Source organism: Pseudomonas sp. S32 (assembly GCF_016648095.1).
GTDB lineage: Bacteria > Pseudomonadota > Gammaproteobacteria > Pseudomonadales > Pseudomonadaceae > Aquipseudomonas > Aquipseudomonas parafulva.
The window spans coordinates 1-52,709 of the sequence record NZ_JACVVF010000013.1 but is presented as its reverse complement, the minus strand read 5'-3'; the positions used below and the strand labels follow the sequence as shown (position 1 = coordinate 52,709).

The window sequence follows — 52,709 nt, the reverse complement described above, 5'->3', positions numbered from 1 at the left end:
GACGCATGGATGCGCACGGCAAGTTCGTTGATTTCGTGGGTGACGTGACTTTGCTGCTGAGCGGCCACTGCAATCTGTTGCGCACGCTGGACGATGTCGTCGAAGCTTTTTACCGTGGTGCCCAACGTGGATGCGACGCCGGCCGCCTGCTGCACCGATGACCGCGTGCGTTCGGCGCCGTTTTGCATCGTTGCAACGGCTGAACTTGAAGCCTGGCGAAGTTGCGAAATCATCTCCTGAATCTCGTTCGCAGAGGTTTGCGTGCGGCCGGCCAGCGTGCGTACTTCATCGGCCACCACCGCGAAACCACGCCCCTGCTCGCCGGCGCGCGCAGCCTCGATGGCTGCGTTGAGGGCCAACAGGTTGGTTTGTTGCGAGATGGATTTGATGACCTCCAGCACGCTCCCCACACGTTCGATGTCCGCTCCCAATTGCGTGATAGCGTCGGCAGCCCCGGAGATATCGGTGGCCAGGCCCTCGATGAACTGGCTGTTGCCGTTGACCTGGTTCTGGCTTTGCTGCGCGTCATCCAATGAGCGCCGGGCAGTGTCGGAACAATCAGAGGTGTTGTGTGCGACTTCATTGGCACTGGCCGACATTTCAGTGATTGCCGTGGCCAGCAGGGTGTTGTCCTGCCGCTGGGCCTCAGCGCGTTCAGCCAAGCCGTGTGACAATTGCGCCAGTTCGTCAGCCTGACGCTCAAGCGAGACAGATTCCTGGGCGATGCGGTGCAGCATGTCGCGCAACGAGCCCGCGTAATGATTGACCGATTCGCGCAGTGCACCAATTTCATCGGCGCGCACGATTTCCAGCCCAGCCCCGGCCTGGCCGCCTTGGCCCAGGGTATCGATTTGCCGGGTGGTTTCCTCAAGCTGCACCAACAGCCGCTTGCCGGCCAGCCAGGCGAGGCCGAGCAGGATGGCCATCAGGGGTAACAGGAACAACAGTATCTGCGCGGTCAGATGATTTGCCAGGCCCACGACCCTGGATTCGGGCGTTACCAGGCCAATTCGCCAGCCGGTGCTATCCATGGTTGCCAGCGTCACGTAAGCCGGAGTGCCCAGCCTGCCATCGTCGTCCAGCCTGAATGTTGAAAGGGCCTGCGATTTGTCGGCCAGGCGATCCGCCACGGGCTTGAGCCAGGGCAGCTCCTGGCCCAGCGCGGCGACGGTGAGCAGTGCCTTGTCGGCTTTGGTATCGGGGAAGAACAGCACGTTACCCGAGGCATCCACGGCAAACGCATAACCGCCTGTTATATCGCCTTTCTCTTTGAGAAAAGTGGCCAGGCCGTCCAGCTTCAAGTCGATGGTGGCCACACCTGCGAACGCGGCCCCATTGCGATAGGGCACGCTGCATGTGGTCATTGCCACACCGCTTACGGCGTCCTGGTAAGCGTCCGACCAGACACAACGACCAGGCGCGGTGGACTTGACACCGGTATACCAGGACTCAGCCTGATAGGGCGGCGTATTTGCATCGTTGTATTCGGCGGAAAAAACCAGCTTGTTGTCGGCGTTACGTGACCAGAAAAAACTACGCCGTTCGGTCCCCGCCGTGAACGCGTTGGGCTCTGGCCAAACGCCGCCACCTGCGATGGCGGCATTGCCTTGGCTGTCGATAATGCCCGCCAGGTTATCCTGGAAAAGCGCCACATCGTGAGGCAGGGTCTGTGCCAGCAGCGCCATGGCAGAGGCCGTACCCTCGATGCGGTTCAGCGGCAGGGCCAGTTCGTTGGTCAGGGCCTTTGCCGACTGCTCGGCCGCGTCCGTTCCGGCGGCCAGCAGCCGGGGTTTGCCACCCAGCGTAATCACCGCAAATATCGCCGCAGCAGTAAGAACCAGCAAAGCCAGGATGGCTAACGTCATGCGCTGCGAGATACGTGCGGGGATCAGTGACATTGAAAGGCTCCGGAAACGGCAATTCGTTGACGGTGTATCGGCGGGTCATGGGGGAAATTGAACAGGCCTCACGTTTTTTAGTGCGCACAACGACGAGCGGATGCAGTGTCGAGGTAAGGTTCCCTACCACCCAATCCGCTCACCATCCCACCCCCAGAAACTGCCCGTCACCGACGGCCCCAAGCGCCCCACCAGTTCGATGACACAGCGCGCTGCAAACCCTGTTTCGAACAACTTGCCTTCCGGCACATTCCCTTGGAAGGGCCGGGAAAGCTCTGTGTCGGTGGTACCTGGGTGCAGTGCCAGCACCGTGGCAGCTGGGTTGACCCGCTTCAACTCGATGCTGGCCGTGTGCAACAGCTGGTTAAGGGCCGCCTTGCTTGACCGGTAGCTGTACCAACCGCCCAATCGGTTGTCGCTGATCGAGCCGACACGGGCAGACAACGCCGCGAACGTGGCAGGCTGTTTACGCAGAAAAGGCAGCACGTGCTTGAGCAGCAGGATTGGCGCAAAGGCGTTGGTGGCGAAGCTTGCTTGCAAACCCCCCAGGTCAAGCTGTGCCAACGATTTTTCCGCCTTGGCGTTTTCCTGGTGCAGGATGCCGAGGGTGCTGACAACGAGGTTCAGGTGCTCACAAACCCTACCCACCTCCGTGGCCAGCAGCGCCAGTGAGCCTTCGTGCCTGGCGTCGCAGTCGACCAGCCTCACACGTTCGCCATACTGCCTGCCCAGTGCCCCCAGCGCTTCGCAGGTGCTGGCCTGGCGCGCCACGGCAACCAGCACACGCACATCGTCGCGGGCCAGCAGCGCTGTGCACAGCGCCAGCCCTATGCCACGGCTGGCGCCGCAAATCAGTACGTTGGCGTGGCCAGGCAAGGCTGGGATCAGGCTCATGGTGTTCCCCTCGGGGCGGTGGGCTCGGCTTGAGGGTAGACCACTTCAGGGCGCCGAAGCTCCATCGGCTGCGGGAAGGGTAGGGCCAGCGCTTGAAGGGGCCGAATCAGATGGGGATATAGTCATTACGCGCGACGGTCGGTTTGTGTGGCCCCGGCACCAGGTGCAGGTGCAGCCCGCCTACCTGGTCAATAGCCAGGCAGTCGTCCACGTTCAGCAGCGCGTCGGTATGCGGCTTCAACCAGCCGGCAGCCATCTGCAGTTTCCCCAGCGCCTTGGCATCGGTCTTGTTGCGGGCGCTCACCAGCAGGTACCGGTGGGCTTCGCCGAACACACCCCGCTCGTAGCCACCCAGGTTGATGAAGTACAGACGGTTGGCACCGCGAGCAGGGGGCTGGGTGTGCCACTCGATGCGCTGGCCGTCCACCCCGTCTACCTCCAGCCAACTGTCCACGTGCAGGCCCTGCAGGCTGCCGAACCAGGCGTCACGTAGCTGCGGGTAGGTGTGCTGAAGGGTTTCGGCCTGGGCGAAGACCACGTCGTGCACTTCGATCTTGGCGCCTGGGTGGCGGCCGCCCAGCATGACGACATACAGCATGAGGTTTCCTTTGACGGGCATCTGACCGCGCTATTGTGCAACATCTGCCCACCGCTTCAAGCACGGCGGCTTGGCGAGCGCGAACAACCCGTCTAGTGTGTGGGAACCTTCACTGCGAGACAGCCGCATGCGCCCTTCATTGTTACTGCTTCTGACCTTAGTGCTCACGCCCCTGGCGCAGGCTGCCGGCAACTGGACGTTGAATGACCAGCACGACAAGGCCTATACCCTTGCTGACGACGTGCGGGTGGTGATGGTGGCCCGCAGCATGGCCAGTGCACGGTTGGTCAACAGCGCCGTGGAGCATACGCCTGCAGGCTATCTGGAAGCCCGCGGAGTGGTGTTTGTGGCCGACATCGAGAAAATGCCCAGCATGGTCCAGGCCGTGATGGTGCCAGCCATGCGCTCGGCCAATTACCGCATTCTGCTCGACCGCAGCGGCGAAGTGGCAGAGCAGTATGGGGGCGACCGCGACTCGGTGCAGTGGCTGGAACTGAGCCATGGCAAGGTTACCGGCGAGCACCGCTACAGCGACCTGCCAAGCCTGCGCAAGGCGCTGGCTGGGATGGCAGGGCGCGTCGCAGGTGGTTGACCCCGCAGGTGCTATCTGTGCGGCGTTTGGGGCGACGCCGTAGGCCAATGCTGATGCCCTTGGGGGTGCGCCACCAGAAAGTCGACGAACACCCGCACCCGCGCGGGCATGGACGGCCCGCCCGCGAACACGGCATGGATCGGTTCGCGGTCACCGGGGTTGTAGCCGTCGAGCAGTGATACCAGGCGCCCGCTAGCCAAGTCTTCTGCCACGGTGAACGTACCAATGCGTGCCACGCCCGCGCCCAGCCTGGCCAACTGCGCCAATGCCTCTCCGCTGCTGCATTGGATGTTGCCGTTCACCTTCAGCCTGAACAGTTGACCGTCACGGCTGAACGGCCAGTCGGGTGTCGCCCGGCGGAAGTTGAAACGCAGGCAGTTGTGGTTTTGCAGGTCTTCTGGCACGTGGGGCGTGCCGCAGCGCTGCAGGTAGCCAGGCGAGGCCACGATGGCCTGGCCGGTGTCGCCGATCAGGCGTGCGCTCAAGGAACTGTCGGGGAGCTCACCGAAACGCAGGGCCACGTCGGCCTGGCCGCCCAGGATGTCCGCCAGCTCGTCACTGAGGGTAAGGTCCACCAGCACCTGCGGGTAGCGGGCGCTGAAGGCTGCTACCAGGGGCACAACGGTCATGCGGCCGTGCCCCAGTGCGGCGCTGACCCGCAGGCGGCCACGGGGCACACCCTGGTCGGTGATGGCCTGTTCCACTTCGAGCATGTCGGCAAGCACCCGGTGTGCACCCCGCAAGTAAGCCTCGCCCTCTGGGGTCAAGGTGATCGCCCGGGTTGTGCGCAACATCAGGCGCGTGCCCAGGCGCTGCTCGGTGCGTGCCAGGATGCGGCTGACGGCGGAGGGGGTCAGGCCTAGCGCCCGGGCGGCGGCGGACAAGCTGCCTGCTTGCGCCACACGTGCGAACACCTCCATTTCACCGGAGCGTCCAGCCAGTTCCATTTGTGCCTCTCAAGCAAAGGTGGTTGGTAAAAAAGCGGTCTAGTGCGCATTGTAAACAGATCGTAGCATTTGCAGCACAGATAAGGAGCCAGCCATGCGTATCAACCCCCCACTTGTTGCACTTGCCATCGGTGCCTTCGGCATCGGCGTCACTGAATTTGCCCCCATGGGCATGCTGCCCAGCATCGCCACCGACCTGGGTGTTTCGATCCCGGCTGCTGGGCTGTTGGTCAGTGCTTACGCCCTGGGCGTGCTGATTGGCGCGCCGCTGATGACCTTGGCCACTGTGCGCATCCCGCGGCGCTATTTGCTGATTGGCCTGATGGCGATTTTCACCCTGGGCAACGTGATGTCGGCCTTGGCCAGCGATTACACCAGCCTCCTGGTGGCCCGGGTGGTCACTTCGATGAACCACGGGGCGTTTTTCGGCATCGGCGCCATAGTGGCAGCCAGCGTTGTGCCGCCGGACAAACGCGCCGGGGCGGTGGCCGCCATGTTCATGGGCCTGACGCTGGCCACCATTGGCGGGGTACCGCTGGCGACCTGGTTCGGCGAAATGCTTGGGTGGCGAACCGCGTTCTGGGGGATTGCCGGGCTTGGCCTAGTGGCGATGACCACCCTGTGGTACGCCTTGCCGAATGTGCCCTCGCCCAAAGGTGATGGGGCGCTGGCGGAGATCCGCGTGCTGACCCGTGGCCCGGTGCTGGCCGCGCTGTTGCTGACGGTGGTCGGCTCAAGTGCGATGTTTACGGTATTTACCTACATTGCACCGATTTTGCAGAACGAAGCGGGGGCCTCCACGACCTTCGTCACCGGCATGCTGGTGCTGTTCGGCATTGGTCTGACGTTGGGTAACGTCTGGGGCGGCAAGGCAGCGGACCGTTCGGTTGACCGCACCCTTGTCGTATCGCTGACCGTGCTGATTACCGTGCTGCTGGGGTTACCGTGGGTACTCGCCTGGCCGCTGCCAACGGCCTTGGCCATCGTGGTGTGGGGTGCGGCCAGCTTTGCACTGGTGCCGCCCCTGCAGATGCGCGTGATGGAAGCCGCAAGGCAGGCGCCCAACCTGGCCTCGGCGGTAAACATCGGTGCATTCAACCTGGGTAACGCCATCGGCGCTGCCTTGGGCGGCGCAGTGATCAATGCCGGCCTGGGCTACCGGGCAATTGCCATTGCCGGGGCGGCTACCGCTGCGCTGGGCCTGGCCATGGTAGTGCTTTTCGCCTGGCGGGGGCGTGCCAGTGGGGCTCAGGTCGCAGTGTAAGGGCGGCTACCGGCCCGCTCCCACGGGCCGGTGTTTCTCGAACCGCACGTCTCGTGCATCCACCTGAGCAGTGCACGCCCAGCCGGCGCTCCGGTACAGCGCATTGGCGCGCATGGCCGGGTCGCCGTCGGTGGTCAGGTGAATCACAGCATGGTGCTCGAACAGGGCTTGCTCGGCCCGTTGCAGCAGTAGCGTACCCAACCCGTTGCCTTCCAGCGCAGGGCGCACAAACAGGGCGAACAGCTCACCTTCCTGCAGGTCGACCATTGCAAAGCCTGCGGGCTGGTCGTGCCATTCGACCACCCAGGCGCAGGGGGCGCTGCTGATTGCCTCGGTCAGTACCTCTGCGGTGATGCCCAGTGCGTGCATCTGCTGGCGTGACAAATGGTTCTGGGTAACGCTGGTCCGGATGTCGAACAGCACGTCGACATCGCCCGGTGTTGCCAGGCGCAAGGTTGCGCTCATCGGTTTATCTCCACAGCAGTTCAAGGCGTGCCGTTGCGGCCGTGCTCATGGTACGCGGCACGCTCGCTCAGGCGTTCGTAGTAATCACGTACCGCCGGCAGGCCAGGGTGCTCCAGGGGCGTTTCGAACCAGCGGTTTACCGACAGGCCGATCGGGATGTCGGCCAGGGTGAAATGGCGGCCTGCCACATAGGCACCGGTACGGGCCAGTTGCTGGTCGAGGATGCGCATGTGCCGCGACCAGTCTGCGCAACCGGCCGCAAGCGCCTGGGGCTCCTGGTGGGCGGGGGAGTGGCGTACCAGTGACATGAACGCGTAGCTCCAGGACCGGTTCAGGTCAGAAGCCTGCCAGTCGATCCACTGGTCGATCCTGGCCCTTGCCTGCGGGTCCACCGGATACAAGGTGCCATCACCGTAGCGGTTGGCCAGGTAGCGGATGATGCTGTTGGACTCCCACAGCGTGAAGTCACCGTCCTGGATCACGGGCACCATGGCATTCGGGTTGAGTGCAAGAAACTGCGCCGTGTGGGTTGCCTGGAAGCCTGAACCCCAGTCTTCGCGTTCGTACGGTACCTGAAACTCGGCGCACGCCCAGAGCACCTTGCGCACGTTGATCGAAGAGGCCCTGCCCAGAATACGTAGCATGATGACGTCCTTGTTGGGGAAGCGCTGATCGTCCGCGACGCAGGCAAAGTGGTCAAGTGGCACCGTACTTGTAGGCAGTTTCCGAAAATGGCCTTTGGCGCGGTCGGGGCGTTGTGGTGAGGGCGGGTGCGGCCCTAGTCTCGGGAGGCTCGCCAACAGGAGATAACACCATGGACAGAGAAACACTCAAACCCACCGGCAACCCCAACGTGCTGCACGCCGCTGGCCGCTTCGCCCCTTCCGACACCGAGCTGGTACACATGAAGGCCAAACTGCCCATGCGCACCGCACTGATGGAGGCGTCAGGCATCATGGGCTGCGTCACCGAGCTCACGCGCAAGGCCATCGACAAACCCGAAGACCGCAAGGTAATGATGCAGGCTACTTACTACCTGGCCGGCATGGCCAAGGCGCTGATCGATGGCCAGGTGCAGCAACTGCGCCAGGCCCGGGAAGAGCAGGGCGGCACCTAGTCGAGCGACACGCTTGCCTGGGGGCTGCGAAGTTGGCACCCTTGGGCAGCTTGAATCGTCTGTACCTCGACATAAGGAAGTTTGCATTGAGCTGGGACAAGGTGGGGAAACTCCTCGTAGCCGTGCTGATCGGGCTGATGGCCCTCCTGCTCGCCTATAAGGTGCTGGGCGGTAACCCTCGCCTGGAGGCATCCCTTACCTATTCCTACCTGACTTACCCCGGCCAGTTCAGCGAACGCATCAGCCAGGCCAGTGAGCAACTCAAGTACGAGCAGCTGCACGGGCGCATCAACGCCATCGGCCAGGGTGAAATGAGCCACGAACAGGTCGAGCGGCTGGTGGAGATGGCGCAGGCACCTTACGCCCGCCTGTTCGCCAAGCCGTTCGAGGCTGGCCTGGTGGACCATCGCACCGGCCTTCTTATCGAACTGCGCAATGCCGGTGACGCGCCGGTCAACCAGGTGAAAGTGCGCCTGCCTGCCAAGGGCTTGGTGCAGGTTCGGGATTCGGCCGGCAACGATACCCTGCTGGAAAACGCCACCGCCCAGGTGGAGATACCCGCCATCGAGCCCGGTGGGGAAAGCAAAGTGTGGGTGTACTTCGACGCCGATTACTCGCAGATCCGCCAGGGGGGTGTAGGTATCAGCTATGCCGATGGCGTGGCTGAGGTGCAGGTCTACCAGTCCTTCATCGGCTTCCCGGCGTGGGTCGCCCGCTACAGCACAGAGTTGATGGCACTGCTCGCGGGGCTCGTGTGCGTGGTTCTGGTGCTGGGTTACGCCTGCCTCTCACGGCGCCGCATCGCCTGACACGGCGCTTTTCAGCCAGCTTCGTGCAGTGCCAGGCTGTGGCGCAACTGGTCCAGCATGGCTACCCGTATCGTTTGTGGGGCCTGAACACGAATCGAGCCCGCCTGAGACAATAGCCACGCCATGAGCGCGGGGCTGTCAGCCACTGTGGTCACCAGGGTGGCGCCGCCGTCTGCCTGGGGTAGCAATAGCATGCCCACGCCCACCGGGCTCTGTTGAAGGTCGCGTGCCAGCGCGTCATCGACCCAGGCGTGCAGTTCTATCTGCGCGGGGCCGGTCATGTCTTCGGCCAGCCATTGCTGCGTGTGGGTATCCTTCAGGCCGGGTTGCCAGTGCCAGCTGTAGGGCAGGCTTTTGCTGTTGCACTGCAGGGGGAAAAGGGCGGCCAACTCCACCAGGTCGCGTTCTACGGTGCGCTTGGTGGTCACATGGCCAACCGTGGCCAGCGCCGCCTGCAATTGGCTGCAGCTAAGGCCGGGCTGGCGGCCAGGCAGCAGTTTGAGGAGTTCCCACTGGCGGGCAATGGTCTGGCGGGTGGGCTGGCTGGGCACGGGGGTCTTCCTTGAAGGGGCAACGAGCCTGGCTGGGTGGTGGCTCATTGATATCATCCAGCATACCCTGTCGGGCGCTATCCACCAACCGTTCCTTTGCCTAGCGGCCAGCCTCGGTGGTGCATTGCTGCAAGGCCTGAATGAATACCTGTTCTGCTCGGCTGAAGCGCTGGCCCGGGTTCCACAGTAGGTGGATATCGACATCGGCAATACCGTCGAGCGGTGGCAGCTTCCACAGCAAGCCTTGCTGTACATCCGGCGCCACCACGTGTTCGGGCAGGCAGCCGATACCGAAACCGGCGATCACCAGCCGGCGGACTTCTTCAAGGCTGGGCGACGATGCCACGATGCGCCCGGCAAACCCCTGCTGGTCGCGGAAAATGGTCAACGGTGACAGCATGCCGCCAATCTGGTCGCTGGTGAAGCTGACAAAGTTCTCCCGCTGCAGGTCGCTTTCGGCCTCGCCGAACAGCCGGTGGTGCCTGCCACAGAAAAAGGCATAGCGCTGGCGCAGAAACAGCCGTTGCTCCAGCCGTGTCTGGGCACGGCGGTTGAGGCTGAGGCCTGCAGTGGCGGTTTTCTCCTGCAGGGCGGCGACAATGTCGGAGCTGCGCATTACCTCGATTTCCAGCTCCACCCTTGGATGCTGGCGATGGAAAGCGGCAAGCAGGTCGTCGAATGCCTCGTTGACGATGCGGCTGATCATCAGCAGCCGTACCTTGCCCACCAGTTCATCCCCCGGGTGCTCCAGCAACCCGCCGATCTGCGACATCTGCCCGTAGACCTCGCCGGCCAGCCGGAATACCTGCTCGCCCATGTCGGTCAGCACAAAGCGTGGTCCGCGGCGGGCGATCAGTTGACGGCCTGTAAGCGCGCGCCGGATTTGGCACCGCCAAGCGCGCTGTTTGGCATCGTGGCTGGCACTCAATCTAGCGCCATGTTTGGCACCTGCCCTAAGAGTCAGGGCTGATGGCTGCAGCCTCGCTTACCTTCGATGCTGCCTCTGTGCGGTCCACAAGCACAGGGGCGCCCTGGGCATCTGATTGGAGCACCTTGCCCTGTGTCAGCAGCCCTTGCATCAGCAGATCATGCTCTTCGTCTGTGACCTCACGCACATCTGCCGGTATATCGGGATACGGCACCTCGGTGTGATAAAACGTCAGATGGCCCGGGCTAAACAGGTAAGGCATAGTCAGTTCCCTTTCGCGATCCAGGTGTAGTCGGTATAGGTGTTACCGCCTGCGTTGATGATAGTGACACTGGACTTGTCCCAGCGCCGGATACGGACGACGTTACCTTCGGCTGCGGCGTCTTCCATGTTTGTTAGCACTACAGACCGGCACGCAGTGGGAAAGGCTACTGGGAATGTGATGGTTTGTTCGTTCGGCCCAGAGTTCATCCCAAACACGCCGAACTGCTCAATAGCGCCGGTCGATCCGTCCCGTATCCATGAGGCAGCAGTGCCGAACGAAGCCGTGTTCTTGTCCTGCTTAGTGGCCAAGAAGGCTTCTACCTGGGATTTGGTGTAGGCATCAAGGATGCCGTACCCTTCCAAGCTACTGGCCACCGCAGCTTTCATTGCCAAGAATTGGTTGATTTCATCCTTCGTATACGCGTCAAGAATGCCGTACCCGCCGAGGGAAATAGCGTTATTAGCTTTCCGGGCCGCGATTTCATCAACTTCAGGCTTGGTGTAAGCGTCAAGAATCCCATAGCCCGCCAGCGTTGTGGCTTTGGTAGCGAAGTTGGCGACCATGGCCCTCAAGGCCTGCAACAGCTGGGTGTTGTCTGCGGAGTCGAAGCCCGGAAGGTACGCTAGAACAACTGATGCAAGCTCTTCTTGCATCATGTTCAGCCAACCTGCCTTTAGAGGTGTGGGCGCCTTACCACCCGCTTGCGCACCCTCCCTGAACAGGCCTGGAGGCGTGTGTAGCTTTGTCCAAGCTGAAACCCTATCCATGACATTCCCCTTAGACCACGATGCCTTTGCGCAGCGCGTAAGCACGCAGATCGGCGATGGTCGTGCTGATCTCGTCCTCGGCCAGAATGACCGAATGGGCCTGCCAGACCGCCAGATCACACGTGCCACCAAATCCGGTGAACAAACTGCCCAGTCGGATCTTGTTTAGTGCTCGCCGACGAGGGAGGTCATTAGTGGCTGTTTGAGTTGTGGCACGGTTATTAGTGATGTCTCGGAACGTGATCCCGGTGGGACTAACTGTGACGACATAAAGCGCCCACTTGGCGGCATCTGCTGAGGAAAGAGACGCACGCGGGAATACCTTGTCGGCGGCGGTTTTCCCATAGCCCGCGTTGACAGAGATAGTACCTGGCGCACTGAAGAACATCGCGATGCCGTCCGCTGCACCGCCGTCCACGGCCAGCCCAGTGTAAGTGCCAAAGAACCCTGGTCGCGTTGCCCCTGAGTCATTGGCATCACCTGAGCGGGCAATACAGAACAATGTCATCGAGTCGCTTTCAGTCACTTCTGACTGGATATAGTTAACCAGACCCACAGCGGTGAGCCTGTCCGCGAGTGCAACCGGCGCACCTACGACAACGCCGGACTTCTTCCCAGGCGCGTAGTTGTGCGCGGCCTTCTGAACACTCGTGTTGAGAAAGTGAATACCTTCCAAGCCTCGTCTAACAGGTGCGGAATATTCTGTGGCGAAAGCTTCTGCATCAACATCTTTTGCAATTAAACGGACACCCATCTTTTACCTTCCTATTTAGTTAGAAACCAGTACGACGGTCGTACTGAAACATTACGCAGGGGTTGTGGAGCGCAAAGGTGTTGCCCAGTGGAGATATAGCGGTGTCATAGAGCCCATGAGAGTCACGGAGATTACCGCGAGCGCCTTGCAGTGGCCCCGATCCCACCAGATCGCCATTGCGACCTCTGGCGTAGCTCACGACAGCGTCAAGGCTGGCAGCACGCGTGAGGCTGATTCGAATAGTGTCGTCAGCGACTACTGACACGCCGGAAACAATGTCCACCACAACATCGTTTTCGCGGACATCAAAGCCGTAGTTCGGAACCATCGTGCATAAGGCGGTATCCAGTACCAACGGACCTTTTGGTACGTAGAAACGAATGTCTATGTGGTCAGCTTTCCAATCAACACTAACGGGCTCCAACGGGCGCCACTTGCTACCACGGCGAATCATGGTGTGATACATCGCCCTGCTTCGGTACTCACCGAGCAACCACGACCCTTCATTTGTGAGATGAACGTCACCGGACAGTGTGGGGATCGCGTACACGGGCACGGCCAGCACGACATCCGGGCGCTCTTTGCTGATGCGCCATTGGGCCAGCGCGACGGTGTTTTTATCTACGCTGTAGAACCGATGCCCACCCACCTGATAACTGAAAATGTAAGGCTGGAAACTCTGACCGGTCAGGGCGACAACTTGTTTGGTTAAAGTGTCGAATAGCGACAGCATCAACTGGGCGTATTGATAGGGAGAGCGTGTATAGCCCCCGACGTAGTTGGATTCACCCTGATCCCAGGTATACGCCCATACTGAGTAACTTTTGCCCATCGAATCCGCTGTGGCTTTGCAGTCATTGATGTGGCGTACCAGCTTATTGAAGTCCGCCAGCGGGTCAGTAGATGGCCCAAGCTGCTCAACCGAGCGCGCACTGCGACCAGGTGAAGAACCCAACATAACCCAGTCGCTTGCAATCTCGCCGTCAGCAACTGCACGACGCACCAGGCCATTACACAATCCGGTAACAGGGGTTTCCCCCTCAGACGACTGGGTCAGCTCAACCAGAGGGACAAACGAACCTGCGTTGTAACCCGACTCGCTATTTCGAACCTTTGTGCCACTCGCGGCCATAAGGTTGTAATAAGGCTGAGCGGTGCTAATCGCAGGGATTGAGTTAATACCCCGACTCAACGACTGCCCATAACCAATCACGTGCATGATTTGAGTGCGCTGCTGTTGGCCCAACTTTGGGGCGCTGGGGGCCGAACTTGCAGAGTTCGTAACAGGTGGATCGCTGTCAAATCGCGTTAGAACAAAGCCGGATTCGTCGGTGATTTCAATGCCTGGTATGGGCCTGGCTTGGACGTGCAGCCCACTTACAACGGATTTTTGCATGCCCAGCCGGGCAATGTTGAAGCCGCTTACATCATTCACCTCGAAGCCGTCAGGACCTTCCAGCAAACGTGCGCTTCCAACATCGACGCCGCCTTTACAAGTAAGCATGCGCGCCGCGGTGATCCAGCCCAAAATGAAGCCGTGCCCATCTTCAAATGTGTGGGCCAAGTCATCATCGTTAGCGCTCTTACGCACTACGGCGTCAAGCTCAGAGCCCTCTGCGTAACTGAAAGCAAATTTCTGATCCGTGTCGCTAATCTTCTTGAAGGCAGCAACTCTCAGAAGTCCCGATCCGGCAGGCGTTACCCAAAAATATTGATTGAGGGCAGTAGCGGCTCGACCGGCTGCAAAAGTGTCGTAGATACGTCCGTTCGCCATTTGTGCGCTTAGGTCGGCCACGGCATCTGGAATCGAATCCATATACAGACGCGCCTGTTTTGCCATGCTCGGCACGGGCCCGCTTTCCGTCTCGACATCAACGTCGGCGCCGCCATGTACGTACTCGTGCTGTTTGGCAGATGAGTTTTGTGAGCGCTGCGCAGCTTGCTCGATGAGCGCCGCATAACCCTCAAGCGCCTGGATAGTAGTTTCAGCCATTGATTGCCTCAGGGATGACGTAGTGGGTAGCGTTAAAGAGTTGATCAGCACTTGCGGCAACAAAAACGGCCACAGATTTGCCGTAGCCCACCGAGGCTTCGGTATTAGCTGGCTTGCGCAAGCTGATTAAGGTTTCCAGTGCAGGTTTGCGGTAAGCGGACAAAGGAGCGTTAACGCGCCACTCATATAAGGCATCGCCATCGGCGGCAGGATCGCCAACTGCCGCAATGTCAGTAAGCGCTGGACGGTTAACATCCACGCTTACAACCACACCCAGCCTTTTCGCTATGGCGATGAAGTAAGGTATGGATTGACCGCCTAGATCGCCCATGGCGGCGATCACCGCATTGACGCGTTCCTCATGGCTGTCACCTGGTGCAGGAGACAGTGCATAAACTCGCTCCCAATCCACGATGAAATCGCCGGCCGATTGAGGAAAGATTGCTGACTGCACCGCTTCAAGTGCTTCAACGGCTGCACCCAGGGCGTTTGCCTCGGCAGTTAACTGAGCACCCAAAACCTCGCCTTGGGCGTTGTAGGCAACTGGCGGCAAGAGTGACTGAAGTTGCTCGACCAAAATGTCAGACATTGAGGGCCCCCAGCGAAACAGCACCCAAGCGAACCCAGCGCACAGCGCCGTTGAGTTCCGTGGCTGCGATGTTGGCGGACGGGGTATCCAACTCCAGGTCAACTACTCCAGGTAGCCCGCTAAGCGCGGAACTCAGTCGTTGCCGATAAAGTGTGTCCAGTGGTTTGAGCGGCCCGACCACAGCCGAGAGTGCCGTTAGGGCTGGGCTCTGTAGGTCGACGAGCTGATAACCTGGTGAAAGCTTTAACCGAGCAGAAACATCGATCGTGATCACCACTGGGGTGAACACCCAGACGTCGGCTGCAGCCGGTGCCACCGCGTCGATGGCCGCCTGGCAAGCAGCGATCACGCCAGTTGAAGAAGGCCCACCAGCTGACGTAATGACGATATCGACGGTGTTTCCACCACGACGTTTAGGGATCACCAGAACAGTGGAAACACCATCCACAGCCAGCGCCCAGCGGCGATAGTCCGCCTCATTGCCCCCGCTTGGAGGATTGCGCAGTACATCCAGATAGCGAGCCAGGAGACTTTCCTGCTTTTCGTCATCCGTACCGCCAACCGTTGCCGACAGAGTGCAAGCGCCGTCCACATTGAGGGGCGGGCTGACGAAGGTGCAAGCACCTTCTAGTCCGTTGTAAGCCGACCCGGTGTCATCTGATGTTACCTGCACGGACACCTTGCCAGATGACGGAATGGTCACAGCCGCAACGGTGGTAAACAGCGTGCCTGTGGAGGTGTGCCGGATCTTTAGGCCGGCACCAATCAGTGCACCAGGCTTGCCGGTCGCACTCAGGGCACCTCCTGACGCCGTAGCGGATTTGGGATAAACGTCGCGACTGGCTGCATGCCGTTTCAGCTCGTCGAAATCAGCGCTGTCGGGAAAGATCTGCCGAGCTGTCCAAGCGGCTTGCTGGTGTATGCCCTCAGCGATAGCCGATACCGAGCTGGCCCTGACGTGGTTGTCACTGTCAGAGGTAATGTCCGCATCAGGTAGCTGTGAGCGGATATCCCGCAGCGCCCGAGAACGGATTACTTCAAACGATGGGGGTTCGTATGGCATCAGATCACTCTCACCAGGTGCTCAAAGGTCTGGCGTCCGGCCGGGGCGTATACCTCTACAAGTAAGCGCAGCCAGCCGTCGTGCTGTTGCTCAGCGACAACCTCAACAGAGCTGGCCCGGCCGTCCTCCACCAGCCCGTTCAGGGCTTGTTGGGCGTACTGGACGGCCAAAGCCCCAACACGTGGCCTGTCTTTTTCGCGCTGCAGCTCGTGGAGCCGAGAGCCCAAAGCGGGATCCGCCCAGTAGCTGCCCAGCGGGGTCATAAGGCGTAGGTAGACGGCGTTGGCCAGCGTGGTAATGCGCTGGCCAGTCAAGTCGCCTGTAGTGGGGTTTATGCTTGCGTCCATAGCGAGGCAGGTTGCCTCGCGCACGCGCAGCTAGGTATTTCCGGCCCTTGATAGCTTTCGCGGACCGGAAATCTGATGGAGGGGTTACTGCTGAGGGGCTGGGGTCGGGCTCTCGCCGTGCTTGTGAGTGTTGTAGAGGTCGCGGTCCGCCTGCATGCTTCGAACTTGGTCAATCACGTCCTTGGCAGACTGAATGGTATCGTCCGCCTGGATCTGGCCAGTTGTTTCAATCACTGGCGTCTCAAACCTAACCATCTTGTCGGCTTTCACCAGCAAAGTTTCAGTGACGACCTCGATCACGCGACCGCGCTTGAGATGCACGTGGTCGCCCTCATCGCTGTACATCGCTACCTCTCCATCCTTGACCGACAGCCGATAACGAGCATCCTCCGAGGCGATGACCACCACATGGTTACTATTGCCGCCCAATGGGATGGCAATGTATTCGGCCCCGGCCAGCGGCCCGGAGGTGAAGCCATAGTGGTTAAACAACTCACCCGATACTGACTCGCCGCTCAGGCCTTCCATATCAACGTTGATGTTCGGGCCGTAGCTATTGCGCGTGCTGACTGCTCGGAAAGCCTGGCGCACACCGCGCAGGGCTCGGTCCACTTGTTGCCTTACCAACTGAGGAATCGTGGCCATTAGAGTGCCTTTACCATCTCGATGAATGCCGCGTCGGCGTTGCTTTTCTTGCCTTTGTGTTTCTTGACCGGGTTGCCATCGAGCACCCACATTTTGTCTTCACGCAGCCTCAGCTCGGTGATCGAGCCCTGTCCCCTGGTGAGGCGCAGTGTGCGTGACATGATGAAGTAGGTGCCATCCAGGCCGTGCGGTTCGCTTCGCACGATGACGCGCTGGCCAGGCTTCCAGACCTGGCCATTGCCTGCCCGATGCCCCTTGACGATGACACGTATCTCAAACCCTTCCAGGCGGCTATCGGAAAGAACCTTACGCGCCCTGGTGGTGGCCATGTCTTGGCTTTCGCTTGAGCTGTCGATCACGATCTTTGGTCGGAAGATGCCACGGCGGGCCAAGGCATCGTCTTTGACGACAGAGCGCAGATGCGACCTGGACGTGTCGTGGCCGTCATTGTCGTATTGGCCGTGTTGACCCAGCACCGTCACCTGGCTGAACCGGTTGGCTATCGAGCGCCGCACACTCAGGCGCTCCACGTTGTTGTCCTGGCCAGCCCCCGTGCGCAGGATTAGCTCACCAACTGGCGTAGACGTGTAGTCGGGGCCGCCCACGACAAGCAGGCCGTCTGGCTCGAACCAGGGCCAGAGGCCATTGGCCTCGGCAACCTGCAGCAGAGCCTCCCAAGCAGATTGGCCAGGCTCGATCTGGATTCGGCGCCTGATAGGCTTCGCCGCTGCTCTAACCTCCACGCGGGTGATACCCAGCGGCGCTACTACCTCCTTGAGAATCTGGCTCAGGGAGGCTTCACGCATCGATACGAATGGCGTTGAGCAGTCCACCAGGACCGCTGCCTTGTCCCGCCCGGTCACCCGTATATTGATGCCACGCCGGGAGATGTCGTGCTCGATCTCATCCAGTTGACCGGTTAACACCCGATCTTTGCCCAGGGTCAGCTCACAGCTAGCCCCTTCGACCAGCACCGAGGGCAGCTGCTTTGTGTCCCGTGTGAACAGCTCCAGTTCGAAGCCGTCAGCGGCGGTCAGCAGGTCAGACTCCACAGACCAGCCATCCCAGGTTTCATGAGTCAGACCGCCAATGGACAGGCGAATAGTTTCCTCAGTTTGCATAGGCTTGGATCACCGTTCCTGGGGGCAGATTGTAGGGAGTGCGCAACTCTGGATTCAGGCGAAGCAACTCGCCGGCCCGGCTGTTATCGCCGTACCAGCGATGGGCTAGCAGCCTGAGGCTTGTAGCCGCCTCGACTCGCCGGGTGATAAGCGGGGGCCGCTGCAGTACCAACTGCCTTGCCCGAGCCTGGATAAGCGCTGCCGTGGTCCTCAGTCCCTCGATAACCGGCAACGCAGCCTCTACGTCATACAGACGGCGATGGAGCAGGATGGCGGCCTGCAGGAGACTTCTGGCGAGGTTAGCCAGGCGCTCCAGTTCGCTGGGGCTCAGCTTCAAATCATCTGCATCGTTTTCGATGGCCACACTGACAGCGCTTGCGTAGCTCAGGGCCAACTCAGTCATGACCAGGACAACCAGGGCAAACGCGGTTGCGTCTATCGGGTCGTCGGGCATGCTGGTGGGAAGGCCCTCATCATTCGGCTCATCGCCTTGGCGGGCGGCTACCAGGAAGGCAGCACCGACCTTGGCCACCGATGCAGGCAGGCCTTCCCCACCAGGCACTGAAGAGGGCATACCGTTCCGGCTGAGCAGGTCAGTGACAGTGCTAGGGGTGGACGCCTCAACGGATGATCGAATTTCGGTCGGCGTCCGGAAAAGGTCGGTGATCGGGTCAAATGCCGACCCAGTGCTTTTGGCCAATGACTGCACGCCTGAGACCACCCCCAGTATCTGCGAGCGCATCTGTTGCAGACGTAATGTGATCCCAGGCAGGCCAAGCGCTTTTTCCATGAGCCCGGACCAACCCCCACCGATCCAGCCTTGGACTTCGGCTACCAGCGAGTCCACTCGCCCGATAAGATCGAACACCCCGTCTTGCCAAGTGTGCTCGTCCTCAACGTAGGCAGAGCCGGTTTCAATCCAGGCCAGGTCACGTTGGAAGAACGTGTAGGTTTCCGACTTCTCCAGAAATCGCAGCTCGATCAGGGCAGAGTCTGGCCGCTCAGCCTGGTGGCTTACCTTATAGCCGGCGCTGACTACGGTGACGCTGCCGTAGATGGGGTGGACCAGTTCACCAGGCCCTATGGTGTCCAACGCGCCCAGGATCTGTTTCAGCTCAAACAGATAGTTCGGGCCAAAGACGATGGCCCTCATGTTGAAGACACGGGCCTCCCGGCCCAGATCTTCGACATCCTCGCCGTCTTTGTAGGGAACACCATGCTGAGCCAGGGCGCGCTGGGCCTCTAGATCCTCAGCCATGATCTCCATGGGGACGCCCCGATAGGAGCAGTCCAGCAAATCGTACTCCCAACTCATTGTTGTCCGCGCCTCATTTGAAGGTCCGCCCTGCGCTCGACCTGAGCGTGGATGTAGTCGCTGTCAGCCCGAACTTCAACGATCAGTGGCTTGTCCAGGAGCGCCGACAGCTTGGCGGTCGCTGCCTCCACCGCCCGGCCTGCCACACCATTGGCCCAGGCAGCACCCCCGGCCGCAGACATGCCGTTGGAGGTCAGGCCGGTTTGCTGCACCGCCAAACGCTGAGCCTGGGCCGATACCCAGTCATCCGATTGGGTGGGGTTACCACTGGCCAGGCTCATGCGGTTGCGATAGAACGCGGTTTGATAGGCCTTCTGGCCGTCGGTCAAAAGCTTGCTGCCCTGCGCATGGCGTAGCCGGGCCTCATCACCGCTTTCCGAGGAACCGCCCAGCACGCCAAGTGTAAGGATCGAGGAACCGAGTGCCGCGTAACGGCCCCAGTTCTTGGAGCTGGAACGACCAGGTGCGTCACCTGGTGCTGGTAACCCGCCGCCCTGGGGCCAGTTGGTGACAAACACCGAGGTAACGCCGGCTGCCTCTTCAAGGACTTTGCCGACTGCCACATTTTTCAGGGTTTCGGGGCCGCCCAGCAGCTTGCTGATAAGTGCACCTGCACCGGCTTTGGCACCGCGCCCGGCGTAGTAGCCTCCGATACCCGTGGCGATACCGGCGCCCAGCATCTGCTCACCTGTCAGGTTCAGGTCATCCAGGAGGTAGCTGCCGAACTCGGTAAAGCCCTTGTTGATCGGTGTGGCCATCCGGTCAATGGCCTGGCTGAGCGTGGCCCGCATACGACCGCCGACGCCCGTGGCGCTGTTGAGGTTGTCTGCTAAGTCCTGGTTGAACACAGGCTCAGCCTTGGCGATCTCTGCCGACTGCTCTTTGAACGTGCCAAGGCGTGTACCGCTGAGCATGATTTTCATGCCTCGGATGGTGTCCTGGTCCATGCCCTTGAAGGTCACGCCGAGGAATTTGGCGCGCTGCTGGTCCGTGGTCATGCCGTCGTACTTGCGCTTGAGGTCGCTCATCACGTCCTCAGGGTTGCGGGATGCACCCTTGCCGTCGAAGAACTTCACCCCCGTGGACTTGGTGACCTGGTCGCGGTAGGCCTGGACACTGAACACTCGCAGGGTCGATTCCGCCAAGGTGCCGAGGCGGTCAGGCTGCATTTCCACGGTCGACAGCGTTTCGGTGAATGCCAAAGCCTGCGCGATGGACATGCCCGCCGACTGCGCGGCGCCGCCGATCTTCGGGAACAGGTCGGCCAGGTTCTCCAGCTCGGCGTTACCGAGGCGGCCTGCCACGGTCATCTTCTGCAGGAGGGCAAGCGCTTCACCTTCCTTGTTGAGGTCGATGTTAAAGGCGCTGGCACCGGCCACCACGGCCTTGCCCAGGACGGCAGAGTCGGCACCCGTCACCGCCGTGGCCTGACCAATGGCGTCGGCCGTCTTCTTCGACGCGCCGTAGCTCACGCCCGAGGCGATCAGCGTGTTGAACCCGCTGTCCACACCCTCACGGCCCAGACCGTATTGCTTGGCAATCCTGAAACCCTCGGCCCGCCATTCCTCACGCTCAGCTGCGGTCATGCCAGCAGTTTGCTGGGTGCGGATCAACTGACGGTCCAGGCTCGCACTACCAATCAACCCCGATGCGGCGCCGAAACCCAGCCCAAGGCCGGCTAGCTGACCTTGGGCGCTGCTGCCCAAACCCTTCAGCCGATCAAACTCCGTACGAACACCTGCGGCGAGGGTCTTCAGCAAACGCAAATTGCGGCCGCCGTTGTGGGCCAGGCGGCGAAAGCTACCCTCGGCGCGCTCAACACTGCGCCGCATCGGCTCCACACCCTCACGGTCAGTGCGCTGTAGCTCTGCCTTGGTCTGCGTAGCTGCCTGCTTGCCTACCTGGCCCAGCTGCTTTAGATCTGCCTGCGTCTGGATCACGCCCTGGCGGAAGACGTTGGACCCCTGCGTAGCGGCATCACGCATCGCCTGGCGAATGATTTTGTAACTGGCGGCACCGTCTTTGCCGGTCTTGGTAATCGCCGTGCCTGCCTTGCCACTTTCATCAGCGAGCGCTTTGGCACCGTTCTTACCGGCATTGCGCAGGTCGCGCTCAAGCGCCTGGACCTCTCGCCGGCTGTTCCCCGACGAGGCATTGATGCGAAGGGCTACACGCAAATCCGAACTCATCGGTTCACTCCCGCGACTTACAGAAAGAAGAAAGGCCCATTAATGGGCCTTGGAAAGTTCAGTAGGGGCCTGAGGTGTCCACCGCAAGACCGGGAATCCCGACTGACTGAGCCCGTAGCCGTAACGTCCAGGTTTGGCCTGGTAGGCGCCGATGCGACGGGCTGCATCAATCAAGTCACCCTGAAAGGCGGACTCAACGTCCGGGCCTTCGGGTATCAACAGTGCGGCACCACGGCGGGACTGCCAGGCCGCGCTCAGGATCTGCGCCTCTTTGTCACTCAATGGAAACTCTTTGGTGCCTGTCATTGCTTTGTCCTCTTGGCCACACGCCGCCGCTTGCCCTGGGTACGTCCCACCAAGAGGTCAATGCGTGCATCGATCTCCGGGCGGGTCATTTGCCGTATCTCGTCTAACCGGTAGCCGTGCCGGACAAGGCCGTGCTCGATCCTTCGCCAGTCGTGGACGCCGCGCTCTGCGGCTGCAGCTTTTTTTCCAGTTCGGCATCCGCATCGGCGATCAGAGCCAGGTCAGACTCAGTCAGCTCCTGACGCAGCAACTCAGTGGTCAGTGCCTCAGCCGGAATTTCGCCCAGGGCCAGGAGCTGTTGCCGGTAAACCTCCAGCGTTACCAGCTGCAGCGGGCCGGCAGGGTGAGCCTGCTGGGCTGCGATCAGGTCACCGCTCATGGCCACACGCAAGGTGATGGTCTTATGCCGCATTCCTGCGAAATAGACCCCGATACCCAGTTCACGGGTGATGGTCAGCCCGTCCCAACGCGGATCGATCTTGGACATGGCTGTTATTCCTCGTAGTAGTTGAGAGCGGTCAGGGTCAGGTCGCGGGTCGCTTCGCCTTCCAGCTGGTATTTGCTACCCATCTCCACCAGAGAAACCCCGGTCCAAGTCTCGCGTTTGCCGCCGCCATCCTGTGGCTCGATGGTGATCTTGGCGTCAAGCATTGCCCGCCAGTTCGGTTCGCCCGTCTTGGGAATGGCAACGGAGACGCGCAGGTCGTATTCCTCCATCCCTTTGGACGTGCCGCTGGGCCGGCCTGATCGGTTCATGGTCTTGACCACCGTACGGCCAGTCTTGACGGTGTCATCAAGGCTTTTAACCTCGTAGTCCACGCCATTGATCGATAGGACGATCTGGCCAACGTAGATATCTGACATAGAGGCTCCGGTTACAGAAGAAGATCGATGCGACCGGCGAACACGTGCAGGCCGTTCACCACATCGACGGGTATAGAGGCGTTGAGGCGGTTCACGTCCTGCAGCGAGCGCTCAACAATCAATGCATCAGCGTTGTCGCTGACGTTCTCAACGATCTCCAGCTGTTCCAGCTTTTTGAGCACGTCCAGCAGCTCACCGCGCACTGCAGCTGGCGTTCTGGCAGAAAGCTTGGCACGCGGGAATCGCAGCCGGATGCGCTCACGGCAGGCTTGCCGGACGTAATACAGCGTGCGGATTGTGGTGAGGTCGAGCAGGGCGACGTCGGCTGCGCCTGAGGCGGCTTTGGTGTAGGTAGTGATTGCCCGCACGATCTGCACCGTTTCACCTGGCCCCACCTCCAGAGGGGTAACGCCGTTGGCCAAGCAAGTTTCTTGCTCGGTACGGCCCAGGCGACTTGCGATGGCCGGCACTGCGATGCCTTTGAGCACCAGGGTATTCAGAGGCCGGGCGGGATCTTCTTCGAATGCCACGATAGATGCATAGGCCGCTGCCACCTGCCGGGCGCTCGAAGCCGTACCAGGGAGAACTACCACCGAGATACTGCCAGCATTCAAAGTGCTGGCCAGGGTGGTGGCGGCAGACAGGCTGGTAGTGACTGCACCGATCCCGATAATCGACTGCTGCTCAATCGAATCCGTATAGGTGTTGATGTGAGCACGCAGGGCCGTCATTGCAGCGGCGCTGAACCAGGCCGGCACCAGGATGTTGAAGCCGCCCAGGGCAGTAGATGCCAAGGCCGCCGCTATGCTGGGCTCGGCCTGGCCGTCCACAGTGACGCCTACGCACGAAATAGCGACGTAGCGATTCGCCGTGATGGCAGCAGCGACCATTTCTGCGGCAACGTCACCGAACTTGGCCTTGGCGTCATCGGCACTGTAGACCTGCTGAGGAACGTTGGCCGCAGCGGTGGCACCCGTGCCAAGCGGCACGATCAGGCAGACGCTCTGGGCATTGGTTGGCAGAGTCCGCACCGCCAGTCGGGTGTTGAACTCCATGTAAACGCCCGGCTTTCGAATACTGGCCGGGATGGTGTCGAATTCAATGGTCATTTCGCAGCCCTCTTAGCGGCAGGTTTGGCACCGCTTTGTTTGGCCTCCACCAGTTCGCCCGAGGCGATCCGGCGCTGGTAGTAGGAGTTATCAGGCACATCGACTGCCTCCGCAGGTACACACTCGATGTACGAACGCGGGTCTTCGGCCCTGGGCACCCGGTGACCAGGTGCAGCGTTAACAAGCATCACAAGTTCCTCAATTCAACGTGGTCATGGGCCACTGGCTCTTCCGCTTCTGCAGGCACGCGATACCCAAGGTCAACGCCTTCAAGGTCCGGCGTGCCCGCTGCGAACTCTGGAATGACCCAATCCAGTTCAATGGCGAAGCTTTGGCCAAGCACCGAGAGGTGGCTGGTCTGGAACTTGCCGTTGACCAGGTTGGCGAACTCCGTTGGTGCCACACGGGCGCCGCCTTCCTTGTGCTGCCAACCGGTGAGCAAGTGCATGCACTGCTCCCAGATCCAGTAACTGCCCGGATCGCGGGCCACCGTGCCCCGTCTGGTTTCCCGCTCGCCCCGTACTGAGGTGCTGGAGATAACCAGGCGGAACACCACAGCAGCGGTGAAGCGTCGGGTTTGACTGGCCTTGCGGAACGTCACCTTGGGCGTGGTGATAAGCACCGAGGGCGTCATCTTGAGCAGGTCTACCAGCAGGTCAGGGTCACTCAGCTCCCCGCCGTAGCTGTCCAGGTGCAGGCGTGGCAGCTGCACCTTCAACTGCTCAAGCCGCCCCTGGATGGCATCCTCCAGTTCGCCCAGCATCACAACCCCCGCAGCGTGGTGCGGCTGAACATTCGCGGCTGGTGGCTGATCTGCAACCCGGACTGCCCCGACTCGGCCGCACCACGCTTCTCGTCCTCAGCGGCTAGGCTTTCCAGCCGCTTAATGATGTCCTTGTAGCGCAGACGCACAGCCGATTCGGCGTTGGCCTTCTCGCCGTACAGGTGGAACCGGGTCAGCTCGGGCAGGTCATCGGCAACCCAGCTCGGGGCATCCTCGCCCTGGAGCCGGTAGCGCAGATAAAACTGAACCTCGCTGCGAGCGCGGGTCGCGGCATCGGCGATCCGTGCCAGTGCCGCAACGGCAGATGCCACATCCTCGGCATCCCAATCGTCCAGGGGCTCACCCTTGGCAGCCGCTTCCAGCAGCTCGCCCTGAATGGGGCGGTTGGTTTCAGGGACCGCAAGGTCCGCCATTTCCTTGGAGCCAAAGCGGGTGATGACCGCGATTGCGCTCGGCAGCGAGAGGTTCATTAGTCAGCGTCCTTCTGTGCTGCCTTGCCACGTTTGCCCGGCGCTTTATCCGGGGCTACAGCTCCGGCCGGAGGACCATCTGCCGCAGCCACTGGCGGAACCGGCGCCGGAGTCGGCGACTCATCACCGTCGGCATTGCTGAGCGTCGACCTGTCTGCATCGTCCTGCGCCTCCGGTGCCACTTGCTGGTGTTGTAGTTGTTCGGCGATGACTGCGGCCAGGGTGTCAGCCGTGATAAAGATCACTCCTTCCTGAGCTGGGTCTGCTGGAGTCAGCAGCTTGGTCGCTTCCACGACCAGCCCTGGAAGTGCCAACTGGCGTTCGAGCACCACTTGCTGTGCGGAGCGAGCCGATTCCAGCTCGGCGCGGGCGTCTTCCAGATTGGAAACAAGCAGCAACCGGCCGGTTTTGACCTGGCCCAGCTCGTACTCAAGCGTCGCGATAGTGGTGGCCAGCTCCTGTAGCAGCTCGGTGTTGTCCTGCTCAGCCTGGAGGGCGTCTTCCTGAACACCCTCCACAACCAACAGGTGAGGGTCATCGCGCATCACGGCCAGTTGCTGTTCGGTCAACACGCCATCTTGGTAATAGGTGCCTTTTGCGCGGTGGGCGATGCCACCGCGACGAAAGCCGTCAGTCATGGACTTGATAATCACGCCCATGATTAAGACCCTGTACCAGTGGAGCCGTAAGCCAGCTGCCAGAAGCCATAGCCACCAGCCGCACGCGCCTCGGCACCGAACTTGTACTTCTTGCGGCTGAAGACGTCGTCAGCTTCAGGGTCGGTCTGCTGGACGAATACCGGGGCTTTGCGCTCCTGGTAGATGAACGGCAGGACCGGCTTGCTGGTGTCCAAAAGGAACCAGGCAGTGCGGGAAGTCAGGCGCGGCTCAACCACCACCTCGGCGGCACCCTTGTAGGGGTTAGCCTGGCCGTCCTCCAGCTTCTCCGAGTTCATCATGCGGCGGGCGGTGTCACGCAGTGCCGGTGGAACCAGGAGCACGTTCGGCATGACGCTGATTGGGCGACCGTCTTCGTCCTTGAACTCCTGCATGACGGTGCACGCAGCGCCAAAGCTTTCCTCAGCATGAGCCAGGGTCGCAACGGACAGTGGCTTGGTACCCATGTTGCTAACACTCTGGCCAGCCACCGGGTGATCGGTATCGAAGAAGTACTGACCGTCATAGCAACGCGAAGTGAAGGCAGTATTGACCAGCTCGTAAACAATCTCGTCCGGGAGCTGCTTTGCCGAGAAACCAGCCATCTTGGCCTGCGGCTCGTAGATCCCCATCTGATCGTCTTCGATGTGGTTGCGGTCGACTTCAACGGTTGCCTCGAAGTCTTCGTTCACCACGGTATAGGTGTAGGCCTGCAGGTTCTTGACGTGCTTGTCACCGACCCAGCGACGCATTTTGGGGAACGCCGACAACCAGGCATAGAGGTTGCTGCCGGTGCTGGACGGAACCCGCATGGCAACTTTTTGCCAGGTGCTAGGTGCCGCCGCGAAGGCATTGTTGAACAGGGTTTTGAGGCCGACGAATGCCGCCTGAATAGCTTGCTTGTTTACCAACATGCGCTATGCGCTCCTTTATTAGGGATTACTCGACCCAAACACCGTCGGAATCGACAGCCACGATCCGCCCGGATGGCGAGCGAGTACCGCCCCCATCAGTGGCACTGACCGTTGCGTCATCGACGACATAGGCCTGTTTCAGCAGGTGGGCTTGAGTGACGGTCCCGTCGTTCGCCCACTTGAAGGCGCAGCCACGGCTGATCTCGACGGTTCTTGCGCCATCAACACCACCCGTGTTGTCGGCGAACTCTTCAGCGCGTCCTGCGTAGGTGAGTCCGGTCGCGGCTTTGCCGGGGATAGCGAAGCCAGTGGCAGACAGGACAACCTGAGCGCCTGCATAAATCTTCACGCCGGCACCCATGCGCACGACCAGGGTTTTTGCTTGTTGCTTCGGAGTGTTGCGATCAGTGGTCAGTGCCATGATCAGCCCTCGCTCTTCAGGGTTTTGGCAAACTCCACCGGATCAAGCCCGAGCTGAGCGCATACGGCCTTCTGCTCGGCATTAAGCGCGGTGGCGATGATTTCCGGCTTGCGTGTGTCCAGGTTGGATGGGTTAGCAACAGCCGGGGCGGCTTTCACGAACTCGCGGAAGCGCTCAAGGCCGGCTTGCTCGGAGCACGTCGCTCGGTAGTACTCAGCAGTAGCCGGGGTGATCTTGCCGGCGGTCAGCGCGCCCTGGATCTCAGCGTCCACAGCCTTGTTGTGCTCGGCCTTCTGGAGGGTGGCCAGCTGCTCCTCGGCATTGGTGGCACGGGACACTGCCTTGTCGTAATCCGCACGCGGGATGAAGCGAGTGATGTCGTTGGTTTCGCGGTTTGCGGCCTGAGCGGTTTTTTGCAGGTCGGTAGCGGCGGCAATGACCTGGTCTTCGGTGGCGTTTTCGGACAGGCCGAACAACGCCAACAGCGCAGCGGGGAATTTCACAGTGGTGAACTCCTGAGGTTGGCCCTCTTGGTTGAGAGCGGTCATGGTGAAATTGGGCGTGTTGGTCAGGCCTGCGCTGACCAAGCGGACGATCTGGCCGGTGGACTCGACGTAGTCGAACACCGGAGAAATGAAGCGGTACTGACGGGTAGCGATTTGGGTGTCGGCGTCTGGCGTCCAGGTGACGTTGGCCCACAGTGCGCCTTCGCGGATCTCCAGCTGTTTGATCCAGCCGCTGGCCGGTGCTGCCTCGCCCTTCGGGGCGCGATGCTGGGTGGCATGCTCCCAGTCAATGGGCAGATCAATACCCCTGCCTGTAAAGGAGGACAGCACCAGCTGTTGGGAGTCCGCGTTGAACAGCCACTCACGGCCATCCAGTCCGCGAACGTATGGACCTGGAGGGATCATCTCGACCCACTCAGGCGCTTTCCCGTCAGTGACGGGAATTGCGGAGAGGTCTGTGTTCAGTGCGAGAAGTGTTTTCATGCCGCCAGTGTGTGCGGCATGTCGGGGGGATTGTTTTTAAGCTCGACGCAAGAAAAGGCCGGCTGAGGGGGAGTGCTGGGGAGCCGGGAATGCTACCTCGCTTCGGTGAGCAAACGGATCACTTTTTGACGTTTTCCAGCCTTTCGAAGATTCCCAGTGTCGATTGACGGCCGGAAATGGTGCCAGAAGCAAATCTAACGGTAATCTAACGGTGCTCTGGCTCGATTCCCAACCGGATGCACCGCCTAAGACCTCCACAGCGCTCAAATAGGCGCGTTTTCAAAAGACCCGTTTAGCCCTTCAGATAGTCCGAAACGATCTCCAGAATCTCTGCCTCGTCCTCACTCGACAATCCGAGGTAGGGTCGGGCTGGCATTTCGACGGATCTTGCCCCATGGGTGACCCACTGAGCAAAGTTGGACTTGCTCTTCTTCACGAAACGGTTACCGACCACGCCACCCTTTTCTTTGAAGTACACCTGCTGTGATCGTGCAGCGTGTTCGATCTTGCCGCCGTCCTGGTGAATCGCTCCGTATGGCCTATCGGTACCAAAGTCGAGCCCGTCATCACTCACCTGGTGGCGGAGTGTATCCAGAAGTGCCCCGGAATCGCGCAGGATCTTGGTGCCTTTCTTCCTGGCCAGGGTACGCGGTGATAGTGGCGCCCAAGGCGAGCCGTCTGGCGCGATTTGGCGGCGCGCCCGGCTATCGGTCGATATGTGCAGATATTCTGCAATGTCGTTGAGCGGCGTCCGCAGCGAGCCCAAGCGCTCGACCAACAGTTCCAGCTCACGCCCAACCACCGATGCGTCATATGCTACTTCAAGGATCGCGCCGGCCACGGTTGCCTCCTCCTATATCCAGAGTCCTAGATTAATCGCCATCCACGCGGCGGTAGACCCGCACACCAACGCGCAGCTGCTCCAGGTAGTCAGGGTCAGTGCTGGCTTGGGCAAGCGTAGTTACGCCAGTCCAGCCATCTTGGCCGACTTCAAACACTGCCAGTGCGGGCACCGCCTCCCCATCCAGTTCCAGGCGGCTGATGTAGCGACGACGTAACACAGCCTTGTTTTGCTCGGCCAGCCATTCGAGCCTGACCCATACCTCGTCCGGTTCTTGCAGCGCATCAGCCAGCAGCAGCAGGTGACGACCGCTGACCTTTAATGCGCCCTCTTTGGCATCAGCGAACAGGCCTCGACCAATCACGACGCTGTCACCTACCTTGTCGCGGAACACGGCTGGTGCAGCTTCAGTAGCGCCGAACTCGCCCAGGAACCGGTCGACATACTCTTGTTCGGCCAGGCCTTCCGGCAGAACTCGACTTGCTGCTGCCGGCCGTGGCTCAGGAAGCGGACCAGGAGCACGTCGGTTAGGTAGCCCGGCGCTTGGCACGGGGCCTGGTCGCGCACCAAGTGCTGGAAGCGGGTCATGCGCCTGCAGTGGCGGCACGGCCGAACTCAGTCGCGATTGGCCCGGTGCATGCTCGAATCCAGGATCAATACCCAGCGGCACGCGAACGCTGCGAGGGCCATTGGGGCTGTTGACACCGATGATGCGGGTTTCGTATTCGATCACCGGGGCGGGGCCAACCTTGAGTCCCATGCGCTCAACGTCCCGAGAGCTGAGCATGAACTTCTTGCACTTGCAGCCCCAGCCGTTCTGCGGGGTGTGGGTCGACCACCAGGCGTCATCGAGCGGGAGCACAGTGCCATTCCATGCCAGATGCTGAGGACGAGGATGCGCGCTATCGCCGTGGCGATACAAGCCAAATGGGCGTGCCTTGCGCAGCTCCGGGTCAGCCATCTGCGCCTCGCGGCCGGCATTGTAGGACTGTCGCAGGTTCGTCTCGAAGATGGTCTGCGTGCGCCAGGCCCGGCTGCCGTTGTACTCCCAGCCGTGCTGGCTGACGATCCTGTCGAAGTCCGTGCGGAACTGCTCCAGCGTACGCCCGGTCGCAATGGCTTTCTCCACGGCCCCGCGCATGTCAGTCAGTAGGTCGCGCCTAGTTGCCCCAGCCACAACAAACGCCCAGTCGTGTTCAGCCGCATACAGATCCGTCCAGGCGCGGGACGGCAGATTGGTCTTGCCTTTGAAGTAATCGATCTGTTCTTGAAATGGCACATTGCCATGAGATACTGCCATCGCTGCACCTATCTATTACGAAAGCCTACGGAGGGCTTTGAATGAACATCGATAAAGACATGGAACAAGTTGCTCGTGATGCACAAGTGGTGATGCTTTTGACTGTCTTTGCTGGCTCTGCAGTGACTGAACCTAATTTCAACAAGGCTGAGTACCTAGCCAGGATCGAAGGCAGTCTCGTCAAGATGGAGAAGGCGGAGCCACCGTTCGACCCTGATCTGGTGAAGGCTGCCCGCATTGTGCTCCAGGCACTCAGGGACCACGGAGGTAAAAATGGGAAGAGTTAAAGCCGTTCTTTACAGGTTCCAGGATTGCCAATGCCTTGATGCGGCCGGGGTTATCACATCCATCCCAGCCGGGCTTTACTTCGTAGCGGAGCTGGATGTGATTACATTCGACGTGGGCAATAAGAGATTTGATTTGGACAAAAGCGCCTTCAATCTGCTTAAAGCCGAGGGCAAAGTTACGCTCATGCCCTAAAGCCCTCTGAGCACATCATATCGCCCTGCCAGACTCGCTGCCGCCAGACCATCAGCCATGGCGTTAGCGAGCTGGTTGGCATCCATGACTGGGTATGCCTCAATGAGTCGTTCACGTAATTCCTCCAAGCTAGAAACCGACTCCACTATCTCCTTGATCGCATCCACCATGTCATCCATCGAAGCGGCTGCGGATGCCTCCAAGGTCTTGACTTGGTTGTCCACGATATCCGACACCTCTGTTGCAACTGCTGTCCGCTCGCGGTTGAGCGCGGTGGCCACAGGCACCTCGGGCGCAGCAGGCGCCCCGAGGACTTCCGCGTCCTTGGCGGGCTCAGGGATGCCGAACTTGTCACGGATAAATGACTGCTCGATCTTCAGCCCTAGCGGGACGAAGGTATCCACGGCCTTGATGAACAGCTCCAGGTTTTCGGGCTGTGGTACATCAATGATCAGCTTCGGATACGGCCGACCTGGTGCAAAATTCAGGTCGCAGAAAGCCCGCACGAACATCCGGTTCAGCGTGTTCGACTCGGCCTTGGCATCGGCCTCCAGCAGATCCAGTCGCACCTCGTTATGCACCTTGGCTTGCGCCAGGCTTGCCCCGTCGTCAGCGCTCATGGTCTGGCCGACAATGGCCTTGGACATTTGCTTGTCCCACCACTCGGCCAGACCTTTGAAGAAATCACCGGCACCATTGACGTTGGCTGCCTGGGTGAAGTCGATGCGCATGGAGTCTGGAATCACTGCGGCCGCGTCGCTCCCAAGGTTGGCCACCGCTGCCATAAGCACGCTAATGTCATCCCTACTAGCGTTCGGCCCATAGCGACCCACACGCATTGGGATGCCGTAGATGTCGGCAAAGCCCATCCAGTCCTTCCAAGTCCACGCCTTGCACATATAGGCGACCGCTGCCAGGCGGGCCAAACCACCACGGATCGGCAAGCCGGCTCGCAGGCGCGGCCGATGGACAATGAACTTGTAGGGAGCCAACGCGATACCGTTGATCATGTCGGCCTCATCAAGCAGCCGAAGCTCTTGGCCCGTCTCCCGATCAAACATGAAGAAGCGCGGGTCCCGCCAGACAAAGCGCTCGGGCATCCAGGTGTCGCCACTTCGATCCCACATGATTTCGGCTACCGAGTAGCCTTTGCCCAACGCATCGGTCAGGTCATTTTGCAACTCGCCAAACTCAGCAGAGTCCACCACCTCGCGCAACATATCGGCTCGGCGAACGTCTTCGGTGTCATCAGTAGCCGCTTCAACGCGGATGCTCAGCCCCGCAAGGGCAAGCTTGCGCGTACCAAGCACCGAGGCGTAATGCAGGTCACGCTCTTCCATTTCCTCGGCAAGGGTCAGGTAGTCACGGGCATCGCCTTCTGCGGCCGCATGCAGCAACCCTGCAAGCCGCTCCGGGGTGAGGCCCGCTGCCACTGACTGGTGCCAAACTTGGCGTACGCCAGTTACGCGGGGCTCAGCCACCTCTTTTGTAAGCTGAGCGTATTCAATGTGGCGACCGTATTGATCGACGATTGGGGAGCGTGCCATTACCAGATGCCTTTTCCAGAGCGCCACCCCGCACCACGCTTGACCTGTCGATCATGCTGGGCCGTGGGTGCAACGCGGTGATATTCGAAGATCTCTACTTCCTGCCGGCTTGCGAAGTCGCCCAGGACTAGGGCAACGCCCGCGTCACCGTGGCGCTTGTCGCCGCCTTTCTCTGTGGTGCGCTGCTCAGGAATGCGCGCCACGCCTTTCACCACCCGGAAAGCGCGGATGTCACCGGTAACGTCCTTGTCGGCAGGGATGCCATACAGGGTGTCGTCTTCGAGCGCGGCCTTGAATGGCGGCATGTTGTCCCGATACCAGCCCTCGGTGAGCATGACCTGCTCAATGCGGTTGAACCCGAACTCCACAGCGGCCGACTCGGCGATCTGCTGGCCGTTGCCTCGGGCGTCATGCGCGCCTTTTAGGAAGTTGGGCAGGCGGCGGACGATGTAGAACAGGATCTGCTCCTGCTGTTTGAACGGTACGTTGCGCATCTCCAGTACGAACGGCGTGCGCTTGCGTAGGTTCTGTTCCTTGAGCAGGGGCCAGAACACGGACAAGTCCCCAGAGCGAGCGAAGTCCATGCCATAGAAGCTCTGTACGTCCGTGGGGATGGTCTGGAGCAGCGGCAGCAACTCACGCTCACACCACTCCAGCGACTCGGCCATACGCACATGCTCCGGGGCCGTCTCATATCCCTGCGGATACTTGAGCCGCAGTACTGGAGATTCCCTGGTTGTGCGACTTTCGACCAGGGCAAGCGACAGGTAGGCGCCGCCGCCCTGGCTCGGGACGCAGTTCAGTTCTTCCTCGGCAGCATCGCCATAGAAGGAGTAAACGTCAGCAACCCACGCCGCTTCCTCTTTTTTTATATAGGGGATTCCCTTACGCATGCAGACACGCTTGTACAGCCCATCGTCTACCGCTTCTTGGAAGGTGCAGCGGAACAAGGTGCCCTTACGCTTGCCAGCCCGGATCTCCTCGATCAGCTCATTGAACGGGTTTTCGGTTCCATCGTGGGTACTGATGACATGCACCTCACCACCCCAGATCAGCAGAGCCAAGGCAGCCTTGAGCAGTTCGGCAAGATCCTGGTGGAACGCGGCTTCATCCACTACCACCACACCCTGACGGCCCCGGAGGTTGCTCGGGCGGCTGGTCAGCGCGACGATCCGGTGCCCGCTGGGGAACTGGATGGTGTAGGTCTTGATGTGCTTGTCGGGGTCGCTGTCCGGCCAGATGCCTTCCTCGATCTCTTCGGCGGCATAGTTGAATGCACGCGCCCACATGGCGCAGGCCTGGATGTACTCCACCGTCATGTCCTGGTTGTAGCCGAGGTAATAGACGGTTTGGCCTCCAGCCTTCTTTTCAGAGGCCGCGACCAAGACGTTATCTGCCGCCTCAGCCCAGGTCAGGCCGATTCGACGAGACTTCTCTCCTACCTTGAGAGGCGCTCGAATACCGATCCAGTCTTTCTGGTACTGCAAAAGGACCGATGGGGTAAGAACCCCGGCACCATCCAATACGTGTGGACTGCTCACTTACACCTCCGCAATGCTAGGCTATTGCCATCATTCATATGTTGCCGAGGTGCTAAATGCTTGACTGGTTTGCAGGTGCTGTCGAAAGCGCGAAGACGATGAAGGAAATCGGTCAGTCGTTGCTCACGATTCGCGATGAGGGAATCATCCGCGAGCGCGTCTATGAGCTGAATAACAACCTCATGGACCTTCAGCAGAAACTGCTCGAAGCTCAGCTTAGCCAGATGGAACTGGTTAAACGGATTCAGATGCTTGAAGGCGAGAGGCAACAAGCCAGTCAGTCCAATGACCTTAGGGCGCAGTACTGCATCCATACGTTCCCAACCTCGGCGCATGCATATGTTTTGAGCACGGAAGCACAGCCAACGCGCTTCTTTTGCAGTCATTGCTTGGAAACGGAGGCTGTTGCGGTCACCCTTCAAGGCAAACAAGCGCTTACCTGCCCTAAGTGCAAGACGAGGATTCGCTCGGTACCCGCAGCTCCTCTTTACATCGGTTGATTGACCAGCCAGGTTCATGACGCGACCCCAAGAATTTCTCGGCGAATTTCTTCCACCGTCTTTGAGCTGAGGCCACCTTTCTTGGCGATTTTCTCAACCTGGTTAGCTGCGGCCTCAGCGCGGACGCGAACTTCTGTCTTCCATTTCGCCTGGACGACAGAAGCCCGGCCCAGCTCGGCGACGGCCTTTGCCACCTTGGGCAGGTCCATCTTGCCGTCAGCGGCCATGAGCAACTTGAACAGGTGCTCTTGCACCAAGCGCATCAATGCTTCGTTGACCGCGCCTTCATCATCGGGAGCAGCCTGGACCACCGCCTTGGCTTGCTCGCTGGACATCTTCAAGGCGGCCAGCTTGTCCTCGAACTCACTCCCGTAGCGATGCAGCGCGCTCTTGCCGATGGAGTAGCCACGCAACTCCAGCTCGGCCGACAGCTGTTCATAGCCACCGAAGTTCGATTCCACCAGGGATTGGTCCAGCCAGGCTTTCACTTCTGGCGGGAGCGCGGCGACCTTGCTACGCGGCGGCATTACCAGTACTTCACTGGGCGAGCGATGCCAGGACGGCAATCGACGGTGTATTCAGCGATATCCACGCCGAGCGAAGTAAGCCCCGCCACCCAAGGACCGGACGGCGTTTTGTCAATGGTGACCAGGGAGCGGTCAGACAGATAATCCAGTTCGCGGCGCAACTCCAGGGCTGTGGCGTCTGGGTACATGCCCTGCACCGTCGAAAGCACTACTGCTTCATGCGGATCAATTGGCCGACTTGTGTTCAGGGTGAGCAGGACGAGCCAGCGCATGGACTCGCGGCGGGTCTTTGCAGGGTCAATGTTCATGGGCGGGCTCCACGCAGCTGGACGTTTTCAAGTTTGAGAGCCACGGCGTCTAGCTTGGCCTCGATGACGGTTTGGTTGCGCACCCAGTCTTCGCGGCGCACGTAATGCAAGGGCATTTCGCCCCGTAGTTTCTCCAGGCCAAGCTCGACTTGGCGCAGTCGATCCGAATCTTTGGCCAGTTCCTCGAAGCGACCATCCATGTGCGCAAAGCGCTGGTCCAGCCGGCGCTCGATGGCAGCTAGCAGCAGTCTCAAGAGAACAATCATTGCGCTGACCAAGCCAACGCCGATGCTGATCAACTGCCAGATCGGAAGCTCGATAGTGGTCATCGGCCACCCATCCGCTCGATGTCTTGTTGGCAGCTCACACACAGCTCAACGCCTGGAAGGATCTCGCTGCGTGCTGGGGGGATCTGGTCGCCGCAGCTCTCGCAGTGCGTGATGCGCGGCCCGGTGTAGTGCGCCCGGCCTGAGCCTCGCGCCGCCAGAGCCTGCTCGCGGAATGCCTCTTCCGTTTCTGTGGCGATATCAGTTACGTCCATTGCGTGTATTCCATTCGATCAATTTGGTGAGCTGGGCACGGCAGGCTGCATAGCCCTCGCCATTGCGAACTTGGTTGGCCAGCAGGTCAGCACGGGTGACACCCGCGATCAGGTCGTCAGCGGCACCGGCTCCGGTGGGAGTCGCAATAGTTCCGCTGGAGGCTGGGGCGGTGGCAGGCACTGCAACTGCGGTAGCGGCTGTGGTGCCAAAGAGGGCGCTGTTCCACACGCGGACAAAGCCAACAGTGAACAGAGCAGGAGGCAGCGCCTCAGGCTGCGCATCCAGGGCGCGGCGGTAGAGTGTCGTGACACGTTGAATCTCTCCGTTGAGTTTGTCGGTGACGGTCCGTAGTTCGTCCCGCTTGGCGACCAGGTCCGCCGCCAACCCGTTGCCGTATGCCTGTGAGGCGAGCAATTCGTCAGTTGCTTTCTTGAGTCCAATGGCGGTCGACTCCGCCAGAGAACGCAGCTCGGCCTCATGTTCTTTAGCGGCCTTGTCCAGAGCTGCATCACCCTCAGCTTTAGCCAACGCGAAACCTTGGTCGTAGCCGCTGCTGTGGATCAGAGCCACGCACCCAACTGCGGTAGCGAGAACCAGGAGCCAGATAACAACAGGCTTGATGCCGCTCATGAGCACACCCCTTTACCCCATCCATCGGCGATGTATTGGGCTTCAAAGGTCTTGAGAATGAGGCGTGGGTAGCCCCGGTTTTCTTTGAAGGCGGCGGCAGAGCGGCCCGCGTTGAACCGCTCGATTGATCCGAACCAAACCAGCGGATCGGCGCCTTTTGCCGATGCCAGCTTGCGATCACGGATCAGCCAGCCAAGACCGCCGTTGTAGGAGGAAAGCACCATGGCGTGCCGCTCACAGCCGTTGCGGCCCTTGATGCGATCAGCCAACCATCGGTCGTAGCTGACCAGGGCCATCAGCGACCAGGTAGGGTTGTACGGCTCAACCTTGCCCAGGGCTTCTGGAAATAGCTGGGCAAGCCAGGTGGCGGTCGTGGGCATCACTTGGCCCAAGCCTTGCGCACCTACAGGCGACTTGGCGTTGAACTTCCAGCGCGATTCCTGGTGCACTTGGGCGGCGAATGTTGCCACCGGGGCATCCAGTCCCCACTCGGCCTGTGCGATGCGAGTCAGTTCGCGGCGGTATTGCTGAGCTTCGCCTGGCACACCTGCATTGGCCTTGGGGGCGCCGCCCAGGATTAAGCACAGCGGAATCGCCAGGAGCAGAATCAAAGGGGTTAGGTGGTGGTTTCCCATAGTCACAACCCCAACGTCAGGCCGATAACGCAGGCCAACACGATCAGAGCACGGCGGATGCCTGCCCAGGGTTGATGCGAAACGCGGACCCGGTCAGGCCGTGCGTAGGGAAACAGTGCCCTGTCGATCCAATAGCCCAGCACACCACCACCGGTAACCAGCACCATCTTGTAAAGCACGACGGCAATTTTGGTGGGGGCGATCAGATAAAGGGCGACCAGTAGGCCGACTGTAATCAACGTCCAGTTGGTCAGCCTGGGCGCCCGATAGTGACGGCGACCGCGCAGCCGACCGCGAAAGTGGTTCATCAACGAACCTCCTTGGTGGGATTGAGAGTGGAGCGGATGGAGGCCATGGCACTTGCTGCTGCGCCTGGCCCATTACGGCGTTGTGCCGGAGGGACGTACTTACCTGGTTTCTGGGGACGGCTGGGGGCAGACCTGTAGCTATGGCCACCCTTGCAGGCATCCAGAGCGACCTGCCGACGATTAACCGCGACCCGCGAAATAACGTCGATACGCCATTCACGCGGGCATTCGTCGATCATTTTTTGGCGCGTCTTCTCGCAGCGTTCGTCAATGACGCGCTGGGCGTATTCAGCTGAAGAAAAGGAGGGCTGAGACATGTTCGAATCTGCCAGAAGAGTGGACCTGGCTAGATTCGCCCGCGCAAGGCAGGTGCTGTATTTCCGGGGGATTTAAGCAGCAAGCCCCGCTGTCAGCGGGGCTTGAGGGACGCGGTCAATGCAGCCGCTTGGGGGCATCCTGATACCCGAACAGGTCAGGCTCTTGCTGCCGGTGTAGGACACGCTGGCGGGCAATGATGTCATAAACCGCCTGACTGGATAGATCAAACTTACGGGCCAAGGCATCGGGACGCACATTCTTGTCGCGCCATTCACGGAAAATCTCCGCATCTCGCAAAGCCCGACGTAATGCATCGCCACGAGGTATGTAGACCACAGCGCCGCCCATCGTCTGGCAGATCGCGTAGACCACTGCACGGGCGATCCTCGCTACGTCCTCAGCTTTATCTGGCAGCTCCTGCTGCAACTGGTTTTCAGCAAGACTGGACATCTCTACAAGCGTCCCCTGCCACCGGGCGAGCACCACCGCATCCTCCATGTGGGCCAACACCTTGTCCGGATCTAGCTTATCAACCTCACCGCTTCCGAATAACTCGCCATTACTCATTGCCGCCTCCCGTGTCGTTTCGCGTCCTTGGCCAGCGCGGCAACCACGCCACCCAGTTGCTTAGCGTCAAGCCACTCCAGCCGCTCGACCTGGTACAACCGCTTGGCCAGGCCATCACCGTACTCCCATGGCCGGCCAGCCTCGGCCAGTTGAGCCTCGATCTTGCCGACCAGCTTTGCCTTGTCCGCAGCAGGCTTGGGCTTGCCCCGGCCTTGCTTCGACTTCCAGCCCAGTCGCTCAAACTCCTGCAGCACCTTCGCTACTTGCAGGGGGCTCAAGTCCTTGGCAGATGACTGGCCGGTGACCCGGCTCAGCAGGGCGCGGTAAGTTTCGTCATCAAGGCCGAGTTCTTTCGCGGCAATGTGGATCTTGCTGAGCTGCTGATTGCGCCGGTTCATGACGGCACCTGCGCCAGTGCCAAAGGCGCCGCTGTGGTCATGCCGTGGTTAAGGCTTACATCACCCGCAGCCAACATGCCATGCAGGGCATCCGTTATGGCCCGAACCCCAGCCTTACGGCGTGCTGTGGCGTTGCGATCCCGCTGCTTTAGTTGCACCAGGTCGGGATAGTGATGTGCCAGGTACTGCTCGACGGCGGGGGACAGCTTGGCTCCAGCGAACTCCGACACCTGCTCACGCACGGCATGAACCCATGCCTCGCAGAACACATCAGCGCGCCGTACCTTAGTAGCCAGTTTGCAGCGCTGGAGCTTGGTCAGCGTGAAGTCGCGGCGTGCCTGGCGCACTTGGCGTAGCAGCACAGTCATTGTGTACCCAGCCACCTCGGCCATCTCACCAATGAAGTTCCAGCGACCGATCCCACTGGCAAACAGCACCTTACAGGCGTAGGCCCTCGAAACGATGTTGGCCAGCTGCCCCTCCCACTTCGCCGGGGTCTTCTTAGACCCGGCAACGGCGGCGTACTCCATCACATCAGCCATGTTCACATCTGTCTGGCCAATGCCATGCTCTTTCATCAGCGCATGGGCCTGACGCATCGCCGCCGCCGCCTCGTGAGGGTTGGCACTGGTGGCCAACCTCAGGCATTTCTTGATCTTGTCCAGGGCCTTTTTACGGTCCATGAGGTTTCCTATCTACGTGTGTCGCTGCTCAGTGCAAGCGCTCGATGCTGGTGTTGTTGGCTTTCAGGTGCTTCTTCAGTGAGTTGAAGCTTTTCCAGTGGCTTGAGTAGGTAAACCACTTCCTTTCTGCGTCCTTGTCCGCTTTGCGCTTTCCGTACATCTTCCGGGTGAACTCAAGGTCTGCTTTGGTAAACAGACGGCGGGAAATCTTGCGGTAGAAGCGGCGAGTTTCCTCGTGCTCAGCCACTCCAGTGTCGTGGTCGCAGCTGAACCAGATCCCCTTGATGCTTCCATTCACATAGATGTCGGTGCCCCAACATTTCTTGCCCGGCTCGGTGACCTGGAGCAGGTCGACCACAAAGCCGTCGCACTTCAACCTCATGGTCCCGTAAGGGGTATCCATCTGTCGTTTCAGTTCATCCCAGTCTGCTTGCTGCATCTCGTCCTCGGCTGCTCGTCAGTACCCGGCCACCACGGCGGGCAGACCAACCCCGGCTAGGCCGGGGCGGTTTCGCTTAGTGGATGGTGGGTTTGGTTTGCAACAGCTCGCGGTACGCCTCGCACGCCTCGCAGTCACAACCCGCTTCAGCCGATGCGACCGGCAGGGGGATGCGCCCAACCAGCTTGGCACCCTTCATCATGGCGCCTACTACACGCCCAGCGGCGCTGTTGTGCAGGTCAGATGTGTTATCGACCTCGATGCGGACGCCAGCTTCGTTGTCTTCTACGGTGATCTGGAACTTGGCCATTCTTACTTCTCACAGAAAATTGGTGGTGATTGCAGGCGGATCAGTGCACGGAGTGGATGGTGGTGTTCAACGAAGCGCTCGCGATGTCGAGCGGGATCGGCACGTACTGCTCCGACTCACCGATGCGCTGGTACACGCGGATGTAGCTTTTGGAGCCGACTACCTGGACGGCGTCACCGATGGCCTCCATGGCGCGCTGCCACCGGGCGTCTGTGATCTCCATGCGGCGCAGGGCGAGGACTCGGCCGGTGCTGATTTCGCCCTGCTTGTCGGCCCGGAACGCCTCGTTGACGATGGCTCGTACTTCGGACCGGGCGTCCTGCGTCCACTCAGTCAGGCACTCATCGATCAGGGCGCGGGCGGCCTGCAGGCGCTCGTCAAAGCGGATGTTGTCCTGGGCGGCTCGCACGATCTTGTACTGGCCATCGAACGACATCAGCGTGATGTTGCCTTTCTTGCCGCCGACCTTGGCGTTGTACTGCTCGGCCGACATGTCTACGAAGGCTTGGATGTCGCCAAATGCGTCGGTCTTGAAGTCGGCCAGCGTCTTCGATACCACCAGCGCCTTTGCCACCAGCTCAAGCACCAGGTCATTGCGTGCCATGTCGATTGGCTTAACCAGGTCCAGCGGAACCAGGTGGCCTTTGGCGTCTTTCAGAAAACCCTCAGGAACGTTGTTGATCATCGTTGTTGCTCCATAGTCTTTTGTTCAGTTTCTTGCAGCTGCGCGGCGATCTGCCCCGCCCGCTGCCGGGTGTATTCGATCTGCTTATCCGTTTTCGGCGAGGTGACCGTCTGGGCACGCACCCGTCCTTTCAGCACACCGACGATTCCGTCCAGGGCCACGTTGCCGGTCTTCACCTGGCCATCAGTACGTGTTGGCTTAGGCAGCAAAGGCGGGAGCGGGCGCGGCTTGAGGTCGCGCAGGAACCGCGCTGGCGACGGCCACCTCTCGCAGCTGGCAAATAGCGACTCGAATGTCTCCTTTATGCGTTCCGCGTCCAGCGCTTGATCCCACTGCCGGTTTTTGGTGAGAGCCACCAACCAGATATCCAACGTTAAGTTCACCGCGTCTGCGGGAGGGGCGCCGTCCAGGCGCAGGGTAACCAGCCCCTGGAAGCCCGCGACGATGGCCCGCTCAAACCATTTCTCAGCCATTCAAGCGATCCTGAAGTGCGGCCAGCGCTGAAGTTGTCTGGCTTTGTGGACGGTTATTGAGGCGTGGTTGCTGTCGCATCTCCGGTGCCAAAACCGGCGCCAAGGCCTGAGCCTGGCCCTGGTATTGGGTCATCACCTGGTACAGCCAGCCGTGACCCTTGAGTGGCGTCACCAGCCGCCCGGTTTCCCGCGCAGCCAAAGTCTGGTCGATGGCCCAAACCCAGCACTCATGCGGGGCTTCGAACACCTGGCCACCACGCTCGATGCGCTGGGCCTGAACGTCTGGCAGCAGTTCGGTGAGCAGCTTGGCCACACGGTCCATGGTCAGCTCGCGGGTTTCAGGGCGGAACAGCCCGAGGTATCGCACCAGGGCGTGACCGAGCGAGCCGGACAGCTTGAAGGCAACACCCAGTGCATCGCGGGCGCCGTCGTGTGCGATCAGCGCGTCTAGTGAAAGGGTGGTGCCGCAGTTAGGGCAACGAGTGCGCATCAGTGCACCCCCGGCAGAATCGGAATTTCACGAGCACGGAAGTAGCTCGCATACACCGCTTTACCGCCGATCGGGTGTCCCGCACGCCATTTCATCAGCGCGTCCTGCTGGGTGAGTTCGGGCATTTGCAGGTGATACGCCTGTAGCTCCGACAGCAGAGCCTTGATGCGTTCCTCGCCAAATTGGGCGGCCACCGCGACCGGGGCGTTCCTGACCCCGTTCCAGCAATACGCTTCGATCATCCACGGCGTTTCCTGCGTGCCAGACGCCACCACTGGGGATTCATCCACTACGGAATGAACGGTTGCTTTGGTAGTCTGTTCAACTGCCATTTTTTCGCCTGAACTTTCGCGAAGCTTAAAAATAGCCCGCAGTTCACTTGCCTTGCTCAAAGCCCGAGCAAGAGCCGCAGCGAGGCCTACGCGTTTAGGTTCGTCATCTTTAATGCACAGAGTCATTTCGGCCTCCAGAGCAGTTTGGGTTGTATGGGCATTGCTGGCATGCGCGCCAGTGCTGCATGGCATGCGGGTTATGCGTTGGTGCAGATCTGTCATAAAACCGCTGGCATTGTTCAACGGTGATCGTCTCGCTTAATGCGATGCACTCGATGCGTCCAAGCACCGCAAGCACGCGACGCTCTACACCGGCTGTATTAGGACTTGGATACTTGTTAACCAACACCAGGCTCACAGCAGTTCGACTCATTTTGATTCGAGCAGCCGCACGAGTCCGACCGGTAGATTCGGCTTCGATTGCGAGTAGCCTGATGAACAGAGGTGGTTCAGCCCCCCAGGCAGAAATATCGACTTTGGCTTTGCCCATCACGCAAGCTCCAGCAAGACGCGTTGCAGCAAACTTTCAGTAGCGCCGCCCCGCCCGAGATCTAAGAGTTCTTGGAGGAGGGCACGCATTCTGATGTTCTCCTGCTGAACCTCATTCGCAGGTTCTGACGCCAGGGGAACCCCATCAATCCGGCGTTTCGTAAACACCACAGCATCTTGATTTTGGTCGAAAACGCGAACGTACTCTTCCCGTTGCACCACCGGGTATCGAGGCCCCGAGTAACCGTTAGGTTTCAACCGATACGAAACAGCGCGGCGCAGATCGCGATCAATTGCTTCGACATATCCCGCCTGGGCAAGAATCGATAAGTAATTGCTTGCGTAGGCTTGCGTGACCTTGACCCCGTCTGCTGATGAAAGCTCTGCTACTTCGGAGGCCGTTACTTCTCCCGCGATCTTCAGCGTGCGCCAGATATTTTCTAGCGCTCGCCCTTGCTGAGTCCGTTCACCATTTCGATTCAACCGTGGGTGTTCCGCCCCTTCATCTTGGATAAGGCGCCAGCGCTGATCGGGTTGTTTACCAGAGGCGTCGATAATCTCAACGACGCTCGCTTTGGCCATACACTTCACATACAAGAGTACGTTCGCAGCCGTCTCGCCAGTTCTTTTCGCTATCGACTTGGCTGAAAAATCATCGCGTGATTCCCGAATCGCCTCCCAGATCAATTGCCGTGGTTCTTTGCCGCCGGTTAAGCGCAGGTGTGCAGGACGTGCCATTAGTGAACCCTCCGGCTTGGAGCGTCGCCAGTGAACCAGCCCCGCTTGCCCCAAGTAGCCATGTCAACTCGATCCCACATGTTTGCGGCAGCCTCGCTCTGTACCTTATAGAGATTTACAGCAGCTCGGCGAAGGCAACCGCGGGTAGCGCGGCACAAGTCATCCAGCAAGTCCTCACCGATATTGAGTTTCGGGTAGCTGGCCCTTGCAAGTTCGGCTAGGTCTTCTACTGATGCTGGTTGAGCAGGGACCCACTCCATCACTCGGTTATGCAGCCGCTCTAGTTTCGATAGAGACGCTGGCACCCGTTCCTCTCCTATCAGAACAATGGTCCCTTGGCTTGCGTTGTAGAGGTCGGTAAGTACGTTCGCTATGGCTTTATCGAGCATGTACTGGACGTCATCCACGATCAGTGGACGCATTGACCGGGACAACTGCTCAGCAATTTGATCCATCATTTCACTTAACGTACGACCTGGAGCAATTGCCATTTCTTTGAGTACAGCCAGCAGGAACGCTTTTTTCGACCAAGTGTCCCGGCACTCTACGTAGTAAGCGCGGTGCTGATTTGCAGCAAATGCCGCTGCGACAGACTTGCCCAAACCACTTGGTCCGTACATCACTACCAAGCCCGGAAGGCCTGCCGGACGAGCTTGGGCACGCTGCATGGCTCCCCCTAGCAACCCGACATTGGTAAGAGCTACGATTTTAGTTACACTCACTGTGTTTTCTCCTTTCTAGCGTGCGCCAACACGCTGACTCCAGTAAACGCGGGCTCTCAACCCGCGTGTTTTTCAAAACCTTCCATCAGTTCGCGCTGATAAATCAGATCAGGGTGTGTGGAGTAGCCTTTCCACCAGCGCGCTTCAGCTTCGCTGAGCTGTTCGCCAGCCGCCTGGCGTTTATCCAGCTTTTTCCACACGCGATAACGCTCTACATCGTTGTTCGGTATTGCGAAAGTGGCCTGCTGAGCCACCATTTCTCTTGCGTATCCCATCACTGCAGCTCGCTCTTCATCGGGCAATACTGCCGACGGCGCAGTGGTGGGGGCGATCATCTCCACACGATGTCCTGTGAGCACCTCAAGTTTGTCCACCGCTCTCTTGTACTGGCCTTTTTCCCGCTTCTCTCGAGCAAGCTCTACCATGGTCAGCGGCATGTAGTCGGTGCTGTTGCCGTCGAGCTGTGCAGCGCCAATCAGTTCGCCTTCCTGCGTGTAAGCCCACACCTGGCTAGCATCTCTAACGTCATAGGCAATGCGTATTTCTTGCCCATGTAAGGGTGTTAAATCCGCCATGAAATATGTATTGCCAGCCCAGGCGATCTCGCCACGCCGCGTGGTCCTACTCACCTGAGGTCGCATCAGGGATTCCACCATGACGCTTGAAGCACACATTGGCTCCCATCCTTCAGCGATTGCAGCCCGCCAGGCTTCGTCTGGTGTCATATGCCGGACAATTCCACTTACCGGGTCCCTTGTCTTAGCCAGGCCCCGGTGCGGGGTACTGTTGTAGATAACAATTTCCTGCTCCATGCCGGCCATAAACACGCCGAATTCCGGGATAAGTTGAGACTTTCCAGTCAGCCGAAGTTGTTTTCTACCGACCCTGTGTACTTTTGTACCAGCGTGTTTGTCCATGTCTGCCCCAATATATGAGGTCAGTTTTTTTGCGGCCCGGACCCAGATCGTTTGATGCCCCCGTTCCGATAGACCGCGTGCTTGGCTGTTGTACGGCAAGGAGTGGGTCATTGTCCCGCCTAGTCGGTCTACAACTTCGCGCACCGTATCGTTCGCAAAACCTGAGCCGTTATCCACATAGAAAATGGAGAACATGCACTCGCGGACAGCGTCGCGTAGGGCATCCAGCACGCCTATTGCCGATTCTGCCTCACCAACAGAGACTCCAACTACGCGCCTGGTTGCTACATCCAACACAGTTGTGATCTCCGGCCTATAGGGCTTGCCGGTCAGTGGATTAATGACTTCAGCGTCAAATTTATGTCCATCCGCTGTGTAAACATCCCCTGGATAAAGATTCTTCGTAGAGCGTCGGCGAAATGGTTTGAGCGCTTTGAGTTCCTGGGGGCTCATGCGACCTGCGTTCAATGCGTCTGGCGATAGTTTCTTTAGGAATCGCTGTACGGCGTAAATACTTGGCAGTTCGCCTTTCCATGTGTCTGTGAATTCTGCATAGCTTGCGGCCACGCTTGGCTTTGTCGGGCGTTGGTAGCACCTCAGAAAGCACACCAGCCATTCCGGAGTATCCAAGCTTGGCCGCTGTCTCAATGGAGCCAGTGAAGTCTCATCACGTCCGGAGGCTCGCCAGACTGATAGCCAGCGTTTCAAAGTTCTCTCCGAAAGCCCTCGACTGCCTGTAGTCCGATCGTTCGCAATGTCTACGCAGCTCTGCAGGTACGGCGACAATGTGCCTTGTTGTGCGCTGGTCACCATCGCTTGGATAGCTGCTTTTTGCGGGAAGTGTACGCACACACGCTCTATCTCCCGGCAGAACGCTAAGCGAGCAATCATCACCTCTCTTTGTTTCTCAGTTAGGCGGGATGCCCCTTTTGACACAGTCGCCTCAGTCAAAACCACGTCAGTCTGGTTTGGAGCTGATGGGTGTCCCGATACCGCCCGCGAAATGATTGCAGCTTGCGTTTCTGCGGGCAGGGAGGAATAGGGATATTCCACAGCCTTAGTGCCCGCTCGACGTTGCCCGGCCCATCCTTCACGTTCGGCCATAGCCCGGACATTTCGGTCGGTACTGGGCATGCCTGGCATGCCGGCAAGCTCTTGCGCAGTAAGCCACCTGAGCATGGCTAAAACTCCGAATCAGTTTTGCAGTGCGGATCTGTGGCGTAACCGCTATCCTCTAACGTCCTCTTCAGGCGATTTTTTTCTGGACGATTTGGCCGCTGTCTGCGTGGCATTCCATCCACGTCCCAGCGATCCGGCCAGAGCAGCTGTGGAGAGGTGCCGAGCCGACTCGCAATTTCGCGCTCAATTCGCGGGTATGGAGCGTGTTTAACGGCGCGGATGGCGCGGTCTGTAACGCCCAGCTGCCTTGCTAGCTCGGCGGGAGAACAGCCACGAACCCGAAGCTGAAATTTGATCCACTCCCAGCGCGCTTCTACATCGCGAGGCAGGTCAGTTATATCCATGGGGTCTACCCGTTTTAGTGAGTGATTATCTAGGCCGTCTAACTGCCTGTTGCGGATATGATTGCGCGAAAAAAAGGGCAGGTCAATCGGATAAAAGCGCATCCGATTCTTTTTTCTGATCATTTTGCGCGTAAATTTGAGTGAGCCCAGTAAAATCAATGACTTACAGACTATCGGATGATTCGGATGCGGAAAAAAATGAGCATCCGATTGCGGTCGCAGGAATCGGATGCTTCAAGGAACGTCTGAAGGAGGTAATGAAGGGTGGTAGTGCGCGCGGATTTGCGCGTGAGTGCGGATTATCAGAGGGAGCGATCCGCAGCTATCTGAGCGGTGAGACTTATCCGACCCTCGACCGACTCGCGCAGATCGCCGTTGCAGCCAGCGCGGATGCGATGTGGCTTGCATTTGGCATCACAAACGCTGCTCCCGGTATTTCTACCGATGACCAGTACACTTACATACCGCTCTATGACGCACGCATAAGCCAAGGGCACGGCGCCTGGCTGGATGGGGCTAAAGTCCTCACCATGCTGGCATTCACTAAACACAGCCTTCGCCGTAAGGGCTTGGAAGCAAGTCAGCTAGCTGCGGTCAGAGTGGACGGAGATTCGAACGAGCCAGTGCTAAGTGACGGCGATACAGTGATGGTGGATTTAGGTCGAAACACGCTCCAGGGCGAGGCGTTTTACGTGATACGCCTGGATGACCTGCTCTACGCAAAGCGCCTGCAGCGTCAGATCGATGGCGGTGTGGACATCATCAGTTCAAACCCGGCTTACACGACAATCAAGGTCCGGCCAGATCAGATGGAGAGCTTCCACGTAGTTGGACGCATCGTCTGGGCTGGTGGTTGGATGATTTAGCAATTTTGAGGGCTAGGGGTTTCTTTTTGTTGATCTCTGCTAGATATACAAATCACGCTCTAGCCCTCTAGTTCTGGGGCCTGCAGCGAAATTTTGAAAAGAAACAGCAGGTTCGTTTTCTCTTGAGGGCAATACGAACTGGATCTGATTTGAGTTTTGCTCTCTAGCCGGCTGGCATCGGGGGACCAGGCAGCTGAACCACTATTTACTAGCGGTGCCAAACTGCCCGCTAAAACGGTGCCCATCGGGCTAAAAACCGCTTAATTTGCGGTTTTTATTTTAGCGCTCTGATTGGCACCATTTGGCACTGTTTCTTTTCTTCTAGCCCAATGAATCCGGGCTTTTCCACATTCTTCCCGCTTCTTCCCGCCTGTTTTCTCTTAGTGCCAAACAGAACACCTCCTCACACGGCCCAGTTGCTGTTCCAGCCGTTTGAGCGCTTGGCTAACTGCCGGTTGGGTGAGGTGCAGCCGGGCGGCTGCACGGCTTATGGACAGCTCCTGGCCGATAACCCGGAAGGTACGCAGCAGGTTCCAGTCCAGTCGATCATTCAGCAGGCGCTCAGACATGGCAGGCTCGATAATAAGCGGGATTAATAATTGGCATAATAAATAGAAAATTGACTAATCATAGCCCCCAGACGATAAATCCCAGGCATCAAGGACGCTGCGATTGCCAAGATCCAGCAACCTGCCAAGCGCCAACAGAGCGCAACCGTGACCCCACACTCCTGCCAAAAGAACAAGCAAGGGAGCCTTCCATGCAAGCCACCGCAGCCCCTCAGCCGCGCCGTGCGGCCGCCGCCGCCTTTATCGGCACCATGATCGAGTGGTACGACTTCTACATCTACGCCACCGCCGCCGCGCTGGTGTTCGGGGCGCTGTTTTTCCCCTCCGACGACAGCCTTTTCAGCACCATGGCCGCTTTCGGCACCTTTGCCGTCGGGTTCTTCGCCCGGCCGCTGGGCGGCATCATCTTCGGCCACGTGGGCGACCGCATCGGGCGCAAGAAATCGCTGGTGATCACGCTGCTGATGATGGGCATCGTCACCGTGTGCATCGGCCTGTTGCCGACCTACGCGCAGATCGGCGCAACGGCGCCAGTGCTGCTGATACTGCTGCGGATCGTGCAGGGCATTGCCGTGGGGGGCGAGTGGGGCGGGGCGGTGCTGATGGCGGGCGAGCATGCACCCAAGGGCCGGCGCAACTTCTTTGCCTCGTTTGCCCAGCTGGGCAGCCCGGCCGGGCTGATCCTTTCGTTGCTGGCCTTCGGTGCGGTGACGCGCCTGCCTGAAGCAGACCTGATGAGCTGGGGCTGGCGCGTGCCGTTCCTGGCCAGCGCGCTGCTGTTGCTGGTGGGGTTGGCGATTCGCCTGGGGGTCAACGAGTCGCCCGAGTTCCTCGCCAGCCGCCAGCAAGCCGAAGCCGCACGGTGCCAGGAACAGGCGCCTGCCCTGGAGGTGCTGCGAACGGCCTGGCGCCCTCTGCTGCTGTGCATCGGTGCCAATACCCTTGGCATCGCGGGGGTCTACTTCACTAACACCTTCATGATCAGCTACACCACCCAGCAACTGCACCTGGAGCGCTCGCTGATTCTGCAATGCCTGTTCTTCGTCGCCGTTATTCAGTTCTGCGTGCAGCCGTTGGCCGCCTGGCTCTCGGAAAAAGTCGGTGCCACGCGTTTTCTGGCGTGGGTGGCATTGTTGGCCATGGCTTCGCCGTACCCCATGTTCGTGCTGGTCAGTTCCGGGCAGGGGCCGATGATCGTGCTGGGCATTGCCCTGGCTGCAGCCTGCATGGCCTCGTTCTACGCGGTGATCGCCGGTTACGTCAGTGGCATGTTCGAGACCCGGGTGCGCTACACCGCAATCTCCATGGCCTACCAGGTGTGCGGTGCCATTGCCGGCGGGCTCACGCCGCTGATCGGCACCTGGCTGGCCCATACCTTCACCGGCCAATGGTGGCCGATGGCGCTGTTCTACACCCTGATCGCCTCTGTTTCGCTGGTGTGCGTACTGGCCCTGGCGCGCCAGTACGCTCATAGCCAGCAGCTGCAACCGGCCTGATGAACCCCCACTGTTTCTGGAGTACCCGCATGTTGAAAAGCAATGGCGAGCGCCTGTGGGCGAGCCTGATGGCCATGGCCGAGATCGGCGCCACGGCACGGGGCGGCAGCTGCCGCCTGGCCCTGACCGAACAGGACAAGGCCGGGCGGGACCTGTTCAGCCACTGGTGCCGGGAAGCCGGCCTGACGCTGACCGTGGACGCCATCGGCAACCTGTTTGCCCGCCGCGCCGGCATTGATCCCACTGCTGCCCCGGTGATGATGGGCAGCCACCTGGACACTCAGCCCGAGGGTGGGCGCTTCGACGGCGTGTATGGGGTGCTGGCGGGGCTGGAGGTGCTACGGCGCCTGGATGACCTGGGCATCCGAACCCGCAAGCCGCTGGAGGTTGCGGTATGGACCAACGAGGAGGGCGCACGCTTCACCCCCGCGATGTTCGGTTCGGCGGTGTTCACTGGCGCCCTGACGCTGCAGGCGGCGTTGGCCATCCGTGATGCCGAGGGTATTACGGTGGCCGAGGCCTTGCGCACCACAGGCTACGCAGGCCAGCGGCCGCTTGGCGGCGAGGTGGATGCGTATTTCGAGGCCCATATCGAGCAGGGCCCGATTCTGGAGGACAATGCCAAGGCCATTGGCGTGGTCAGCGGCGGCCAGGCCATCCGCTGGCTGGATATCACCGTCGAAGGCATGGCTGCCCACGCCGGGACCACGCCCATGCCCCTGCGCAAGGACGCGCTATACGGCGCCGCCCGCATGATTCAGGCCGTCGAGCAACTGGCGGCCGACTTCGCCCCCCAGGGGCTGACCACCGTAGGCGAACTGACCATTGCCAAGGCCTCGCGCAACACCATCCCAGGGCAGGTACGGTTCACGGTAGACCTGCGCCACCACCGCGACCAGGCCATCGAAGCGATGGAGCACGAACTGACCCTGAAGCTGCAGGCCATCGCCCGCAACCGTGGCTTGCAGGTGCGTATCGAGCGCCACTGGGTGAGCCCGGCCACACCGTTCGATGCCGCGTGCGTGGCCGCCGTGCAACAGGCTGTGGACGGCCTGGGCTATACCCAGCAAGCCATTGTGAGCGGGGCCGGTCACGACGCTATCCTGCTGGCCCGGCATTGCCCCACAGCAATGGTGTTCATCCCCTGCGTGGGCGGGCTCAGCCATAACGAAGCCGAAGACGTGCTGTTTGATGACGCCCGCCAGGGCGCCGATGTGCTGCTTAATGCGGTGCTCGCGCGTGCGGGCCGCGTCGATGAAGGAGAAGCCTGATGCGTTGCTACTTCCACCCCGACCAGTTGCTGCATCACCCGCGCAGCTATTATTCCCGCGGCGCCATGCGTACGCCCCAGGAGGTGCCTGAGCGGGCGCTCAACCTGGTGCGGGCCGCCGAGACCCTGGGTTTCGACATTTGTGCACCGGCCGATGCCGGCCTGGCGCCCCTTGCAGCCGTGCATGGCGAGCCCTACCTGGCCTTTTTGCAAAGCGCCCACGCACATTGGAAGGAAGTGCCCGAAGACTGGGGGGACGAGGTGATGTCCAACATCTTCGTGCGTGAGCCCAATGCCTTGCGCGGTGTACTGGCCCAGGCGGGTCGCTACCTGGCGGACGGCAGTTGCCCGGTGGGCGAACACACCTGGCGTTCGGCCTACTGGTCGGCGCAAAGCGCAGTGGCTGCGGCCCAGGCCATCCTGGATGGCGAGCCGGCCGCCTACGCCTTGTGCCGCCCGCCGGGGCATCATGCGCGCTTCGATGCGGCAGGGGGCTTCTGCTACCTCAACAACGCAGCTGTCGCCGCCCAGGCCCTGCGCAGCCGTTACCGGCGCGTGGCGATTCTGGACACCGACATGCACCATGGCCAGGGTATTCAGGAAATTTTCTACGGGCGCAATGACGTGCTGTATGTGTCGGTACATGGCGATCCGACCAACTTCTACCCGGGCGTGGCCGGCTTCGATGATGAGCGTGGCGCGGGGGAAGGGCAGGGTTACAATCTGAACCTGCCGCTGGCGCACGGGGCCAGTGAAGCGGACTTCATGGCCAGCCTGGAGGTGGCCCTGGCTGCGGTGCGGGATTTTGGCGCCGAGGTGCTGGTGCTGTCGCTGGGCTTTGACATCTACGAGCTCGACCCGCAGAGCAAGGTAGCGGTCACCACCGCAGGCTTTGCCACATTGGGCGAGCGTGTTCGCGCCCTACGGCTCCCCAGCGTGATCGTGCAGGAAGGGGGCTATCACCTGGCAAGCCTGCAAACCAACGCCCAGGCGTTCTTCGGCCAGAAGGCCGACTGGGCGTTGTAGCCACTGGCCGCGGCGATCAAGCCTGCTCGATCGCCCGCGGTGCCATGAAGTACATCCAGACCAAGGCCAGGAAGTACATGGTCGGGATCATGGTGAACAGCACGGCATAATTATTGTGGGTGGCGGTTAGCACGCTGCCGACGATCTGGGTCATGAACATGCCGCCGATGGCGGCGCACATGCTGCCAAAGCCGAACACCGTACTGACCAGGTGTTTGGGGGTGTAGTCCATCACCAGGCTCCAGATGTTGGCCGTCCAGGCCTGGTGGGCGCCCACGGCCAGCGAAATGGCCAGCACCGCCACCCACAGGCCGCTGGCATTGGCGGCAAAGGTGACGCTGATCATGGTGCAGGCAAATACCAGCATCGACACCAGCCGCGCGCTGGTGGCCCGCACGCCACGGCCGATCAGCCACGATGACAACACGCCGCCGCCCACACTGCCGAAATCGGCGGTGAGCCAGATGATGATCAGCGGGATGCCCATTTGGGTTACGTCGATGCCCAGGCTGTATTGCTGGTTGAGAAACGGTGGCAGCCAGTACAGGTAGAACCAGAACACTGGCGCGGTGATGGCATACGCCACCGCGAAGGCCCAGGTGCCCCGCAGGCGCAATATGCGGCTGAAGGGCACGCGGGTAGGCTCGGGTTCGGCGTCCTGTTGAATGTACTGCACTTCGCTCTGGCGTACGCTGGGGTGTTGCTCCGGGTCGTGGTACTTGAGCAGCCAGAACACCACCCACACCAGCCCCAGGCAACCCATGGCAATGAACGCGGCCTGCCAGCCCCACACGGCCAGGATCACCGGCAGCAGCGCGGGGGTGACCATGGCACCCACATTGGTGCCTGCGTTGAACAGGCCGGTGGCGATGGCGCGTTCGCCGGCTGGGAACCACAGGCGCACGGTCTTGACGCAGGCTGGGTAGTTGGCGGCTTCGGTGAGGCCCAGGATGAACCGGCATACCATGAAGCCTGCCGCGGAGGTAGCCAGGCCGTGGGCGCCGGTGGCGAGGCTCCACAGCAACACCGCGAAGAAGAACGCGCGTTTGACGCCGACCTTGTCGATCAGCCGGCCTTGTAGCAGGAAGCCGATGGCGTAGCCGACCTGGAACCAGAAGTTGATATTGGCGTAGTCCATGGCCGTCCAGCTCATTTCCTTGGCCAGGACGGGTTGCATGATGCCCAGGGCTGCGCGGTCTATGTAGTTGAGCGTGGTGGCGAAGAACACCAGGGCGAGCATGCCCCAGCGGGTTTTGCCGACGGCGAGGGCGCTGCGCAGCTTTGAGGGGGCTGGGTGGGTATGGGTCATAAAACTGCTCGTTCTTGAAATTGTAGTCAGTAGCGGTGGGCGTGGCCGTTTTGGGGCAGAGGCACGCGAGGCTGGTGCATGGTGGGGAGTGATGTCTGTGGCGTCAATTCTACGTCGGGGTAAGTGTTCGGTAACCGAACGGTAGGGGCTTCACGGGCAGATTCGGTTTTGCTCGGTTTATGCGGCTGCTCTGAAGATCTTGAAGCTTGAAGCTTTATTGCTTTGCGTGGGTGTTGAGAATGGGCATGGTCCATTTGCGATGGAGACGCTTATTCACCTTTTCGCCCTTACGGCGAGTCACTTTTT

General features: G+C 60.2%; 64 protein-coding genes, 1 other RNA gene and 5 pseudogenes (1 of these 70 running past the window's edge). 11 read left to right on the top strand and 59 right to left on the bottom strand.

The window, feature by feature from the left end; genetic code table 11:
• The 4 genes and pseudogenes from IAE38_RS24280 to IAE38_RS09665 all read right to left on the bottom strand — a co-directional run.
• Positions 1-491: pseudogene (locus tag IAE38_RS24280) on the bottom strand (methyl-accepting chemotaxis protein); its annotated part reaches 103 nt to the left of the window's first position; the annotation flags it as partial.
• A gap of 525 nt (positions 492-1,016) precedes the next feature.
• Positions 1,017-1,685: pseudogene (locus IAE38_RS24275) on the bottom strand (PDC sensor domain-containing protein); the annotation flags it as partial.
• 336 nt (positions 1,686-2,021) lie between these two features.
• Positions 2,022-2,792 carry an SDR family NAD(P)-dependent oxidoreductase gene (locus tag IAE38_RS09670; protein ID WP_201217355.1) on the bottom strand — a complete coding sequence of 257 codons (771 nt, stop codon included), beginning with the start codon at positions 2,790-2,792 and terminating at the stop codon, positions 2,022-2,024.
• A 106-nt stretch (positions 2,793-2,898) separates the two neighbouring features.
• The gene (locus tag IAE38_RS09665; RefSeq protein WP_201164388.1) at positions 2,899-3,390 is read right to left on the bottom strand and encodes a DUF1543 domain-containing protein; all 492 of its coding nucleotides are present in this window, start codon (positions 3,388-3,390) and stop codon (positions 2,899-2,901) included.
• A 127-nt stretch (positions 3,391-3,517) separates the two neighbouring features.
• Here IAE38_RS09665 and IAE38_RS09660 point away from each other — a divergent pair, with 127 nt between their 5' ends.
• Positions 3,518-3,982 (top strand): hypothetical protein, encoded by a 465-nt coding sequence (locus IAE38_RS09660; protein ID WP_201164389.1) that lies wholly within the window; start codon positions 3,518-3,520, stop codon positions 3,980-3,982.
• A gap of 11 nt (positions 3,983-3,993) precedes the next feature.
• On the opposite strand, the gene IAE38_RS09655 is transcribed toward IAE38_RS09660, so the two are convergent.
• The gene (locus tag IAE38_RS09655) at positions 3,994-4,929 is read right to left on the bottom strand and encodes a LysR family transcriptional regulator (RefSeq protein WP_201217354.1); all 936 of its coding nucleotides are present in this window, start codon (positions 4,927-4,929) and stop codon (positions 3,994-3,996) included.
• A gap of 94 nt (positions 4,930-5,023) precedes the next feature.
• On the opposite strand from IAE38_RS09655, the gene IAE38_RS09650 reads away from it, so the two are divergent.
• Complete coding sequence (locus tag IAE38_RS09650; RefSeq protein WP_201217352.1) at positions 5,024-6,193, top strand: MFS transporter; 1,170 nt, start codon at positions 5,024-5,026, stop codon at positions 6,191-6,193.
• A 6-nt stretch (positions 6,194-6,199) separates the two neighbouring features.
• Here the strand turns inward: IAE38_RS09650 and IAE38_RS09645 are convergent, their stop codons facing one another.
• Positions 6,200-6,658 carry a GNAT family N-acetyltransferase gene (locus tag IAE38_RS09645; RefSeq protein WP_201217351.1) on the bottom strand — a complete coding sequence of 153 codons (459 nt, stop codon included), beginning with the start codon at positions 6,656-6,658 and terminating at the stop codon, positions 6,200-6,202.
• A gap of 20 nt (positions 6,659-6,678) precedes the next feature.
• A complete protein-coding gene (locus IAE38_RS09640; RefSeq protein WP_201217349.1) occupies positions 6,679-7,302 on the bottom strand; it encodes a glutathione S-transferase family protein in 624 nt (207 codons plus the stop codon).
• 170 nt (positions 7,303-7,472) lie between these two features.
• Between IAE38_RS09640 and IAE38_RS09635 the strand changes: the two genes are divergently transcribed.
• Both IAE38_RS09635 and IAE38_RS09630 read left to right on the top strand, forming a co-directional pair.
• Positions 7,473-7,775, top strand: coding sequence for a DUF3077 domain-containing protein (locus tag IAE38_RS09635; protein ID WP_201217347.1), 303 nt, complete (start codon positions 7,473-7,475; stop codon positions 7,773-7,775).
• Positions 7,776-7,861: 86 nt separating this feature from the next.
• Positions 7,862-8,584 (top strand): hypothetical protein, encoded by a 723-nt coding sequence (locus IAE38_RS09630; RefSeq protein ID WP_201213112.1) that lies wholly within the window; start codon positions 7,862-7,864, stop codon positions 8,582-8,584.
• An 11-nt stretch (positions 8,585-8,595) separates the two neighbouring features.
• Here the strand turns inward: IAE38_RS09630 and IAE38_RS09625 are convergent, their stop codons facing one another.
• The 26 genes and pseudogenes from IAE38_RS09625 to IAE38_RS09500 all read right to left on the bottom strand — a co-directional run bounded on the left by IAE38_RS09625 (position 8,596) and on the right by IAE38_RS09500 (position 29,765).
• On the bottom strand, positions 8,596-9,135 hold the full coding sequence (locus IAE38_RS09625) for a WYL domain-containing protein (protein WP_201217346.1): 540 nt from the start codon (positions 9,133-9,135) through the stop codon (positions 8,596-8,598).
• A 100-nt stretch (positions 9,136-9,235) separates the two neighbouring features.
• Positions 9,236-10,081: pseudogene (locus IAE38_RS09620) on the bottom strand (LysR family transcriptional regulator); the annotation flags it as partial.
• Between the two features lie 7 nt (positions 10,082-10,088).
• A complete protein-coding gene (locus IAE38_RS09615; RefSeq protein WP_201217344.1) occupies positions 10,089-10,325 on the bottom strand; it encodes a hypothetical protein in 237 nt (78 codons plus the stop codon).
• Positions 10,326-10,327: 2 nt separating this feature from the next.
• Positions 10,328-10,984, bottom strand: coding sequence for a gp53-like domain-containing protein (locus IAE38_RS09610; RefSeq protein WP_201217342.1), 657 nt, complete (start codon positions 10,982-10,984; stop codon positions 10,328-10,330).
• 121 nt (positions 10,985-11,105) lie between these two features.
• Positions 11,106-11,849, bottom strand: a complete 744-nt coding sequence (locus IAE38_RS09605; protein WP_182337110.1) for a hypothetical protein — start codon at positions 11,847-11,849, stop codon at positions 11,106-11,108.
• 19 nt (positions 11,850-11,868) lie between these two features.
• Positions 11,869-13,842, bottom strand: a complete 1,974-nt coding sequence (locus IAE38_RS09600) for a hypothetical protein (protein ID WP_201217340.1) — start codon at positions 13,840-13,842, stop codon at positions 11,869-11,871.
• Positions 13,835-14,431, bottom strand: a complete 597-nt coding sequence (locus tag IAE38_RS09595) for a putative phage tail protein (RefSeq protein ID WP_201217339.1) — start codon at positions 14,429-14,431, stop codon at positions 13,835-13,837. The genes IAE38_RS09600 and IAE38_RS09595 overlap by 8 nt, the downstream gene beginning before the upstream one ends.
• On the bottom strand, positions 14,424-15,494 hold the full coding sequence (locus IAE38_RS09590; RefSeq protein ID WP_201217337.1) for a baseplate J/gp47 family protein: 1,071 nt from the start codon (positions 15,492-15,494) through the stop codon (positions 14,424-14,426). Before IAE38_RS09590 ends, IAE38_RS09595 begins: the two co-directional genes overlap by 8 nt.
• Positions 15,494-15,841 carry a phage GP46 family protein gene (locus IAE38_RS09585; RefSeq protein ID WP_201217335.1) on the bottom strand — a complete coding sequence of 116 codons (348 nt, stop codon included), beginning with the start codon at positions 15,839-15,841 and terminating at the stop codon, positions 15,494-15,496. The genes IAE38_RS09590 and IAE38_RS09585 overlap by 1 nt, the downstream gene beginning before the upstream one ends.
• A gap of 84 nt (positions 15,842-15,925) precedes the next feature.
• A complete protein-coding gene (locus tag IAE38_RS09580) occupies positions 15,926-16,486 on the bottom strand; it encodes a phage baseplate assembly protein domain-containing protein (RefSeq protein ID WP_201217333.1) in 561 nt (186 codons plus the stop codon).
• On the bottom strand, positions 16,486-17,607 hold the full coding sequence (locus IAE38_RS09575) for a phage baseplate assembly protein (RefSeq protein WP_201217331.1): 1,122 nt from the start codon (positions 17,605-17,607) through the stop codon (positions 16,486-16,488). Before IAE38_RS09575 ends, IAE38_RS09580 begins: the two co-directional genes overlap by 1 nt.
• Positions 17,597-18,922, bottom strand: a complete 1,326-nt coding sequence (locus IAE38_RS09570; protein ID WP_201217330.1) for a DNA circularization protein — start codon at positions 18,920-18,922, stop codon at positions 17,597-17,599. Before IAE38_RS09570 ends, IAE38_RS09575 begins: the two co-directional genes overlap by 11 nt.
• Positions 18,919-21,111, bottom strand: a complete 2,193-nt coding sequence (locus IAE38_RS09565; RefSeq protein ID WP_201217328.1) for a phage tail tape measure protein — start codon at positions 21,109-21,111, stop codon at positions 18,919-18,921. The genes IAE38_RS09570 and IAE38_RS09565 overlap by 4 nt, the downstream gene beginning before the upstream one ends.
• Before the next feature lie 39 nt (positions 21,112-21,150).
• Positions 21,151-21,417, bottom strand: a complete 267-nt coding sequence (locus IAE38_RS09560; RefSeq protein WP_201217325.1) for a hypothetical protein — start codon at positions 21,415-21,417, stop codon at positions 21,151-21,153.
• A gap of 103 nt (positions 21,418-21,520) precedes the next feature.
• Positions 21,521-21,904 carry a hypothetical protein gene (locus IAE38_RS09555; protein ID WP_201217323.1) on the bottom strand — a complete coding sequence of 128 codons (384 nt, stop codon included), beginning with the start codon at positions 21,902-21,904 and terminating at the stop codon, positions 21,521-21,523.
• Positions 21,905-21,909: 5 nt separating this feature from the next.
• Positions 21,910-22,281 carry a phage tail protein gene (locus IAE38_RS09550; protein WP_201217320.1) on the bottom strand — a complete coding sequence of 124 codons (372 nt, stop codon included), beginning with the start codon at positions 22,279-22,281 and terminating at the stop codon, positions 21,910-21,912.
• 11 nt (positions 22,282-22,292) lie between these two features.
• Entirely contained in the window at positions 22,293-23,390 is a 1,098-nt protein-coding gene (locus IAE38_RS09545; RefSeq protein ID WP_201217317.1) for a phage tail sheath C-terminal domain-containing protein, read from the bottom strand.
• Positions 23,387-23,578, bottom strand: coding sequence for a DUF2635 domain-containing protein (locus IAE38_RS24270; RefSeq protein ID WP_201217315.1), 192 nt, complete (start codon positions 23,576-23,578; stop codon positions 23,387-23,389). The genes IAE38_RS09545 and IAE38_RS24270 overlap by 4 nt, the downstream gene beginning before the upstream one ends.
• Positions 23,578-24,153, bottom strand: coding sequence for a phage protein Gp37 (locus tag IAE38_RS09535; RefSeq protein WP_201217312.1), 576 nt, complete (start codon positions 24,151-24,153; stop codon positions 23,578-23,580). The genes IAE38_RS24270 and IAE38_RS09535 overlap by 1 nt, the downstream gene beginning before the upstream one ends.
• Positions 24,153-24,644 carry a phage protein Gp36 family protein gene (locus IAE38_RS09530; protein WP_201217310.1) on the bottom strand — a complete coding sequence of 164 codons (492 nt, stop codon included), beginning with the start codon at positions 24,642-24,644 and terminating at the stop codon, positions 24,153-24,155. The genes IAE38_RS09535 and IAE38_RS09530 overlap by 1 nt, the downstream gene beginning before the upstream one ends.
• On the bottom strand, positions 24,644-25,303 hold the full coding sequence (locus IAE38_RS09525; protein WP_201217308.1) for an HI1506-related protein: 660 nt from the start codon (positions 25,301-25,303) through the stop codon (positions 24,644-24,646). The genes IAE38_RS09530 and IAE38_RS09525 overlap by 1 nt, the downstream gene beginning before the upstream one ends.
• A 2-nt stretch (positions 25,304-25,305) precedes the next feature.
• Positions 25,306-26,214 (bottom strand): Mu-like prophage major head subunit gpT family protein, encoded by a 909-nt coding sequence (locus IAE38_RS09520; protein ID WP_201217306.1) that lies wholly within the window; start codon positions 26,212-26,214, stop codon positions 25,306-25,308.
• Between the two features lie 25 nt (positions 26,215-26,239).
• Positions 26,240-26,635 (bottom strand): hypothetical protein, encoded by a 396-nt coding sequence (locus IAE38_RS09515; RefSeq protein WP_236403786.1) that lies wholly within the window; start codon positions 26,633-26,635, stop codon positions 26,240-26,242.
• 2 nt (positions 26,636-26,637) lie between these two features.
• Positions 26,638-27,546, bottom strand: coding sequence for a phage protease (locus IAE38_RS09510; protein WP_236403785.1), 909 nt, complete (start codon positions 27,544-27,546; stop codon positions 26,638-26,640).
• Positions 27,547-27,916: 370 nt separating this feature from the next.
• Positions 27,917-28,465, bottom strand: a complete 549-nt coding sequence (locus tag IAE38_RS09505) for a phage virion morphogenesis protein (protein WP_201217303.1) — start codon at positions 28,463-28,465, stop codon at positions 27,917-27,919.
• 31 nt (positions 28,466-28,496) lie between these two features.
• Positions 28,497-29,765, bottom strand: coding sequence for a PBECR2 nuclease fold domain-containing protein (locus IAE38_RS09500; protein ID WP_201217301.1), 1,269 nt, complete (start codon positions 29,763-29,765; stop codon positions 28,497-28,499).
• Positions 29,766-29,806: 41 nt separating this feature from the next.
• On the opposite strand from IAE38_RS09500, the gene IAE38_RS09495 reads away from it, so the two are divergent.
• Positions 29,807-30,052, top strand: coding sequence for a hypothetical protein (locus IAE38_RS09495; RefSeq protein WP_201217299.1), 246 nt, complete (start codon positions 29,807-29,809; stop codon positions 30,050-30,052).
• Positions 30,053-30,241: 189 nt separating this feature from the next.
• On the opposite strand, the gene IAE38_RS09490 is transcribed toward IAE38_RS09495, so the two are convergent.
• A complete protein-coding gene (locus tag IAE38_RS09490; protein ID WP_201217297.1) occupies positions 30,242-31,792 on the bottom strand; it encodes a DUF935 domain-containing protein in 1,551 nt (516 codons plus the stop codon).
• On the bottom strand, positions 31,792-33,333 hold the full coding sequence (locus IAE38_RS09485) for a hypothetical protein (protein WP_201217294.1): 1,542 nt from the start codon (positions 33,331-33,333) through the stop codon (positions 31,792-31,794). Before IAE38_RS09485 ends, IAE38_RS09490 begins: the two co-directional genes overlap by 1 nt.
• A gap of 56 nt (positions 33,334-33,389) precedes the next feature.
• Between IAE38_RS09485 and IAE38_RS09480 the strand changes: the two genes are divergently transcribed.
• Positions 33,390-33,833 carry a hypothetical protein gene (locus IAE38_RS09480; protein WP_201217292.1) on the top strand — a complete coding sequence of 148 codons (444 nt, stop codon included), beginning with the start codon at positions 33,390-33,392 and terminating at the stop codon, positions 33,831-33,833.
• Positions 33,834-33,847: 14 nt separating this feature from the next.
• Here the strand turns inward: IAE38_RS09480 and IAE38_RS09475 are convergent, their stop codons facing one another.
• Genes IAE38_RS09475 through IAE38_RS09445 form a run of 7 tightly spaced genes read right to left on the bottom strand, consistent with a single transcriptional unit; the run spans position 33,848 to position 36,783 of the window.
• Entirely contained in the window at positions 33,848-34,360 is a 513-nt protein-coding gene (locus tag IAE38_RS09475; RefSeq protein ID WP_201217290.1) for a DUF3486 family protein, read from the bottom strand.
• Positions 34,360-34,668, bottom strand: coding sequence for a hypothetical protein (locus tag IAE38_RS09470; RefSeq protein WP_201217288.1), 309 nt, complete (start codon positions 34,666-34,668; stop codon positions 34,360-34,362). Before IAE38_RS09470 ends, IAE38_RS09475 begins: the two co-directional genes overlap by 1 nt.
• Positions 34,665-34,997, bottom strand: coding sequence for a hypothetical protein (locus IAE38_RS09465; RefSeq protein WP_201217286.1), 333 nt, complete (start codon positions 34,995-34,997; stop codon positions 34,665-34,667). The genes IAE38_RS09470 and IAE38_RS09465 overlap by 4 nt, the downstream gene beginning before the upstream one ends.
• Positions 34,994-35,209 carry a TraR/DksA family transcriptional regulator gene (locus IAE38_RS09460; protein WP_201217284.1) on the bottom strand — a complete coding sequence of 72 codons (216 nt, stop codon included), beginning with the start codon at positions 35,207-35,209 and terminating at the stop codon, positions 34,994-34,996. Before IAE38_RS09460 ends, IAE38_RS09465 begins: the two co-directional genes overlap by 4 nt.
• Positions 35,196-35,840: a DNA-packaging protein gene (locus IAE38_RS09455; RefSeq protein WP_201217282.1), complete on the bottom strand. Its 645-nt coding sequence runs from the start codon at positions 35,838-35,840 to the stop codon at positions 35,196-35,198. Before IAE38_RS09455 ends, IAE38_RS09460 begins: the two co-directional genes overlap by 14 nt.
• Positions 35,837-36,475 carry a transglycosylase SLT domain-containing protein gene (locus IAE38_RS09450; RefSeq protein ID WP_236403784.1) on the bottom strand — a complete coding sequence of 213 codons (639 nt, stop codon included), beginning with the start codon at positions 36,473-36,475 and terminating at the stop codon, positions 35,837-35,839. Before IAE38_RS09450 ends, IAE38_RS09455 begins: the two co-directional genes overlap by 4 nt.
• A 2-nt stretch (positions 36,476-36,477) precedes the next feature.
• Complete coding sequence (locus tag IAE38_RS09445; protein ID WP_201217279.1) at positions 36,478-36,783, bottom strand: putative holin; 306 nt, start codon at positions 36,781-36,783, stop codon at positions 36,478-36,480.
• A 140-nt stretch (positions 36,784-36,923) separates the two neighbouring features.
• Here IAE38_RS09445 and IAE38_RS09440 point away from each other — a divergent pair, with 140 nt between their 5' ends.
• Positions 36,924-37,079: a hypothetical protein gene (locus IAE38_RS09440; protein WP_201217276.1), complete on the top strand. Its 156-nt coding sequence runs from the start codon at positions 36,924-36,926 to the stop codon at positions 37,077-37,079.
• Between the two features lie 136 nt (positions 37,080-37,215).
• Here IAE38_RS09440 and IAE38_RS09435 read toward each other — a convergent pair whose 3' ends face one another.
• The 15 genes and pseudogenes from IAE38_RS09435 to IAE38_RS09370 form a co-directional block, all read right to left on the bottom strand.
• Positions 37,216-37,668 carry a Mor transcription activator family protein gene (locus IAE38_RS09435; RefSeq protein WP_201217270.1) on the bottom strand — a complete coding sequence of 151 codons (453 nt, stop codon included), beginning with the start codon at positions 37,666-37,668 and terminating at the stop codon, positions 37,216-37,218.
• Complete coding sequence (locus tag IAE38_RS09430) at positions 37,665-38,066, bottom strand: gp16 family protein (protein ID WP_201217268.1); 402 nt, start codon at positions 38,064-38,066, stop codon at positions 37,665-37,667. The genes IAE38_RS09435 and IAE38_RS09430 overlap by 4 nt, the downstream gene beginning before the upstream one ends.
• Positions 38,063-38,749, bottom strand: coding sequence for a DUF2786 domain-containing protein (locus IAE38_RS09425; RefSeq protein WP_201217265.1), 687 nt, complete (start codon positions 38,747-38,749; stop codon positions 38,063-38,065). Before IAE38_RS09425 ends, IAE38_RS09430 begins: the two co-directional genes overlap by 4 nt.
• 28 nt (positions 38,750-38,777) lie before the next feature.
• Complete coding sequence (locus tag IAE38_RS09420; RefSeq protein ID WP_201217262.1) at positions 38,778-39,188, bottom strand: hypothetical protein; 411 nt, start codon at positions 39,186-39,188, stop codon at positions 38,778-38,780.
• A 5-nt stretch (positions 39,189-39,193) separates the two neighbouring features.
• Positions 39,194-39,266: hammerhead ribozyme type II (locus tag IAE38_RS09415), an RNA gene on the bottom strand.
• Entirely contained in the window at positions 39,265-39,498 is a 234-nt protein-coding gene (locus tag IAE38_RS09410) for a hypothetical protein (RefSeq protein ID WP_201217260.1), read from the bottom strand. The genes IAE38_RS09415 and IAE38_RS09410 overlap by 2 nt, the downstream gene beginning before the upstream one ends.
• A gap of 40 nt (positions 39,499-39,538) precedes the next feature.
• Positions 39,539-40,183, bottom strand: a complete 645-nt coding sequence (locus IAE38_RS09405) for a DUF3164 family protein (RefSeq protein WP_201217257.1) — start codon at positions 40,181-40,183, stop codon at positions 39,539-39,541.
• Positions 40,180-40,656 carry a hypothetical protein gene (locus tag IAE38_RS09400; protein ID WP_201217255.1) on the bottom strand — a complete coding sequence of 159 codons (477 nt, stop codon included), beginning with the start codon at positions 40,654-40,656 and terminating at the stop codon, positions 40,180-40,182. The genes IAE38_RS09405 and IAE38_RS09400 overlap by 4 nt, the downstream gene beginning before the upstream one ends.
• Positions 40,649-41,146: a hypothetical protein gene (locus IAE38_RS09395; RefSeq protein WP_201217253.1), complete on the bottom strand. Its 498-nt coding sequence runs from the start codon at positions 41,144-41,146 to the stop codon at positions 40,649-40,651. The genes IAE38_RS09400 and IAE38_RS09395 overlap by 8 nt, the downstream gene beginning before the upstream one ends.
• On the bottom strand, positions 41,146-41,721 hold the full coding sequence (locus IAE38_RS09390) for a hypothetical protein (protein WP_201217251.1): 576 nt from the start codon (positions 41,719-41,721) through the stop codon (positions 41,146-41,148). The genes IAE38_RS09395 and IAE38_RS09390 overlap by 1 nt, the downstream gene beginning before the upstream one ends.
• A 246-nt stretch (positions 41,722-41,967) precedes the next feature.
• Positions 41,968-42,705: a hypothetical protein gene (locus tag IAE38_RS09385; protein ID WP_201217249.1), complete on the bottom strand. Its 738-nt coding sequence runs from the start codon at positions 42,703-42,705 to the stop codon at positions 41,968-41,970.
• Positions 42,705-43,427 (bottom strand): AAA family ATPase, encoded by a 723-nt coding sequence (locus IAE38_RS09380; protein WP_201217247.1) that lies wholly within the window; start codon positions 43,425-43,427, stop codon positions 42,705-42,707. The genes IAE38_RS09385 and IAE38_RS09380 overlap by 1 nt, the downstream gene beginning before the upstream one ends.
• Before the next feature lie 56 nt (positions 43,428-43,483).
• Complete coding sequence (locus IAE38_RS09375) at positions 43,484-44,797, bottom strand: Mu transposase C-terminal domain-containing protein (protein ID WP_236403783.1); 1,314 nt, start codon at positions 44,795-44,797, stop codon at positions 43,484-43,486.
• A 441-nt stretch (positions 44,798-45,238) separates the two neighbouring features.
• A pseudogene (locus tag IAE38_RS24265) lies at positions 45,239-45,487 on the bottom strand (DNA-binding protein); the annotation flags it as partial.
• A 38-nt stretch (positions 45,488-45,525) separates the two neighbouring features.
• Positions 45,526-45,867 (bottom strand): helix-turn-helix domain-containing protein, encoded by a 342-nt coding sequence (locus IAE38_RS09370; RefSeq protein ID WP_201217422.1) that lies wholly within the window; start codon positions 45,865-45,867, stop codon positions 45,526-45,528.
• 158 nt (positions 45,868-46,025) lie between these two features.
• Here IAE38_RS09370 and IAE38_RS09365 point away from each other — a divergent pair, with 158 nt between their 5' ends.
• Positions 46,026-46,733 (top strand): XRE family transcriptional regulator, encoded by a 708-nt coding sequence (locus IAE38_RS09365; protein ID WP_201217243.1) that lies wholly within the window; start codon positions 46,026-46,028, stop codon positions 46,731-46,733.
• A 407-nt stretch (positions 46,734-47,140) separates the two neighbouring features.
• On the opposite strand, the pseudogene IAE38_RS09360 reads toward IAE38_RS09365, so the two are convergent.
• Positions 47,141-47,302 (bottom strand): annotated as a pseudogene (locus IAE38_RS09360) (LysR family transcriptional regulator); the annotation flags it as partial.
• A 191-nt stretch (positions 47,303-47,493) separates the two neighbouring features.
• On the opposite strand from IAE38_RS09360, the gene IAE38_RS09355 reads away from it, so the two are divergent.
• Genes IAE38_RS09355 through IAE38_RS09345 form a run of 3 tightly spaced genes read left to right on the top strand, consistent with a single transcriptional unit; the run spans position 47,494 to position 51,094 of the window.
• Positions 47,494-48,798 carry an MFS transporter gene (locus tag IAE38_RS09355; RefSeq protein ID WP_201217241.1) on the top strand — a complete coding sequence of 435 codons (1,305 nt, stop codon included), beginning with the start codon at positions 47,494-47,496 and terminating at the stop codon, positions 48,796-48,798.
• A gap of 29 nt (positions 48,799-48,827) precedes the next feature.
• Positions 48,828-50,069, top strand: coding sequence for a Zn-dependent hydrolase (locus IAE38_RS09350; RefSeq protein WP_201217238.1), 1,242 nt, complete (start codon positions 48,828-48,830; stop codon positions 50,067-50,069).
• A complete protein-coding gene (locus IAE38_RS09345) occupies positions 50,069-51,094 on the top strand; it encodes a histone deacetylase family protein (protein ID WP_201217235.1) in 1,026 nt (341 codons plus the stop codon). Before IAE38_RS09350 ends, IAE38_RS09345 begins: the two co-directional genes overlap by 1 nt.
• Positions 51,095-51,110: 16 nt before the next feature.
• Here the strand turns inward: IAE38_RS09345 and IAE38_RS09340 are convergent, their stop codons facing one another.
• On the bottom strand, positions 51,111-52,403 hold the full coding sequence (locus IAE38_RS09340) for an MFS transporter (protein WP_201164401.1): 1,293 nt from the start codon (positions 52,401-52,403) through the stop codon (positions 51,111-51,113).
• Positions 52,404-52,709: the final 306 nt, after the last annotated feature.

Coding starts and splice junctions, on each gene's coding strand:
- IAE38_RS09635 (WP_201217347.1), top strand. CDS start 7,473: ATGGACAGAGAAACACTCAAACCCACCGGCAACCCCAACGTGCTGCAC.
- IAE38_RS09375 (WP_236403783.1), bottom strand. CDS start 44,797: ATGAGCCCCCAGGAACTCAAAGCGCTCAAACCATTTCGCCGACGCTCT.
- IAE38_RS09565 (WP_201217328.1), bottom strand. CDS start 21,111: ATGAGTTCGGATTTGCGTGTAGCCCTTCGCATCAATGCCTCGTCGGGG.
- IAE38_RS09575 (WP_201217331.1), bottom strand. CDS start 17,607: ATGCAAACTGAGGAAACTATTCGCCTGTCCATTGGCGGTCTGACTCAT.
- IAE38_RS09570 (WP_201217330.1), bottom strand. CDS start 18,922: ATGAGTTGGGAGTACGATTTGCTGGACTGCTCCTATCGGGGCGTCCCC.
- IAE38_RS09355 (WP_201217241.1), top strand. CDS start 47,494: ATGCAAGCCACCGCAGCCCCTCAGCCGCGCCGTGCGGCCGCCGCCGCC.
- IAE38_RS09650 (WP_201217352.1), top strand. CDS start 5,024: ATGCGTATCAACCCCCCACTTGTTGCACTTGCCATCGGTGCCTTCGGC.
- IAE38_RS09460 (WP_201217284.1), bottom strand. CDS start 35,209: ATGGACGTAACTGATATCGCCACAGAAACGGAAGAGGCATTCCGCGAG.
- IAE38_RS09405 (WP_201217257.1), bottom strand. CDS start 40,183: ATGATCAACAACGTTCCTGAGGGTTTTCTGAAAGACGCCAAAGGCCAC.
- IAE38_RS09370 (WP_201217422.1), bottom strand. CDS start 45,867: ATGGATATAACTGACCTGCCTCGCGATGTAGAAGCGCGCTGGGAGTGG.
- IAE38_RS09665 (WP_201164388.1), bottom strand. CDS start 3,390: ATGCTGTATGTCGTCATGCTGGGCGGCCGCCACCCAGGCGCCAAGATC.
- IAE38_RS09385 (WP_201217249.1), bottom strand. CDS start 42,705: ATGGCACGTCCTGCACACCTGCGCTTAACCGGCGGCAAAGAACCACGG.
- IAE38_RS09640 (WP_201217349.1), bottom strand. CDS start 7,302: ATGCTACGTATTCTGGGCAGGGCCTCTTCGATCAACGTGCGCAAGGTG.
- IAE38_RS09585 (WP_201217335.1), bottom strand. CDS start 15,841: ATGGACGCAAGCATAAACCCCACTACAGGCGACTTGACTGGCCAGCGC.
- IAE38_RS09590 (WP_201217337.1), bottom strand. CDS start 15,494: ATGCCATACGAACCCCCATCGTTTGAAGTAATCCGTTCTCGGGCGCTG.
- IAE38_RS09495 (WP_201217299.1), top strand. CDS start 29,807: ATGAACATCGATAAAGACATGGAACAAGTTGCTCGTGATGCACAAGTG.
- IAE38_RS09425 (WP_201217265.1), bottom strand. CDS start 38,749: ATGGACCGTAAAAAGGCCCTGGACAAGATCAAGAAATGCCTGAGGTTG.
- IAE38_RS09515 (WP_236403786.1), bottom strand. CDS start 26,635: ATGGCACTGACCACTGATCGCAACACTCCGAAGCAACAAGCAAAAACC.
- IAE38_RS09430 (WP_201217268.1), bottom strand. CDS start 38,066: ATGAACCGGCGCAATCAGCAGCTCAGCAAGATCCACATTGCCGCGAAA.
- IAE38_RS09645 (WP_201217351.1), bottom strand. CDS start 6,658: ATGAGCGCAACCTTGCGCCTGGCAACACCGGGCGATGTCGACGTGCTG.
- IAE38_RS09500 (WP_201217301.1), bottom strand. CDS start 29,765: ATGGCAGTATCTCATGGCAATGTGCCATTTCAAGAACAGATCGATTAC.
- IAE38_RS09400 (WP_201217255.1), bottom strand. CDS start 40,656: ATGGCTGAGAAATGGTTTGAGCGGGCCATCGTCGCGGGCTTCCAGGGG.
- IAE38_RS09455 (WP_201217282.1), bottom strand. CDS start 35,840: ATGAGCGGCATCAAGCCTGTTGTTATCTGGCTCCTGGTTCTCGCTACC.
- IAE38_RS09510 (WP_236403785.1), bottom strand. CDS start 27,546: ATGATCCCTCCAGGTCCATACGTTCGCGGACTGGATGGCCGTGAGTGG.
- IAE38_RS09655 (WP_201217354.1), bottom strand. CDS start 4,929: ATGGAACTGGCTGGACGCTCCGGTGAAATGGAGGTGTTCGCACGTGTG.
- IAE38_RS09535 (WP_201217312.1), bottom strand. CDS start 24,153: ATGCTGGGCGAACTGGAGGATGCCATCCAGGGGCGGCTTGAGCAGTTG.
- IAE38_RS09525 (WP_201217308.1), bottom strand. CDS start 25,303: ATGGGCGTGATTATCAAGTCCATGACTGACGGCTTTCGTCGCGGTGGC.
- IAE38_RS09350 (WP_201217238.1), top strand. CDS start 48,828: ATGTTGAAAAGCAATGGCGAGCGCCTGTGGGCGAGCCTGATGGCCATG.
- IAE38_RS09450 (WP_236403784.1), bottom strand. CDS start 36,475: ATGGGAAACCACCACCTAACCCCTTTGATTCTGCTCCTGGCGATTCCG.
- IAE38_RS09530 (WP_201217310.1), bottom strand. CDS start 24,644: ATGAACCTCTCGCTGCCGAGCGCAATCGCGGTCATCACCCGCTTTGGC.
- IAE38_RS09660 (WP_201164389.1), top strand. CDS start 3,518: ATGCGCCCTTCATTGTTACTGCTTCTGACCTTAGTGCTCACGCCCCTG.
- IAE38_RS09520 (WP_201217306.1), bottom strand. CDS start 26,214: ATGTTGGTAAACAAGCAAGCTATTCAGGCGGCATTCGTCGGCCTCAAA.
- IAE38_RS09545 (WP_201217317.1), bottom strand. CDS start 23,390: ATGACCATTGAATTCGACACCATCCCGGCCAGTATTCGAAAGCCGGGC.
- IAE38_RS09365 (WP_201217243.1), top strand. CDS start 46,026: ATGACTTACAGACTATCGGATGATTCGGATGCGGAAAAAAATGAGCAT.
- IAE38_RS09465 (WP_201217286.1), bottom strand. CDS start 34,997: ATGACCACTATCGAGCTTCCGATCTGGCAGTTGATCAGCATCGGCGTT.
- IAE38_RS09550 (WP_201217320.1), bottom strand. CDS start 22,281: ATGTCAGATATCTACGTTGGCCAGATCGTCCTATCGATCAATGGCGTG.
- IAE38_RS09580 (WP_201217333.1), bottom strand. CDS start 16,486: ATGGCCACGATTCCTCAGTTGGTAAGGCAACAAGTGGACCGAGCCCTG.
- IAE38_RS09555 (WP_201217323.1), bottom strand. CDS start 21,904: ATGTCCAAGATCGATCCGCGTTGGGACGGGCTGACCATCACCCGTGAA.
- IAE38_RS09440 (WP_201217276.1), top strand. CDS start 36,924: ATGGCCACCCTTGCAGGCATCCAGAGCGACCTGCCGACGATTAACCGC.
- IAE38_RS09670 (WP_201217355.1), bottom strand. CDS start 2,792: ATGAGCCTGATCCCAGCCTTGCCTGGCCACGCCAACGTACTGATTTGC.
- IAE38_RS09615 (WP_201217344.1), bottom strand. CDS start 10,325: ATGCCTTACCTGTTTAGCCCGGGCCATCTGACGTTTTATCACACCGAG.
- IAE38_RS24270 (WP_201217315.1), bottom strand. CDS start 23,578: ATGCTTGTTAACGCTGCACCTGGTCACCGGGTGCCCAGGGCCGAAGAC.
- IAE38_RS09345 (WP_201217235.1), top strand. CDS start 50,069: ATGCGTTGCTACTTCCACCCCGACCAGTTGCTGCATCACCCGCGCAGC.
- IAE38_RS09475 (WP_201217290.1), bottom strand. CDS start 34,360: ATGCCGCCGCGTAGCAAGGTCGCCGCGCTCCCGCCAGAAGTGAAAGCC.
- IAE38_RS09605 (WP_182337110.1), bottom strand. CDS start 11,849: ATGGGTGTCCGTTTAATTGCAAAAGATGTTGATGCAGAAGCTTTCGCC.
- IAE38_RS09435 (WP_201217270.1), bottom strand. CDS start 37,668: ATGAGTAATGGCGAGTTATTCGGAAGCGGTGAGGTTGATAAGCTAGAT.
- IAE38_RS09445 (WP_201217279.1), bottom strand. CDS start 36,783: ATGAACCACTTTCGCGGTCGGCTGCGCGGTCGCCGTCACTATCGGGCG.
- IAE38_RS09410 (WP_201217260.1), bottom strand. CDS start 39,498: ATGGCCAAGTTCCAGATCACCGTAGAAGACAACGAAGCTGGCGTCCGC.
- IAE38_RS09490 (WP_201217297.1), bottom strand. CDS start 31,792: ATGGCACGCTCCCCAATCGTCGATCAATACGGTCGCCACATTGAATAC.
- IAE38_RS09340 (WP_201164401.1), bottom strand. CDS start 52,403: ATGACCCATACCCACCCAGCCCCCTCAAAGCTGCGCAGCGCCCTCGCC.
- IAE38_RS09560 (WP_201217325.1), bottom strand. CDS start 21,417: ATGACAGGCACCAAAGAGTTTCCATTGAGTGACAAAGAGGCGCAGATC.
- IAE38_RS09480 (WP_201217292.1), top strand. CDS start 33,390: ATGCTTGACTGGTTTGCAGGTGCTGTCGAAAGCGCGAAGACGATGAAG.
- IAE38_RS09395 (WP_201217253.1), bottom strand. CDS start 41,146: ATGCGCACTCGTTGCCCTAACTGCGGCACCACCCTTTCACTAGACGCG.
- IAE38_RS09610 (WP_201217342.1), bottom strand. CDS start 10,984: ATGATGCAAGAAGAGCTTGCATCAGTTGTTCTAGCGTACCTTCCGGGC.
- IAE38_RS09470 (WP_201217288.1), bottom strand. CDS start 34,668: ATGAACATTGACCCTGCAAAGACCCGCCGCGAGTCCATGCGCTGGCTC.
- IAE38_RS09600 (WP_201217340.1), bottom strand. CDS start 13,842: ATGGCTGAAACTACTATCCAGGCGCTTGAGGGTTATGCGGCGCTCATC.
- IAE38_RS09595 (WP_201217339.1), bottom strand. CDS start 14,431: ATGTCTGACATTTTGGTCGAGCAACTTCAGTCACTCTTGCCGCCAGTT.
- IAE38_RS09420 (WP_201217262.1), bottom strand. CDS start 39,188: ATGCAGCAAGCAGACTGGGATGAACTGAAACGACAGATGGATACCCCT.